Here is a 57,671-nt window from a genome sequence, read left to right as displayed (position 1 = left end):
TTTTTGCTCCTCTGATCGTAACTGGTTTAGTTAATACAATATCACCAACATAAACGTTATAATTTCCTGGCATCAAGAATAGTTTTGCACCTGAGGCTGCTTGTGTAATTTTTGCATTTAAATCATCCGTAGAATTAATTACAATACCAGTTGTCAGGTCAACTCCAGTTGTAAAGGTTAATATTCCTCTTTTCTTAACACCATTTAGCAAAGTAGCTGTATAAGCCGTTTCACCTGTAAGTCCTGTTACAACAGCAACTCCTGTTGTTTTTTCTGCAGGTGTAATAGTATGTGAAATATTACCATTAGCAGTAATTTGCGTTACATTGCTATTAGGAGTCCATCTTAAAGTAACAGAGGTGCCTTCAACATCAGTTTCCTGAATTGGAAAGAAAATTTGTTCCGATAATGTTGTTGCTGATGTAACCGTCCACTTAGAATCCTCCAGACCTGTTGTAATCGCTTTTACACGAATCGCGTAAACCGTTTCTCCTTCCAGAGGAACAGATATTGGCAATTGAGACCCCGTAACTTGTAGCGTTTTATAAATCACTTTAAAATCGGGATCATCGGCACTAAATTCAACTGTATAATGATCTGCAGCTGAATTTACAGTCCAATTAAGTTCAACGAAAGTTTGGTTTCTCACTTTTGCAGTAAGCGCAATTGGAGAAAACTCTCTCGTATTTCCGATACCATCTAATAGCTCCTCAGTATAACTTTCACAGCTTGAAACTGCAAATGCAACTAGTAATGTGGCTATTAATCCTTTTACTATATATTTTGTTTTCATCATAATATCTTATAATTGATTATATTTTTCTATGATTTAATAATTGTAATCATTAACTAATTGTCCATTACTTCCATCAATAAACACTTGCCATATTGGCCAAAATTGTCTGTTATCAGGGTTAACTCCTGGTTTATACAATGAATTTATCTTAGTATCTGCCGCTGCTCCTGTCCATGTCCATGGGAAAGCAGTATAGGCTACACCCGGATTTGTAGTTTCTCCTCTGTTTAATCCGTAAATATCAAGAGATACGTTATCCGCTTTAAATTTATAATACAAAGTAGCTGGCACATCAGCGTATTCACCTGTGTGAGTGGCTAAACTTGTCATTTTTTGTTTTGCCTGATCTAATTTTGCTTTAAGCATATTCCAGCGAATAAGTGCTTGTTTACGCTCCATTTCTCCTGTAAACTCAAATTTATTTTCTTCAACAAGAGCATTAAACATTGTTTCTTTACTCGTTAAGGCATTTACATAAGCATCAACTTTTACAGCCTGAGCTGCTGAAGGGAACGCTCTTCTGCGAATTTCTTTTAAGTAAGGAGCTGCGGCACCCGGCCCTTCTAATTCGTTAGCCGCCTCTGCTGCAATAAGAAGCACCTCAGCATAACGCATGTAGATTTTATTGACACCATCGTCATTGGTTGACGTCACAAAACGATTCATCCATTCGTAACGGTATTTCCCGAAGTACCAGGTATTTAACGCACCTAATTCTTGTTTTGCAATATTATTAACCGCTGTACCATATTTATATGGCACACAAGTTACATCTCTACGCGTATCTTGTTGATCATAATCATAAAAAACGAAAGGAAGTGGTCCCGCAGTACCTCCACGATTCGCTCCATTAGCATGAAACTGGTCATTAGTAGTGTGGCGAACAGCAAAACTAAATAACATTCTGCCTCTACCATCTGCAAACGGAAGTTCCCAAAGGGACTCTCCTCCTGCCGTTGTAACTTCCTGATTGTATTTTTTCCAAAATGTTTCAAATGATGGCTCTAAACGAGCTTTTCCACTAGCAATTACAGAACGAGATTCGTCTAAAGCTAATCTATACATTGCCGCAACTGAAAGTGCCGGATCTGTACTTCTTCTGATTCCGTCAGGATATTGTTGAAATCCACTTGCAGCCAAAGCTAAACGAGCACGAAATCCTTTTACAAAAGCCTTATTAATTCTTTCTACAGAATTTGTTGCAGTAGTTTCATTTGGCCAAGGCACTAAAGTAGAAGCTTCTCCCAAATCCTGAATAATTTGTTTGTACACTACATCACGACTTGATTTAGGTAAATAAATTGTTGCTGAATTAATTGGCTCAAAACGAGCAGGAACATCCCCCCAAGCTTTAATTAAATCTGCATAATAAATTGCTCTTAATGTCAAAGCCTCTCCTAATAAATATCCAAGATCTGTCCCTGGTCTTGGGTCACCATATTGGCGTAAACCACGGATACAAATATTAGCACGTTCAATTCCGGAATACATCATTGCCCAGGCATTATTTGTAGTATTCATTTGCGAATTGATCGCTTTTGCATCGTAAACACATAAATCTGCAGCATCACCTGCTGTTTGCGAACTATTATACCATTCAATATCTGTGTTCAATCCATAAAAAGGAAGAAAACGACCTCTGTAAGAATTAGTTTCAGCAAAAGGTACTTTTATTCCATCAACCGCACCTTCAGCCAATCCTGCTGTAGAAAAAATTATTGATTCGTCTAATGTTGATTGTGCAGGAGCCTCTAAAAAATCTTCCTGACAAGAAGTAAAAAGACTTGTTATAATTAAACCTGCTATTATTATTTTATGTTTCATCGTGATAATTATTAAATTAAAAACTTAGGTTTAAACCAAAAACCAATTGTCTGCTACGTGGATATGCTGAATAATCAACACCTGGCGTAAGCGGAGTATTTCTTCTTGTAGAAACCTCTGGATCCGGACCTGAATAATTTGTAAGAACAAAAACGTTTGTTGCAGTCAGGTAACATCTCACTTTAATAGCATGTATTGCGCTAGTAAATGAATTTGGTGCAGTATAACCTAAAGTAAGTGTATTAAGTCTTAAGAATGAGCCATCTTCTACAGCCCAGTCACTGAAAACAAAACGACTCATAAACGGAGACCACATTGTTGTATTAGCATTCAATTCAGCCAAAGCAGTTGGATCTGTAACTAAAGTGCCTGTTTCAGGATTAAGGTTTGTCCATCTTGTTCCATCAGCCATTTCTGAACTTAAATTTCTGTATTGTCCATTTTGGTTTGATGTTGTAAACTCAATTTTGTTTGCATTATAAATATCATTTCCGATGCTATAGTTAAATGCTGCTGAGAAGTCAAATCCGTACGCATTAGCATTAATTGCAAAACCTCCTGTAGCTTTTGGATTTGCATCACCAATAATAGTAAGATCACTATTATTCACAACACCATCTCCATTAATATCTTTCAATTTCATGTAACCTGGCTGAACAGTTCCAACAACAGTTGACGCATTCGCAACGCCAGATTTCAAAGTATAAGCTGTTCCGTTATAATCGAAGTCTGACACTTCATAACGACCATCACTTTGGTAACCGTACATTAAACCAATTGGAGAACCAACATTTACTGCATAATCATTTCCGATTTGAGTAGATGCCCAGTTTGTATTCATCCCAAAGTTACTCATTACTCCAAGAGAGTTGATTCTGTTTTTGTTTACACCAATATTAAATGAGAAGTTTAATCCGTATTTTGGTTTGTCAATTGCTACGACATTTGCAGTAGCCTCGAAACCTGTATTTTGAGTTTCTCCCATATTTCTGTATTGGTTATCATAACCAGTTCCAGCTACAGGGAAAAGGATTAAAAGATCTTTCGTTACGTTTTTGTAAACCTCTAACGATCCTGTTAAACGACCTTTGAATAAATCATAATCAAGACCTAAGTTTTGTGTTACAGTAGTCTCCCATTTCAAGTCAGGATTAGCCAATGTTTTAGACGGTGCCCAGAAATTTTCTACACCGTGAATCCATGTTGTAGTTGAAGATTCAAAACTTTGAACAGTTTGCCCTACCGGAATATTATTATTTCCAGCTTCTCCATAACTTAATCTAAGTTTAAGTAAATTGATCCAGGATGTATTTTTCAGGAAACTTTCTTCAGATAATTTCCATGCAACAGCTGCTGCCGGGAAAAAGCCCCAACGATTATCTTCAAGAAATCTGCTAGAACCATCTGCACGATAAGTAGCAGTAAGTAAATAACGTCCTTTATAATCATAATTTGCACTACCGAAGAATGAAAGCAATTTATCATCCGGAAGATAGTAGTTATCCACAGAGTTTGGTTTACCCTGAGTAGTAAGTTTTTGTGCCTGCTCGAAATCAAAGAATTTTGGAAAACCATGAATAGTAGTTAGATTTTGAGTTGATTTAGTATCAATCATCTCTTCTCCAACAAGAAATTTAAGGTTATGCTCTTCAGGCAATAATTTTTTAAAATCATAGCTAAGTGTATTCGCATTTCTAAATCTGTTATCTCTGCGATCTCCCATAGTAAGTGCTGGCATACCCTGATTCTCTGAAGTTGGTACATTATTTACATAATAAGTACTACGGCCGTAGAAACGATAATCCTGATAGTAAAAATTATCCAATCCAAAATCTGATTTAAACTGAAGATTCTCAATTATTTTCCAGGAGAAACTTCCTAACATATTAAATACTTTTCTAAACTGCTGACGATCTGCATCTGCATTAGCAACAAAAGGATTTACTAAATAACTAGAAACCGCTTCATCAGTATTATCTGTTGTTAAACCTGGTAATGGAATTGGAGAATATCCAACAGCATGACGCAAACGTGCATCTGCAGAGGAAACTTCTCTTTGTTCGTTAAGTCCACCACCATTAATTTCTGTATCAGCATAACGCATTGTAAAAGAAAGATCAATTTTATCGCTTGCTTTACTATTTAAAGCCAAAGACAAGTTGTTTCTGTTGAAATCTGAACCCACCATGATCGCTTTTTCATCATAATGTGCATAGTTAAAATTAAAATTGATTTTATCAGAACCACCACGTATTCCTAAATCACGGCTTTGTACCTCTCCAGTACGACCATAAATTTGTTTTTGCCAATTATCACCTTTTACACCATTATACAAATCTCTATCCTGCCAATTGCCAAAATATTTTGTGTAAGAAGTAACATCTCCAGGAGTTGGCGCATCTAGTAAAGCATACTCATATTGCCATTTAACGAAATCTTCCGTAGGAAGAACATCAATTTGTTTGGCTAAAGTTTTCATACCATAGAACATATTATAGTTCACTGATATCGCTCCGTCTTTACCTCTTTTGGTTGTAATAAGAATAACTCCATTTGCTCCTCTTGAACCATAGATTGCAGTCGAAGAAGCATCCTTTAATATAGTTTGAGATTCTACATCAGCAGCAGGAACATCATTCATACTGTTTACAGGAAATCCATCCACTAAAATAAGTGGCGCACTGTCTTGTGTTAATGAACCTCCTCCACGAATTCTAATTTTAATCTCAGAATCCGGAGAACCCTCAGAAGAAGTAACCTGAACCCCGGCAACGCGTCCCGTAAGAGCTTCTGCCAAATTAGCAACAGGATTCTTTCTTAAGTCATTTCCTGAAACAACAGAAACAGCTCCCGTTAAATCTGATTTTTTCACACTAGAGTATCCAACCACAACAACTTCATTCAGGTTGTTAGAATCTTCAACTAATGCAACATCAATCTTAGTTTTTCCGGCAACAGAAACTTCTTTTGTTTTAAAACCTATAAAAGAAAAAGTTACAACTGCCTTAGAGTTGCTAAGTTTTAATTTATACTTACCGTCAAAATCTGTAGAGGTACCATTTTTTGTACCCTTTTCCTGTACGTTAACCCCTGGAAGGCTCATTCCCGTGGCATCGTTTACCGTACCCTCCAGTGTTACATTTTGCGCACTTGCCTGGTTGCTCATGAATAAGCACAATAAGAAAACAACTGCAAAACAACAATTTGTTCTTTTATTAAATAAATCTTTAAAATTCATGGTTTAGTGTTTAAGTTATTAATTGTTTTTTTGTTTAGTGGTTTTTTGTTTTATACTCTCTTTTTTTATGTGGTAAATTCTCATCAACTCAGAAATAGTCGACCTTTTTAAAGTGTAAAACTTAGTTTTTCTTGGGCGCGCAACATCATGTAATCGATTACACAAACATAAATATTTTTTTTATATAAAAAATTAAAATTCACAAAAAATTCCTAAAAAAAATTACATATGAAAAATAAAATCTATTTTTTATACGACATATGTAATTTATGCTATGAATAAATATTAAATATATTTTTATTAATCATACAATTGTTTTCTATTTGTTAAAAAAACAATCGATTACATAAATAAAATTTAAAATATTCTCAGGTGTATAAATCACACTTAAAATTACTAATGCAGTAAAATTTATGTTCGAAAATAAGTAAGAAAATAGCACTATTTTTAATTATACTCATCAGTATGTACTCCTGTACAAATATGAACGTAAGTTAAAAAGCAGTTAATATTGCTCACAAAAAAGCCCTTAAACTAAATTATAGTTTAAGGGCTTTTTGTGCCTTTATATAAATGTTTATTTACACACTCTGCAACTGTAATCTGATTCTATGTTTTTGCATTAAAATCAGGGTTATAACCATACCTATAGAAGCCATACCAACACCAATAAGATTTGGAGAAGCATAACTATAACCTGCCGCCAAAGGTAATCCGCCTAAAAAAGCACCTAAAGCATTCCCAATATTAAAACTTCCCTGAAGTGCCGCCGAAGCAATCATCTCAGCATCTTTGGCCGTTTTAATCATTAACATATTAATTGGTGCAATTACCGAAAACGAAATTGCTCCTGTTAAAAACGTAAAGAATAAAGACATGTATTGGTTAGAAGACAAAAGGTAAACCATAACCAAATCGATCACCATTACAAATAATAAAGCTAACACAGTGGGTGCCGGCGAGAATTTATCTGCCAGTTTCCCTCCAAGGAAATTCCCAACTACCATTCCGAATCCGGCTAATATTAAGATATAAGAAACATCTTCTGGCGAAAATTTAGAAACATTTATTAATAAAGGTGCGATATAACTTATCCAGGCAAATAAGCCTCCAAAACCAATGGCTGTGATTCCAATAATTAACAAGGCTTCTGTTTTCTAAAAAACAACAATTGTGTTCTCATGTTTACATCACCATCCTTATCTAGTTTGGGCATCCATAAAGAAATAAACAAAAAGGTCAGCATTCCCACAATTGCAATTAATACAAAAGTATAACGCCAAATAAAATGATGTCCTATATAAGTACCAATTGGAACACCTATTAAATTTGCCAAAGTTAAACCTGCAAACATAATTGAAATGGCCTGCGCTTCTTTTCCTTTATCAGCCAAACGGCTTGCGACTACCGCTCCGACTCCAAAAAAGGCTCCATGTGGTAATCCGGAAAGAAATCTGGAAGCAAACAGAAAATTATAAGTGGGTGCAATGATTGAAAGAGCGTTGAAAACCGTTAACATCAAAGCTAATATTAAAAGCATTTTTTTTGGAGGAAAGTTTCTTCCGATGATTACTAATAAGGGCGCCCCAATAACAACACCCAAAGCATAAGCCGAAATTAAATATCCGGCAACCGGAATCGAAACTTTCATATCTGAAGCAATATCAGGAAGTAACCCCATCATTACAAATTCGGTTATCCCAATAGTTAAGCCTCCTAAAGACAAGGCAATAAGACTTTTTTTCATTTGTTTTATTAAGAAAGGAATAGATTTTCTATGATGCAAATTTACGTCAACAGCACAAGAAATAAATTGTACATTTGCGATATAAACTTGTAAATTTAAGTTATGCCGAAATTAAATCAATTCAAAACCCTGATGATTGATGAGTTTGAAGATGAGAAATTTCATCTTCCATTACATTCCCATACCTATTATGAAATCATATATATTAAAAAGGGCAGTGGAGTTCATCACTTAAATAACAATTTATTACCTTATAAAGCAGGCGATCTATTTGTAATTTCTCCCGAAGATGAGCATTATTTTGATATTAAAAAAAGTACTCGTTTCTTTTATATTAAGTTTACCGATAGCTATTTTAATTCGAAACAAAACCTTACCTGTGACGAATTTCTAATTCATACTCCCGAAAGTTTTATGCGGAATAAAACATTAAAGGAAACGGTTCTTAAATTAGATGATCCCTGCAAAACCATATTAAAAAATACTATCGAAAATATTGCAGCTTATAATTGTCATACAGATGTTTCAAATTCGCCAATTGTATTTTACCAGATTCTTTCCATTTTTGGATTAATCAAGGAAACAATGCGAGGTCTGAATCTTGTTGTAAAAGGAAATTCTATTGATAACGAGCAAATAACATCTTATATTCATCAGAATATTTATCAGCCAAAATTGGTTCAGATAAAGGTAATTGCAGATCATTTTAATATTGCACAAACCTATTTCAGCGCTTATTTCAAAAGAACCTTTGCTATTAGTTATCGTGATTACATTCATAATCTGCGAACGACTTTAATCGAAAAAAGATTTCATAACAATCAATTGCCAATTAAGCAAATTGCACACGAATTTGGTTTTACTGACGAAAGTCATTTGTCAAATTATTTTAAAAAACGGAAAAACATGAAGCCTACAGATTATAAAAAACTGTAGTTATCGAAATCTTAAATAATCTTGGCACTAACAAAAAAAGCCTAAATTTGTACCACTAATCTATTTTCTTTTGTCGAAAAAAGTACACATATTATTTCTCGTTTTAACACTTGGTTTCTTTTTGACGTCAGGCACGAGTTATGCGTGTGGGAAATCTTCTGAAAAAACTTCCTGCGAAAAGAAAGTAACTTCAACAAAATCAAATTCAGATTCTTGTCAAAAAGACTGCTGTAAAAAAGGTTCGTCTTCTAAAAAAGATCAACATGGTTGTAACGGGAAATGTGATCATTCAGGTTGCACAACTTCCGGATTACAATTTAGTTTGATTTCAGAAAATGAATTTACTTTCAATGATAATACTTTTAATTTCTCTCTTGAGAAACCTATTTTATATTACACTGAAACGCCAGTCTCAGACGGGTTTACCTCTATTTGGTTACCACCAAAAATAAAATAATTGTATTTCGTATAGCCATAACTGGGTTTTGCCACAAAAGCGCAAAGACCCTAAGAAATTAGAAAATTAAATTATTTAACTTAGAGAAAAATTTATTATCTCTATAAAATCATATAAAAATGAAAAAGTCAATAGCAACTATAGTATCAGTAATTACATTATTTACTGCCAATATCATTCAGGCAAACTCCGTAAAAATAGAAGCAACATCAATTGAAATTGTAGATTCAAATCAATTGCAACCTGTTTACGATGCTTACTTTACAGTAAAAGATGCCCTTATCAAAAGTGACAGTAAATTAACTTCGGCGAAAGCTAAAGATTTATTAACAGCAATCTCAGCTGTAAAAATGGACAAACTTAAAAGCGACGAGCATACTGCGTGGATGAAAGTCATGAAAAAACTGACTGCTGATGCAAAAAGCATTTCTACAACTACAGATCTTAAAAAACAACGTGAAACTTTTAAATCACTTTCAAAAAACACTTACGATCTTATTAAAGTTTCAAAATCCGCGCAAGTTGTATACAAGCAATATTGCCCAATGGCAGGCGCTGATTGGTTAAGCAAAGAAAAAGCGGTTAAGAATCCGTATTATGGTTCTTCAATGTTAACTTGCGGAAACGTGGTAGAAACCATCAAATAATATATGACACTCTACATCAAAAACATGGTGTGTGGTCGATGCAAAATGGTTGTGAAGTCTGAGTTTGAAAAACTCGGACTTCAGACTATTTCTGTTGAATTGGGCGAAGTCGAACTCAAAAACACCATATCTGAAGATCAAAAAAAGGAACTTTTAATTCATCTTCATGCTTTAGGTTTCGACCTAATCGATGATAAAAAAAGTAAAACCATTGAGAAGATAAAGAATCTAATTATTGATTTGGTTCATCATAAAAACAATGAACTAAAAATCAATTTATCTGATTATCTGGCGCAAAACCTCAATCAGGATTATAATACATTGAGTAATTTATTTTCGGAAGTCGAAAACACTACAATCGAAAAATACTTTATCAGCCAGAAAATAGAGAAGGTAAAAGAGCTTTTGATTTATAACGAGCTTTCGTTAAGCGAAATTGCCGACATTTTAAATTATAGTAATGTAGCCCATTTGAGTAATCAGTTCAAGAAGATTACAGGCTTTACTCCTACTTATTTCAAACAATTGAAAAATAAAAAACGAATTCAGATTGAGAATTTGTAGTTGTTTAATACAAAAAACGTGCTAATAATTATCACGTTTTTTTATTTATCTGAATAATGTCCCATTGCCGAAATTACGATTACAGTTACAATTTCTTCTTTAACTCTATATAAAAGTCTGTCCTTTTTATTTATTTCTCTTTACCACAATCCTAAAAGTTCATGTTTCAGTGCCTCAGGTTTTCCAACTCCTTCAAATGGGTTTTCAGCTAATTCTTCTAATATTTTTGCAATCTTCTTGATACTAGCCTGATTACCCGATTTTATATGTTTAGAAATATGACTCTGAGCTTCAGTGGTTACTTCAATCCTAAACTTCCCCATATATCATTAGGATCAACTATTATATTTTTAGATTTCCCGCTTTCATAATCTGCTTCTATTTTTTTTATTCTAGCAACAAATTCAGGATTATAAGGACTTTCTTCTTCCTCAATTTTTACACCTTTATTTGTAACTGCTAACAACTTTGCAAGTTCAAGCAGTGTTTTGCCCGCTTTTGTTCGCTCGTTAATGGTTATAGTTGTCATGATTTTAAATATTTATTATTACAAAGATACAAATCATGCTATTTTTATTACCATACAAATCTTTAAGCAAAGCATAATTATTCATCTAAATTGCTTAAATTCAATTATAGTTTAGAATTTTCATGATTGAGATAAATTTATAAATGTTACAAATCATTCACAAAATTATACAAACCGAAGTAATCGTTACTTCGGAAATTTGCATTGTAATACTTTAAAAGATAAAACAATGACACATACCTATCAACTTACCGGAATGACTTGTACGAGTTGTGAGGACAAAGTAAAAAAAGCACTTGAATTAGTTGACAATATCACTAATGTTGAAGTTTCAAAAGAAAACAATACTGCAACTGTTACAATGACCAAACATGTTGCAATAGTAGATTTACAAAATGCTTTAGATCCTAAATACCAAATTTCGACTATTGATCACAATGAAAATATCGAACAAACGAGATCCTGGTTCGAAACTTACAAACCCATTTTGCTTATTTTCTTTTATATCAGTTTGATTACGGTGCTAATCCAAACTACAAATCATCATTTCGATTTCATGCAGGCCATGCGACATTTTATGGCAGGGTTCTTTTTAGTTTTCTCTTTTTTCAAAATGCTCAACTTAAAAGGTTTTGCCGAAAGTTATATGATGTACGACGTTTTGGCTAGAAAGATTCCAGTTTGGGGATATATTTATGCCTTTTTAGAATTCGGTTTAGGAATTTCTTATCTCTTGAATTTTAATCCAATTTTTACAAATGCCGTTACTTTTATTGTAATGAGCATTAGTATTATTGGCGTTCTTCAATCGGTTTTGAATAAAAAGAAAATTCAGTGTGCTTGTTTGGGCGCCGTTTTTAATTTACCAATGAGTACCGTTACGATTATTGAAGACGGTTTGATGATTATCATGAGTTTAATTATGCTAATAACAATGCTATAATGAATTATAAAAAATCTTTTTTAGCCATAATACTAGTGTTGTTTTTCACGCAGATTATGCTTTCGCAAAAGATCGTTCGGTACGATTTATACGTTCGCGACACTATTGTCAATTTTTCCGGAAAAGAAAAACGTGCTCTGACTGTTAATGGACAAATTCCGATGCCAACTTTGACATTTACCGAAGGTGATATTGCTGAAATTTACGTGCACAACGAACTGGACAAAGAAGATACCGCATTACATTGGCACGGATTATTCCTTCCTAATAAAGAAGATGGTGTTCCGTATTTAACCCAAATGCCAATTGCACCCGGAACAACTCACAAATATAGTTTCCCCATTGTTCAGAATGGTACCTATTGGTATCACAGCCATTCAGGATTGCAGGAGCAAATAGGTTTGTACGGTCTTTTTATCATCAACAAAAAGAAAGACGATACTACTTTTAGAAAAGGAATTGATGATTTACCTACAGTTCCCGTCATTTTAAGTGAATGGACTGATTTGAAACCAGAGAATGTTCAGCGAATGCTGCACAATGCAAACGATTGGTTTGCCATAAAAAAAGGAACAACACAAAGTTATGCTGAAGCCATAAAACAAGGTCAGTTTTCAACGAAAGTGACCAATGAATGGAAACGCATGAATGCCATGGATGTCAGCGACGTTTATTATGAGACATTTTTAATTAATGGAAAAAATGAACAACAGCTTTCACAATTTAAAGCCGGCGAAAAAGTCCGATTACGAATTGCAAACGGTGGCGCGTCCAGCTATTTCTGGTTAACTTATGGAGGTGGAAAAATAACAGTTGTTGCCAGCGACGGAAACGATGTTGAACCTGTAGAAGTCGATCGATTAATTATTGCGGTTTCTGAAACGTATGATGTTGTCGTTACGATTCCTGAAAAAAATAAATCCTTTGCTTTTTTGGCTACAGCCGAAGACAGAACCGGATCGGCTTCTTTGTTTCTGGGAGACGGAATTAAACAGCCAGTTGCTCATCTCTTAAAACTAAAATATTTTGAAGGGATGAAAATGATGAACGATATGATGAAGATGAACGGCGAAATGAACGATATGGGCATGAATATGTCTTTGAATAAAATGGACATGAATGCCGTGATGTATCCTGAAATTTCAGGAGAAGAGGAGTTGACAAAAACTGAAGATCATTCTGGGCATAATATGGAAGATATGAAAATGTCAAACGACACCACAGACGTTGCTGAGATTACAACATTGAATTACGGAATGCTGAAATCGCCAACAGAAACAACGCTCCCAAAAGACGCTCCGGTAAAAGAATTACGATTTGAATTGTCCGGAAACATGAATCGGTATGTTTGGAGTCTGGACAATAAAGTGATTTCTGAAACGGATAAAATCTTAATTAAAAAAGGTGAAAACGTTCGGATCGTATTATATAATGGTTCGATGATGCGCCATCCGATGCATTTACACGGACATGATTTTAGGATTCTGAACGAACATGGCGATTATTCTCCACTTAAAAATGTTATCGATATTATGCCGATGGAAACCGATACCATCGAATTTCAGGCAAATACTGATGGTGACTGGTTTTTTCATTGTCACATCTTATATCATATGATGGCCGGAATGGGAAGAATTTTTAGTTATGAAAATTCTGCTCCGAATCCGTTGATTCATCATCCTGAAATGGCGTACAAAATGCTAAAAATGGACGATCGCATGTTTCATTTTATGGCCGAAAATGATTTTGCCACAAACGGAAACGACGGAGAAGCAATGTACAGCAATACACGCTGGAGCATTGGAACCGAATGGCGTTTGGGTTATAACGACAAACACGGTTATGAAACAGAAACCCACATTGGTCGTTATATTGGAAAAATGCAATGGCTAATGCCTTTTATCGGGTTCGACTGGAGATATAGAAAAATGGGAATGGACGAACAGGAACAAAACCTTTTTGGGCAAACCAATACCAAAGATAATCGTTCTGTATTTAGCGCCGGACTTGAATATATGCTACCCATGTTGGTAAAAGCTCAAGTTGAAGTTTATACTGATGGAAATGTGAGAATTCAGTTTGAACGAAAAGACATTCCACTTTCCAGACGTTTACGCATGAACTTAATGTGGAATACCGATAAGGAATACATGGCTGGCTTAAAATATATCGCAGGAAGAAACTTTGGAATTACTACACATTATGATAGCGATATGGGAATTGGTTTTGGAGTTAATCTAAACTATTAGGCCTCTGCTACCTATTTGCTTTTCAATGACATATTATTATAAAAACATTAACAAATTGTAAGAATCAACTCTAAGTAATGTTACTATATTTGATGCACCAAAAGCAATTTTCTAACACAATAAATCATATCAAATGACAAAAGTAATTACCTTCTTAACAGCTGCTGTATTTTCAATTGGAGTAACTGCACAAGAAACAAAACCGGTTCAAAAAGAAAAAGCAAAAAAAGAATCGTGCTGCAAAAAAACGTCAACAGATAAAACAGACAAAAAATCTTGTTGCGTTAAAAAATAATCGAAATTCTATTTCAATAAAAAGACCTCAATTGCTTGAGGCCTTTTTTATGTTTTGTTTTGCCACAGATTTCACAGATTAAAGTGATTTTTTTTTATTAAGAATCTTGATTTAACTTTGAAAAAGTTTAAAACGTTATCAAAGCCCTTCATTCAGAAATCTTTTTAATCTGTGAAATCTGTGGCAAAAAAATTATTTTAGTCTTACACTCCATTCAAAGTCCATTTCAGAAACCTGAACTCCTTCTTCATTTGTTCCTATAGATTTCATCCAGAAGGTTTGCCCCTCGCCTGTTTCAATTGTTCTTTTAATGGCATCGGCAATTAAATGTCCATCATTACATACGAAAGTTATTCTCCCAGTTGCTTTCTTAGTAAAGTTTCCTTTATTGTTTGCTACCAACATCGAGATTTTTCTTCCGCTTTCCTGGATTTGAGAAATAACCAAAGCTCCGGTAGTCAATTCGGCCGCCATGGCCTGAACTGCAAAATACATAGAGTTAAAAGGATTCTGGTTTATCCAACGATGTTTAACACTTACTACGCATCTGTCATTATCAATTGCTTTGACCCGAACACCACAAATATACGCTGAAGGTAATTTGAATAATACAAATTTATTGAGTTTTGAAACTGAAACTGCCATGTGATTTATTTTTTTATGTAAAAATACAAAAAAACTATGCACGCACAATAAATTAAGTTTACTTTCCTAAAGTATCAATAAAACAAGGCAGTACGGATGATTTTCAATATATTATCATGACCTTTAAAATTTTGCAATTGTTAAAATTGTGTTAATATTTGGTACTATGCAAAACAAGATACTGTCTTTTAGATATATATTTGCATAAGAAATTACTATATACTTTTAATCATGGAAACATCAACACCACTCATCATGGAAAAAACATCAGAAAAGAACACTGCAACGTTCACACATTTAAGTACTTTAACACAGTATATCGTTCCACTTGGAAATTATATTTTCCCGATTTTAATCTGGACAAATTACAAAGACAAGTCGGAGTTTGTAAACCATCACGGAAAACAAACCTTGAACTTTCAATTAAGTTTATTGCTTTACACTTTGGTTTTGGCTTTAATCGCCATTCCGGTTTTTGTAACGGTTTTTCTTCAAAATCTTCCAATGGAAGCTGTTTTTAACGACGAAGATTTCGTTCTCAGAAATTTCGATTTTCAAGGTAACATCGGATTACTTACTATAGGTGGAACGGCAGTCGTACTTTTTGGACTACTAAAAGTTGTTGAATTCTTTTTAGTGATTTATGCTTCAATAAAAGCTTCAAACGGAGAATATTACAAATATCCGCTAACGATTCCTTTTATAAAGTAATCCTCAAAAAGGTTAAAAGTTATAAGTTAAACGAAATAATTCTAACAGAATAAATTCGAAATCAATCATCAATCACCCGTGCCAGAATGCCGAACCGGCGCAGGAATCATCATCAATCAAAAAACGAATTGTTCAATCTAAAAAAAACAAAATGAAATTATGAACATTGAAAACACAAAAGCACAGATGCGCAAAGGTGTTCTTGAGTTTTGCATCTTATCTGTATTAAAAGAAAAAGATGCATACACATCAGAAATATTAGACACTTTAAAAAACGCAAAATTACTAGTTGTTGAGGGAACAGTTTATCCACTTTTAACTAGGCTGAAAAACGACGGTTTGCTAAATTATCGTTGGGAAGAATCGACCTCAGGGCCGCCAAGAAAATATTATGGATTAACCGAGATAGGACAAACTTTTTTAAACGAACTTAGCGGCACCTGGACAGAATTATCTGACGCCGTAAATCTAATCACCAATCAAAATCAATAGTCATGAACAAAACAGTAAATATTAACTTAGGAGGTATGTTTTTTCACATCGATGAAGATGCATACTTAAAATTAACTCGCTATTTTGACGCCATAAAGCGATCACTAAACAGCTCATCCGGACAAGACGAGATTATTAAAGATATCGAAATGCGTGTTTCTGAATTATTAACAGAAAAACAAAAAAGCGAGAAACATGTTGTGGGATTGAAAGATGTTGATGAAGTGATTGCAGTTATGGGACAACCAGAAGATTACATCATTGAAGATGAAGAAAAATCAAATCAGTCTTTTAACGATTACGGAGCAAGAAAACATAAAAAATTATACCGTGACAAAGAAAAAGGTATGATTGGTGGTGTTGCAACAGGTTTAGGACATTATTTTGGAATTGATGCTGTCTGGATTAAAATCGTATTCTTAGTATTTGTTTTTGCAGGTTTTGGAACTGGAATTTTAGCTTATTTCGTTCTTTGGATTGTAACTCCGGAAGCTGTTACAACTTCAGAAAAATTAGAAATGACAGGTGAACCGGTTACTATTTCGAACATCGAAAAAAAAGTTCGCGAAGAAATAGAGTCATTATCTGACAGATTTAAAAATGCAGATTATGATGCAATGGGAAACCAGGTAAAGTCGGGAGCTGAGAGAATAAGTAGTTCATTTGGAGACTTTGTCATTACGGTTTTTAAAATCTTCGCTAAATTTTTAGGCGTAATTTTAATCATGGCCGGTATTAGTACTTTGATATTATTGTTAATTGGAGTGTTTACTTTAGGAACAAATATCTTTATCGATTTTCCTTGGCAAAATTTTGTTGAAGCCGGAAACTTTACAGAGTACCCTATTTGGTCATTTGGTTTATTAATGTTCTTTGCCGTTGGAATTCCATTCTTCTTTTTGACACTTTTAGGTTTCAAATTGTTATCTCCAAACTTAAAGTCTATTGGTAATATCACAAAATACACTTTGTTGGCAATCTGGATTATCGCTATTGCAATTGCAATTAGCATTGGAATCAAACAAGCTACTGAAATTTCTTATGATGGTAAAACAGTAGAGAAAAAAGCAATCAATATCAATCCGAAAGATACACTTTATGTAAAATTCAGATACAATGATTACTACGCAAAAGATTTGAATCATCACAGAGAGTTTGAGTTTGTACAGGATTCCGCTAATCATCAGTTAATTTATTCTAATGATGTTCGCTTGCATGTTTTGCATACTGATGATGCTGCTCCTTATATACAAATTGAAAGAACCGCCAGAGGAAATTCATTTGCAAGTGCAAAACAAAGAGCAGAAAAAATCAATTATAATATTCAGGTTAGCGGAAATCATTTAATTTTGGATAATTATTTTCTTACAGATGTAAAAAATAAGTTTAGAGGTCAGGAAGTTGATGTATATTTGTACTTGCCGGAAGGTCAATTGTTTAAACCAGATGCATCTGTACAAGATTACGATGATTCTGAGAATGACTTTTTCAACTTGCATTTTAGTGGTAATTACAATTATAAAGTTGAAGGTTCTAAAATTAAATGCCTGAATTGTCCGGCAGATGAAAATGATCATGATGATGTAGACTACGACAACAATGATACTACCGCAATTGACAACGATACGGTAAAAGAAGTATCAATTAAAATAAACGGAAAAGAAGTTTTAAACGGAAAAAAAACTAACGGAAAGCTAACCACTGATAAAAACGGAGTTATAATCAAAATAAACTAAAGCCATGATAAAAATAATCATTCATATTACGAAATTCATTATTGCCACTGTTACCGCATTATTGTTCGCTTCATGTAATTTTAATAACATGAAATCGATTGAAGGAAGTGGAAATGTTACGACTGAAAAACGAATTGTTCAGGGAGATTTTAAAAAAGTATCAGTAAGCAATGCTATTGATGTTGTAATCGAACAATCAGATAAAACCGAGATCATTGTCGAAGCTGATGACAATTTGCAAAAAGAAATTAAAACGACTGTTGAAAACGGAACACTTGTAATTCGTTGTGAATTTACTTCTTTCCATAATGTTACTAAGAAAAAAGTAATTGTTAAGATGCCTGTTATTGACAAATTAGAAGCTTCAAGTGCTTCTACTATAACCAGCACAGATGTTCTTCGGGCTACTAACATAAAATTAGATGCCTCAAGTGCTGCTACGATGAATGTTAATATCGAATCTGATGAAATTTCTTTGGACACAGACAGTGCCGGTTCTATTACAATTGAAGGAAAAGCATTAAAAGTAAAATCTTCAGCATCAAGCGCTGCAAGTATAGAAGCTGAAAAATTATTAGCCAATGAAATTGAAGCTGATGCCGATAGCGGAGCAAGCATAAATATTCACCCAATCGTGAGTTTAAAAGCCAAAGCCAACAGTGGTGGAAGCATCAATTATGAAGGTTCTCCTAAAACAATTGAAAAAACTGAAAATTCTGGAGGAAGCATCAGTCAGGGATAAACCTAATTTATCTGTTAAATATAAAAGAAATCATTCATCAAAAGTGGATGATTTTTTTATATTTGTCAAAATCAAATCTAGAATTAATGAAAAAAAGTACAGCCCTACTCCTATTATTATTATTAGTCACTACAGTAACTTTTGCCCAAAAAAGAGAAAAGATAAAAGGAACTAAAGTCGTTACGACTTCAATAAAAGAATCAGGAAATTTTGACGCTCTTGAAGTTGATGACAATATTGAAGTTTATTTAGAACGTGGAGAAAAAAACGAAATTAAAATTGAAGCCGATGATAATTTGCATGATATTATCGGAATGGATTTAAGAGACAAAACTCTTCGCTTATATACCGCAAAAGAAAGTACTATTTTCAAAAAACTTGCTGTACATGTTACGTACACAAATACTTTTAATAAAGTTATTACAAAAAACGAAGCCGTTGTTTATGCAATTCAGGAACTTCAGTTGGATGATATTACTTTTAATAGTTTCGATTTTTCAAAATTATTTTTAAATGTAAATGCTAAAAAATTCAGTTTAATTGCTGATGATAAATCAAAATCAGAAATAAACTTAAAAGCAGACGAAGCTGCACTTCAATTGAGCAAAAGCTCCACTATAAAATCTTTGGTATCAGCAACTAAATTCAAATGTGATTTATATCAAAAAGCCAATGCAACCCTTGAAGGAATCGCAGAAAAAGCAACTATTCGTTTAGATAATAATTCGACTTTCACCGGAACTAAATTTACTTTGAAAGATGCCAATATTACTGCTGAAGGATATTCAGTAGGAAGTATTTTAGCAGAAACAACACTAACATTAGCAGCAGGAGACAAAACAGAAGTTTCACTTTTTGGAAGCCCTGTCATCACGCTTACTCGTTTTTCTGAAGAAGCAAAATTGATAAAAAAAATAAAATAGTCACAGTTTTCGGTCTCCGTCTTCAGTTCTGAAAACTTTATAAATTTTATATAAAAAAGTCCCAATCGAAAATAATTGGGACTTTTTTATATTCGCATTCCGGCAAACTGAAAACTGAGACTGAGACTGTTTACTCCTTAGACGCTAAATATCTTTCTGCATCAAGAGCAGCCATACAACCTGTTCCGGCAGCAGTAATTGCCTGACGGTAAACGTGATCGGCAGCATCTCCAGCTACAAAAACACCGTCAACATTTGTTTTAGATGTTCCCGGAGTATTGATAATATAACCTGTCTCATCAAGAGTGATGTAATCTTTAAAAATATCTGTATTTGGTTTGTGACCAATTGCTACGAAAAATCCTGTTGCAGGAATTTCAATAACTTCACCAGTAGTTTTATTCAAAGCTTTTATAGCATGAACAACATTATTATCTCCTAAAACTTCAAGAGTATCATGGTTCATTAAAATCTCGATATTCTCTGTTTTTCGAACGCGTTCTTCCATAATTTTTGAAGCTCTGAATTTTTCGCTTCTCACCAACATCGTTACTTTTTTACAAAGTTTAGATAAGTAATGCGCTTCTTCACAAGCAGAATCTCCTGCCCCAACGATTACAACTTCCTGGTTACGGTAGAAAAATCCATCGCAAACAGCACAGGCAGAAACTCCTCCACCCATATTTAGATAATGTTGCTCTGATGGTAGCCCCAAATATTTAGCCGAAGCACCTGTTGAAATAATAACGGTTTCACAGTGCAATTCGATGCTATCATTAATCCAAACTTTATGAATATCTCCTGAAAAATCAACTTTAGTAGCCCAGCCATCACGAATATCTGCACCAAAACGTTTTGCCTGATCTTGTAACTGAATCATCATTTCTGGTCCTGTTACTCCATCAACATAACCTGGAAAGTTTTCTACTTCATTTGTAGTTGTCAACTGACCGCCTGGCTGCATTCCCTGATATAAAACCGGATTCATATTTGCTCTGGCAGCATAAATTGCAGCAGTATAACCTGCAGGACCAGAACCTATAATAAGGCATTTAATTTTTTCGATTGTATCTGACATAATTCGTGTAGTTTTTTTGTGATGCAAATGTAAACTTTATTATAAAAAATTACCACCAAATTAAATCCTAAATAACTATCTCAAAATAAGTTTTATTTATTTTGAAATTTTCCTTTTGTAAACAGAATTTATTACTATATTTGCATCCGCTTACGGGGTGTAGCGTAGCCCGGTTATCGCGCCTGCTTTGGGAGCAGGAGGCCGCAGGTTCGAATCCTGCCACCCCGACAAAAGTCTTTTCATTTATTTGAAAAGACTTTTTTTTGCTTTAAATTCAAAAACATCAATATTCCCCGAACTTCTAAAATTTATTATATTCCAATTATAGCCTACGGTTTTGATCGTAGGGAATTGATAGTGATAATATTAAGTTCCAACATTTGATACCTTTGGCAATTTTCATAATATGTTATTCAAGTTTTACCTCCCCATAAAAAGCTTTTCTTTAGTATAAATATAACCTGATCTATTTGGTTATTTTTTTTAAATAAGCTTTTTTTGCACCCAATAGAAAATATTTAAATGAAAAAAATAGCACTCTATATAATTTTATTTATTTCCACGTTCGCTTTTGCACAAAAAAAATCAGCTTCTAAAGAATCTAAAGGAAAATCTGAAAAATACATCTTATACAAGACTCATGCACATGCCTCTTATTACAATGATAAATTTAACGGAAAAAGAACTGCAAGTGGAAGACGATTCAATAACAATAAATTAACTGCTGCTCATAAAAAATTTGCTTTTGGCACAAAACTAAAAATCACAAACGAACGAAATAATAAATCTGTTATTGTAGAGGTTACCGACAGAGGACCTTTTAGCAAAAAAAGAGAAATTGATCTTACAAAAAGAGCTTTTATGAAAATTGCCTCAAACAAAAGAAGTGGCTCAATGAATGTAAAAATTGAACTTTTAAAAAATTAAAAAACTTAATCTAACACTAAATTGCATTTTTTTTAATCAAACTATCGCTTTGTACTTTTTGCACTTAAAACAAGGATAAAACAGTAGGGAATTTCGTTACTATTTTTTATTATTACAAAAAAAAAATCTTCAAAACACGCACCATACAACGATTAACCAAAGTTTAGCAAATGTTAACAAAATAGATTTTCAAAAACCATAAATAATTGTATTTTTACGGTTCAAAATTTAGAAAATAAATGGGCAAAATCATTGCGATTGCTAATCAAAAAGGAGGCGTTGGAAAGACTACTACATCGGTAAATCTTGCAGCCTCACTAGGTGTTTTAGAAAAAAAAGTATTATTGATTGATGCTGATCCTCAAGCAAATGCCACGTCCGGCCTTGGGATTGATGTAGAATCAGTAGAAATTGGTACCTACCAAATACTTGAACATAGCCACACCCCAAAAGAAACCATCGTGAAATGTTCAGCTCCAAATGTTGATGTGATCCCTGCTCATATTGACCTTGTGGCCATCGAAATCGAATTGGTTGACAAAGAAAACAGAGAATACATGCTTAAAAAGGCATTAGAAAGTGTAAAAGACGACTATGATTTTATTATTATTGACTGTGCACCTTCTTTAGGTTTATTAACCCTGAATGCTTTAACAGCTGCAGATTCAGTAGTTATTCCAATTCAATGTGAATATTTCGCACTTGAAGGATTAGGAAAATTATTGAACACTATAAAAAGTATTCAAAAAATACACAACCCGGATCTTGATATCGAAGGATTGCTCCTTACAATGTATGACTCAAGATTACGTTTATCTAATCAGGTGGTTGAAGAAGTTCAAAAACACTTTAATGATATGGTTTTTGACACCGTTATTCAGCGAAATGTAAAATTAAGTGAAGCGCCAAGTTTTGGAGAAAGCATCATTAACTATGACGCAACCAGCAAGGGAGCTGTTAATTACATTAATTTAGCTCAGGAAATTATAAAGAAAAACAGCAAATAGTTTTTATGACAAAAGCAATTAAAAAACAAGCCTTAGGAAGAGGATTATCAGCATTATTAAAAGATCCGGAAAACGACATTACATCAGTAGAAGACAAAAATGCTGACAAAGTTGTTGGAAACATCATAGAGCTTGAAATAAGTGCTATCGAAATAAATCCGTTTCAGCCTAGAAGCAATTTTAATGAAGAATCTTTACGCGAATTAGCCACTTCTATTAAAGAACTTGGTGTGATTCAACCTATTACTGTTCGAAAATTAGAATTCAATAAATACCAGTTAATCTCTGGAGAGCGTCGTTTACGTGCTTCAACTTTAGTAGGCTTAACACATGTTCCAGCTTACATCCGTATAGCAAATGACAATGAGTCTTTGGTTATGGCTTTGGTTGAAAACATTCAGCGTCATGACTTAGATCCAATTGAGATTGCACTATCCTACCAACGTTTGATTGATGAAATTCAATTGACTCAGGAACAAATGAGTGAACGGGTTGGAAAAAAACGTTCTACAATTGCCAATTATTTACGTCTTTTAAAATTAGATCCGATTATCCAAACGGGTATTCGCGATGGTTTTATCAGCATGGGTCACGGTAGAGCGATTATTAATATTGAAGATTTAGATATACAGACGGATATCTATCAAAAAATAGTAAGTCAAAATCTATCTGTTCGTGAAACAGAGACTTTGGTGAAAAATTATCACGAAAGCCTAAAGCCAAAACCAGAAGGAAAAGCAAAAGCAGATTCTTCGTTTATGGTTAAAGAAACACATAAAAACACTTTCAATGATTATTTCGGTGCGAAAGTTGATATAAAAGTCGCTGGTAACGGAAAAGGAAAAATCACAATTCCTTTTAATTCCCAAGCTGATTTTGACAGAATTATAAAATTAATAAACGGATAGTGAATAAAATTGTCCCCATCAGTCTATTGTTCTTTCTTATAGGAACCGTTTCTCTTTTTGCCCAGGCAAAAAAAGACACGGTTTTGGTTGTTAAAGACACTACTAAGTTACAGGAAATAGACCCGCTTACTCCAGCAAAAGCAGCCTTTTACTCGGCAATTTTACCAGGTTTAGGTCAGGCATACAACAAAAAATACTGGAAAATACCATTAGTTTACGGAGCAATTGGCACCAGTTTATATTTTTATATTGATAATAATAAAAAATACCACGATTATCGTGACGCCTACAAACGAAGACTTGAAGGCTACAACGATGATGATTATCAATTTTTAGATGAGAGCAGACTTATTGCCGGGCAAAAATTCTATCAACGAAACAGGGATTTATCTGCATTGTTTGTTGTAGGTTTTTATGTTTTAAACATTATTGATGCCAATGTCGATGCCGCTTTAATTCAATTTAACGTAAACGAAAGACTATCAGTACGTCCGGAAATTTATCCGGCTGATGTAACTTTTAAACCAAACGTTGGACTAACTTTTAATTACCACTTTTAAATAGCCTTTGTTACTATTTAAAATTCAAAAAAAATACATAAAATGAGAATTGCACTTTTAGGATACGGAAAAATGGGTAAAGTAATTGAACGAATTGCTTTAGAAAGAGGTCATGAAATTGTTTTAAAGAAAGATGAAACTAATACTTTTGAAGGACTTTCGACTGCTGATGTCGCAATTGATTTCAGCGTTCCTACTGCTGCCGTTGATAATATATCCAATTGTTTTCATGCCAATGTTCCTGTAGTATCCGGAACAACAGGCTGGTTAGAACATTTTGACGAAATGGTTGCGCTTTGCAACGAAAAACAAGGGGGATTCATTTCGAGTTCTAACTTTAGTTTAGGAGTGAATATTTTCTTCGAATTGAATGAATATCTGGCTAAAATTATGTCCCAATTTGATTCGTACAAAGTGACTATGGAAGAGATTCATCATACTCAAAAATTAGATGCTCCTAGTGGAACTGCAATTTCATTAGCAAAAGGTGTTATCGAAAATAGCAATTACGCAAATTGGACTTTAGACGAGGCTAACACAAACGAAATTCATATTGAAGCAAAAAGAATTGGAGACGTTCCGGGCACTCATACCGTAACTTACAATTCAATTGTAGATAGCATCGAATTAAAACATACTGCCCATAACCGTGAAGGTTTTGCTCTTGGTGCCGTAATTGCAGCTGAATGGCTTGCTGGTAAAAAGGGAATCTACAGTATGAAAGACGTTTTAAACTTAAAATAAATTTAAACTTTAAAGTTAAATCCAACAGATCAACTTTAAACTTGAAACTTTAAACAAAATATTATGACTCTATATCTTTGGTTTGTTTTTTTCTTAGCGGTTCAAATCATTCATTTTATGGGAACCTGGAAATTGTATCAGGCTGCTAGCCGAAAAAGTTGGGAAGCTGCAATTCCTGTTTTCAATTCTATAATCCTAATGAAGATTATTGGTAGACCAACCTGGTGGACAATATTGCTTTTCATTCCGATTATAAACCTGATTATGTTTCCAGTTGTTTGGGTAGAGACACTAAGAACGTTTGGTAAAAAATCAACTTTAGATACTTTTTTTGGAATTTTCACCCTTGGCTTCTATATCTATTATGTAAACTATACTCAGAAATTAGAATACAACGCCAACAGATCATTAACTCCTGAAAACAAAACTGCTGATACAATAAGTTCACTTCTTTTTGCTATAATCGTAGCGACACTGGTGCACACTTATGTAGTACAACCTTATACAATTCCAACTTCTTCATTAGAAAAATCTTTATTAATTGGAGACTTTTTATTCGTAAGCAAACTAAACTACGGGCCAAGAGTTCCAATGACTACAGTTGCATTACCAATGGTTCATGATTCTATACCATTAACAAAAAGAAAATCATACTTAAGCTGGCCACAATTACCCTATTTTAGATTACCTGCTTTCGAAAAAATAAAGCGAACCGATATTGTCGTTTTTAACTGGCCCGTTGATACGGTACATTATTTTTACGAGCCAAAAGGACGACCAGGCGTAATAAAACCAATTGACAAAAGATCAAATTATGTTAAGAGATGTGTTGGTATTCCCGGAGATAGCTTATCTATAAAAGATGGTTATGTTTATATCAACGGAAAAAAATTAATTTTACCAGAAAGAGCAAAACCGCAATATTCATACAAAATAGCATTAGACGAAAAAACTCCAATTGATTTAGAAGCTCTTTTAAAAGAATTGAATGTTAATCTTGTCGATGTAAGAGGGTTTAGAGATCCGGCTAAAAGAGACACACTGTATATTGGCGCCTTAACAGAAGCTAATGCAGAACGAATGAAAAGCATTCCTGGTATTACTGGCGTAGTACGCGAAATTGCAACTGGAAATGATGATAGGATCTTCCCTCACATCAATAAATGGAACGAAGACAATTACGGCCCAATCTATATTCCGGAAGCAGGAAAAACGGTTGCTCTAACAAACGAATCATTACCATTTTACAAAGAAATTATTACAAATTATGAAGGTAATACTTTGCAAATAGACGGTTCTCATTTTATTATTAACGGAAAACAAACTAACACCTATACATTCAAGCAAAATTATTACTGGATGATGGGAGACAATCGCCATAATTCTGAAGACAGTCGCTACTGGGGTTATGTACCTGAAAATCACATTGTAGGAAAACCAGTTTTTATCTGGTTAAGCTGGGACACTAACGGAAAAGGAATCAATAAAATTCGTTGGGACAGAGTTTTTACAACAGTTGATGGTGAAGGACAGCCACAATCTTACTTCAAATATTTCTTAATGGTACTTGCTGCCTATTTTGTTGGAGAGTATTTCTGGAGAAAGAGAAAAGAAAATAAAGCATAAATAAAAAATAGTTATTTTAGTTTCAGGTTTGCTACGCCAGTTCAGCTTTCAGCCTCGTGTCAAGTTTCAAGTTTGCACAAAACCTGAAACTTGAAACCTGAAACTTTTAAACAAAAAAGTCATGAATTCGTTATTACTTCCTACTTATTTTCCTTCGATTAGCCACTTTGCAGTTATGGCTCAATCTGAAAATATTACTTTTGAAATGGAAGATAATTTTCAAAAACAAACCAACAGAAACCGTACCTATATCTATAGTCCAAACGGAATTCAGTTATTGAACATTCCTGTTAAACATTCTAAAACATTGCATCAAAAAACAAGAGATGTTTTGATTGAAAATGAATTTGACTGGCAAAAACAACATTTTAAATCTTTGGAAGCAGGTTACAGAAGTTCTCCTTTTTTTGAATTTTTTGAAGATGATATTCGACCAGTTTTCGAAAAGAAACATACTTTTTTAATAGATTTAAACATGGAAGTTTTACACATTGTTACCAAATGTTTGAGAATCAAATTAGAATTCAGCAAAACAACCGAATATTTCATGGATGCAGAAAATATCTGTGATTTCAGATATCTGGCAAATGGTAAAAAAGACCCAAATTCTTTCGAAAAATACCCACAGGTATTCGATGACAAACATGGTTTTATGAATAATCTGAGTGTTTTGGATTTACTTTTTAACGAAGGTAAATTTGCTATGGATTATTTAAAAACGCAAAAGATACTCAGAGATCATTCCAACGCATAAAACCGCTACTTTTTTCTTAGCAGCCACCAATATATCATTTTGTCTTAAAATAAAAAAGGGAGAATTTCATTTACAGAAATTCTCCCTTTTTTATTTTTCTTTCAAATTTTATTTTGCACCAGGAGGGCATTTTTCTTCCACAAATTTGATAAAAGTGTTTATTAAATGTTGTTGGGTACCCTCACCTTCATAGATAGAATGAGAACGATTAGGATAGATCATTAAATTGAAAACTTTATCATATTTAATTAATTCATTTATCAAAACTTCAGCATTTTTATAATGTACATTATCATCACCTGTTCCGTGAATATAAAGTAAATTTCCTTTCAAGTTTTTTGCATGAGTCACTGGTGAAGCCTGGATATAAGCCGCTTCGTTTTCATTTGGCAAGCCCATATAACGTTCTGTATATATATTATCATAAAAATGCTGATCTGTCACCGCAGAAATTGCTACTCCTGTTTTGTATATTTCAGGGTATTGAAACATCAAATTTAATGTAACAGCCCCACCGCCACTCCATCCGTGAACGGCCACTCTATCCTTATCAATAAAATTCCACTTCAAAATTTCTTTTGCAGCCATTGCCTGGTCACGGGTGTTGATAATTCCGATGTTTTTATAAATAGATTTTCTCCATTTTGTTCCTTTCAGGGATGGAGTTCCTCTGTTGTCCAATGCAATTCCGATATAGCCTCTTGGAATCAACATGTCTATAAATCCATTAAAATAAGGTATATCATTCGCTACAGTAGCCATTGGCTCTCCATAAACATAAAAGAACAGTGGATATTTTTTTGCCGGATCAAAATCAAGAGGTTTTGCCATTACACCATCCATTTCGATACCGTCACCAGTCGTAATTTTAAACTTTTCCAAAGAAAACTGATGTGCCGGAGCTGTAAAAACATCTGTCTCTTTTGGTACTATTTTTTTATGATCAGAAAGCGAAACTAATCTCGAATTTAGATTACGATTGATGTTAGAATTGGTATGTTTTGCATATGATCCATCTGTAGAGAATTCATATTCATTTGTTCCTTCAAATACTTCCGGAGTGATTCTTTTTGTTTTTCCGGATTTTAAATTAGTTTCGTACAAATAGCGCTGAGTCGCATCTGCAGGGCTTGAAATGTAATAAATTGATTTTGTCTTGTCATTATACGCCTTAAAATAAGCATCAAATTTACCGGTCGTAACTAACTCTTTCTTTTTTCCATCTTTACTGATTTTATAAATATGCATCCAGCCATCAGCATCAGAACTCCATAAAAAAGATTTTCCATCATCTACAAATTGACATGGAAAGCCATCATATACTCCTGAAGAAATATCAAAAACATCAATCCACTCAGGTGATTTTTCCTGATAGATTAAATTTGCTTTTCCTGATTGTGCATTGCAATTATAAACGGAAGCCTGATTTTGATATCTATTAAGCTGAACCACCATTACTTCTTCTTTTGCAATCCATTCCATACGAACCAAATAATTATTATCTGGCTCACCCGGAATATCCAGCCAATTTGTTTTTAAAGAAGCAATATCAATAACTCCAATTTTTACAGAAGAAGGTTTTTCACCCGCTTTAGGATATTCGACCGGAACTACAAACGGATATAAAGCATCCGTGTTATTGATCATTAAATGAAATTTCGTTTCTGAAGCATCAACTCTCCAGTACGCAATACTTTTTCCATCAAGACTCCAGCGGAAGCCATCTCTGGCAGCAAGTTCTTCTTCATACACCCAGTCAAACGTTCCATTAATAACTTTATCTGTTCCATCAGTTGTTAAAGGCGTTATTTTCCCAGAAACCAAATTTTCAAGATAAATATTGTGTTTCGAAACATAAGCAACATTTTCATTATCATTAGAGAATTTAGCAAACATTAAAGATGACGGTTCTAAATTACCCCCTAACTTTCTTCCGTTTCCTGTTGCCAAATCAAAAAACCAGTAATCACCTTTGGTATTAGCTCTCCACACTTTTTTTGAATTGGTATAAACCAATACTTTTGTTTTATTTTGATTCCAGACCAAATCTTCTACTTCTCCATCAAAACCGGCATTTTTTAATTGTTTGTCTGTTAAAACTGTAGTCTTCTGATCTAATTTATCAACATCATAAACAACAATATTAGCTGCCGAGTTTACCCAAAATGAATGCGAATTTGGCAGCCATTTTAATTCATTAATGTCAATATCTTTCTGAGCAAATATGCTTGAGCAAATAAAAAGAAGTAATAAAAAACGTTTTTTAATCATAGTTTCATTGGTATTTAGGAATTTAAACTTAGCGTATACCTTTGCGCTCTTTGCGGTAAAAAACTATTCTATCGAGAGCCTGGTCATAATAGGGTAATGATCTGAATTTTCGAAATCAGAAAAACTTTCAAATTGTTTGACTTTCATTTTACTGTCTGCAAAAATATAATCAATTCGTGCAGGATAATAACGGAATTTATAAGTTGCCCCAAAACCTCCGCCAGCTTCTTCAAAAGTATCTTTAAGCTTTCCTTTTATATTTCGGTATACATATGAAAAAGGACTGTTATTCATATCTCCACAAATAATAATCGGGTTTTTACATTGCTTAATATTCTCTTTAAATATTTCGGCCTGCTCCTGTTGTTGTCTAAATCCTTTGCTAATTCTAGTGTAGATCAACTGCGATTTTTGTTGATTTACATTATCAATATCATTTGAAATTTTAGCAACATCCGGTGAAATTTTAATAGATTGTAAGTGCATATTATAAACACGAATAATATCTTTGCCTCGTTTTATATCAGCATAAATCACATTGTTATCTGAATTTGGAAAGATGATATTCCCTTCATATAATATTGGGAATTTGGAAAAAATTGCCTGACCCGTTTTAATTTGATTTCCATCAATAAAAATATAACGATGCGGGTATACTTTTAAATCCAAATGAGCTGAATTCGAATATTCCTGAATACACAAAATATCCGGATCTTTTTCGTCAATAAAAGTTTTAATGTTGGACGGAATATCTTCACGATCGAGCCATTTAAAAACATTAAAAAGACGCACATTGTAACTCATTACAGAGAAGTCTTTTTCGTCTTTAACATATTCTTTTGCTGAAAATTTGTAAAACTTACTGATAAATGTAATTCCAGTCAGCAGAACTAAACCAGACAAAATAAGACGCTTTTTAAACTGAATCGCCCAATAAACAAAGAAGAGTGCATTTAGCACAAAAAAAGCCGGCATAAACAGCGTCAGCACCGATAAAAGCGGAAAACTCTTAGGTGCTAGAAAAGGTAAAATATAGACACTAAATGTAAGGACAGTCAGCACTATATTCAAAAAGAACATTATCTTATTAAACCACGAAAGGTTTTTCATATTTTGTTGCTAAAAGGATTATTTTCCAGCTTTAAATAAAAACTCTTTTTCTTCTTTTGTCAGACAATCATAGCCGGACTGGCTGATCTTATCTAAAATTTCATCAATCTGTTGCTGCGTTTTGTCTTTCGTAACAATTCTTGACGTCACTTTTTCTGTAGGTTTTTGATAATTTTTATGAACTTTTTTGAATGGGGTCGAAGGGGATTTTTTAAATAGATTTACAAAGAAATCAATTGTTCTGGAAATAATGATACTCAAATCCGTACCGTTTTGAAGCAATTTGATAAAAATAAATCCGAACAATGCGCCAGCTAAATGCGAAATATGGCCTCCCATATTTTCTAAACGAAGCTGCATTAAGTCCAGAATTAAAATTACAGCTGTAATATGCCACAATTTTACATTTCCGATCAATAATAAACGTACGTTCATTAAAGGCTGATAGGTTGTTGCCGCCACTAAAATTGCCATAATTGCAGCAGAAGCGCCAACAATAGATGCAGAGTAGCTTAAAAAATAATAGCTTAATGCAAAAACAATTCCTGCGAAAATGGCACTTAAGATATACAATCCTAAATATTGTTTTTGTGTAAAAAAGGTGAGGAATAATTGACTGGCAAAATTCAAAACCATCATATTAAACAACAAATGCAAAAATGATGAATGAAAAAAAGCGTAAGTTAAAAATGTCCAGGGTCTGATTAAAAAACTATTTGGATCTGATGATAAAGCCAGCCAATCCGGATAAGCAAAACCTCCACCTGAATATTGATAGAAAAACACCAATGAAATCAGGAAACAGGCAATATTCCAGTAAATAACACGCAGCGCAATTCCTCCTATTTTATATTGTAGTTTTAAATCATCTAAAATATTCATAAAAGCTTTCTTTAGTTTTTATAATTAGAACTTAAAGTTAAAAATTAATTCCAACGATTACTATTAAACTGATTTTTTTTCCAATACCACATAATTAAAAAACCAAAAAGAGCACCTCCAATATGTGCATAATGAGCAATACCAGACTCTATTCCCATAAATGAACTTCCGAAAATTCCAAAAAAACCATCAAATAACAACATATAAATTGGAACAAAATACTTTGCTTTTATTGGAATTGGAATAAACATAATTCCTAGTTCTGCATTAGGAAACATAAAAGTAAAAGCAATTAACAATCCATAAACTGCACCAGATGCACCAACTACTGTTCCTAAATACGCTTCAGTAAAATGTTTAAATTCAGAAACGGTCAAAATTTCCTGCCATCTTGTATCGATTTTACCCTCATTTAATAAGTTGAGAATATCTGTTTTATGAAATCCATTTGCCAATAAAATATTTAAACTGTCCTGATAAAAATAATAATTAACAGCAAAATTAACCAAAGCCGCACCTAGCCCACATGAAATATAGAAAAACAAAAATTTCTTTCCACCCCAAAAGTGCTCCAAAGTTGATCCGAACGAATACAGCGCAAACATATTAAATGCAATATGAGTAAATCCGCCATGCATAAACATATGGGTAATAGGTTGCCAAAATTTGAATCCAGGATTTTCAGGAAAAAAAAGCGCTAAATACTCATAAGAAATCGGCACTAATTGAGCACCAATAAAAAAGATAATATTAATTATCAGTAATTGTTTTACAACAGGAGTTATCTTCATCATATGGCAAACTTTTTATCTATATCTTCAACACGCATTGTGATGAAAGTAGGTTTTTGAAAAGGTGAAATATTTGGATCTTTGCAGGCAAACAACCCGTTTACCAGATTATCTTGTTCTTTTTCGGTTAAATAAGATCCCGTTTTAACCGCTAAACTTTTAGCCATCGATTTGGCAATTGTATCATTCTGACTGTAACTGCTTGCCGGAATTCCGTCCTGCAAATCACTTAATAATTGTTCTATTACCAATGAAACTTCACTTTCTGTAATATTGACCGGTATTCCAGAAATTACAATATGATCTGTCTGTGCTTCATCAAAAACAAAACCGGTTGTTTCTAATGAAGGTTTCAATTCTTCGATCAATGTCATTTCATCTGAAGAATAAAATAAATTCAACGGAAATAACAATTGCTGGCTTGAAGCCTGATTTACTGTCATATTCAGCAAAAATTGTTCGTACAAAATACGTTGGTGCGCACGTTGCTGATCAACGATAACCATTCCTGATTTTATAGGCGAAACAATATATTTTTTATGAATCTGATATGTTTTCTGACTTGCCGTTTCTACCTCACCATCGTTAAATAAGGATGAAGTTACTTCTTCATTTTCAAAGGTAAAAGGCGAGCTTTCAATACTTTCGGTATCCAAACCTACATACAAACTTTCCCAACTTGCGGTTGGTTCTACTCTTTTAGAATATCCTGAATACGAATTTGATCCTGAACTAAAACCGGAACCAGAAGAAGATCCCGATCCTGAAGAAACCGCTTTTGAATAATGTTGATTGGTTTTATCATCCGTAAACGGATTAAAAGTGCCATCAACCTGAATCGTTGGTGTTTCAGCTTCTAAATCTTTATAATGATAAGGTGTATCTAAATTGGCATCGCGATCAAAATCTAAAACCGGAGCCACATTAAATTGTCCTAAACTGTGTTTTATTGAAGCTCTTAAAATAGCATATAAGGCTTGTTCATCATCAAACTTAATTTCTGTTTTTGTTGGATGAATATTGATGTCAATAGTATTTGGCGGAACTTGCAGATATAAGAAATAACTCGGTTGTGAGCCATCTTTCAAAAGTCCGTCGTAAGCTGCCATAACTGCATGATGCAGATAACCACTTTTGATGAAACGATCGTTTACAAAAAAGAACTGTTCTCCCCTGTTTTTCTTAGCAAATTCAGGTTTACAAACAAATCCCTGAACGTTTATAATTTCTGTATCTTCATTAACCGGAACTAATTTCTCATTGGTTTTTCCCGAAAAAATTCCAACAACACGTTGGCGATATCCTGCAGCAGGTAAATTGTACATTTCGCTGCCATTATGATAAAAAGTAAAATGAATATTTGGATGTGCCAAAGCTACACGCTGAAATTCATCCATAACATGACGAAATTCAACCGTATCGGATTTTAGGAAATTACGACGGGCCGGAATATTAAAAAATAAGTTTTTAACCGCAAATGAAGTCCCTTTTGGCAAAACAGCCGCTTCCTGAGATACAAATTTACTTCCTTCAATTACAATATGCGTTCCTAGTTCTTCCTGATCTTGTTTGGTTTTCATTTCCATGTGCGCAATCGCCGCAATAGACGCCAAAGCCTCTCCACGGAAACCTTTTGTACATAAAGAAAATAAATCTTCTGCCTGGCGGATTTTTGAAGTTGCATGACGCTCAAAACACAAACGCGCATCAGTCACACTCATTCCTTTACCATTATCAATAACCTGTACTAATGATTTTCCAGCATCCTTAATAATTAATTTAATGTCGGTTGCATCAGCATCAACAGCATTTTCTAAAAGCTCTTTTACGACTGAAGCTGGTCTTTGAACCACTTCTCCGGCAGCAATTTGATTAGCAACGTGATCAGGAAGTAATTGAATTATACTCGACATTTAAAATTTTAGATTGTAGATTAACGATTTAAGATTTGATTTGAAATCTAAACCAAGGTTTACAAATTTAATGAATTTCCGTTGGTTTTTTGAATAAGTACTATCATAAAAAAAACAAAAAACCTATACTATTTTACACAGTATAGGTTTTAGTATTTTTAAAACAATTGTGTTTTATTCGTTCTCGATTTTTATTGGTGTTTCTTCAATCTGAATTGCACCTGAAGACAATAAAGGCTGGTTAAATGGATGAGACATTGAAGCCTGTTGACGAATATACGCCATCTTAATTGCTGCAATTGCCGCTTCGGTTCCTTTGTTTCCGTGAACTCCTCCGCTTCTATCGATTGATTGTTGCATGTTATTATCTGTCAAAACACAAAAATAACCGGAATATCCGTTTGAACATTCAAATCTTTAATTCCTTGTGTAACACCTTCGCATACAAAATCAAAGTGTTTTGTCTCTCCCTGAATTACACATCCAATTACAATTACGGCATCTACATTTTGTGTTTGCAACATCTTCTTTGCGCCATAAATCAGCTCAAAACTTCCAGGAACATTCCAACGAACAATTTGCTGCGCCGGTACATCACAATCAACTAGGGCATCAAAAGCGCCATTATATAATCCTTCTGTTATGGTTTCATTCCATTCAGAAACAACAATCCCAAATCGAAAATCTTTCGCATTTGGGATTGTGTTTTTATCGTATTCTGATAAATTTTTATTTTCGGTAGCCATCTGTACTATTTTAAATTTTTTGATTTTAGAATTTAGATTCTTAATTACAAATCTACAATCTAAAATCTAAAGTCTAAAATTTTTATTGTGCTAATCCAATCAATACATCTACAGAAGCTGCTTCTGGAGTTGCATCGAAGTTTTCTTTAATATCAGTTAAGTATTTCAGCGCATCTTCTTTTTGACCTAAAGCCAAGCTGTTTTTCCAGCTTTAAGTAAGAAACGAGGCGTTGTAAAATCATTTTTATTTGATTCAGCCGCTTTTACATAATACTCTAAAGCTTCTTTTTGTTGATTTTTTTGAGAATACGCATCTCCGATAGCACCTTTTGCCAAAGCGCTTAAAATCATGTCCTCAGATTTGAAATCCCCTAAATATTTAATAGCGTTATCAAATTTACCTGTATTCAAATATGCCATACCAGCATAGTAATTTGCTAAGTTTCCAGCATCAGTTCCAGAATACTCATCAGCAATTTTCACGAATCCAAATTTACCTTCTGAACCATTCAATGCTAATTTATATAATGAATCACTTGCAACACCATCAGTCGCTTTTTGAAAATTTTGTTGAGCAACAAACATTTCATTTGCAGCTTCATCTTGCTTAGGAGCCTCGATAAATTTTTGGTAAGCCAAATATCCAATAGTAGCAACTGCAATACCAGCAACTAAACCAATAATGATTTTTTGATTTTTAGCAACCCAATCCTCAGTTTTTGAAGCAGTTTCATCTAATTTAGAAAAAACACCAGCTGTTGTGCTGTCTTTTTCGTCAATGATTACCTGTGTTTCTTCATTTACTTCTTTAACTTCCTTTTCTTTTGGTGCTTTATATCCTCTTTTATTGTAAGTAGCCATTTAAAATTAATTTAGTGAACGGCAAAAATAAAATTTTTATTGAAACTGAGGCAAAAAAAATCAATTTTATCACTATTTTAAAAAAAATATTTTCCCAAACGCTAAGTCGTTTCTCCTCAGTACTAAAATAATTCATCCTGAAAAGCGCCAAAAGCCTTTTATATCAATAATTTTCGATAATTTGCACCCTCAAATTTTTGATGTTCTAAAACGCAGATTTTCCAGGCTAATAATAAAATTTTAGCCACAGATTTCACAGATTTTCACAATCCGTGGCAAAAAACAAAGTCTCGGCTATAAAAAACTTCAAATTTTACCTTTAGAGTTCCTTAAAAAATGCATTTAAACAAAATTTCTCTATTCAATTATAAAAATTTCGCCGAAGTCAGTTTTGATTTCGACCGCAAAATCAATTGTTTTGTTGGTAAAAACGGAATTGGCAAGACTAATGTGCTGGATGCAATCTATCATTTGGCATATGGAAAAAGCTATTTTAATCCGTTAGCGGTTCAAAATATCAAACATGGCGAAGAGTTTTTTGTGATTGATGCCGAATTAGAAAAAAATGACAGAACGGAACAAATTGTCTGCAGTTTAAAAAAAGGGCAAAAAAAGGTTTTAAAAAGAAACGGCAAGGCTTACGACAAATTCTCCGATCATATTGGTTTTATTCCATTAGTAATTATTTCTCCGGCAGATCGTGATTTGATTGTAGAAGGAAGCGAGACACGACGCAAATTTATGGACAGTGTAATTTCGCAATTAGATTCCACTTACCTGCATCAGCTTATTCAATATCAAAAAGTAATTGTACAGCGAAATGCCCTTTTGAAGTATTTTGCACTCAACCATACTTTTGACAACGATACCTTATCTATATATAATGAGCAGCTAAACAGTTATGGGCAATCTATTTTCGAAAAGCGAAAAGATTTCCTCGAACAATTTATACCTATATTTAATATACACCATCAAGCGATAACCGGTTCTGAAGAAACGGTGCAATTGGTTTATGAAAGTCATCTGTACGAAAAGGATTTATTGACCCTTTTACAGGAAAACATTAATAAAGACAGAGCACTACATTATACGAGTGTCGGGATTCATAAAGATGATTTGTCTTTTGAAATAGATTCTCATCCTATAAAAAAATTCGGATCACAGGGGCAGCAAAAATCTTTTTTGATTGCTTTAAAATTAGCTCAATTTGAATTTCTAAAAAAACAAAGCGGTGTAAAACCTCTTTTGCTTTTTGATGATATTTTTGATAAACTAGACGAAACCCGTGTTTCCAAAATCATTGAAATGGTGAACAGCGAGACTTTTGGTCAGCTTTTTATTTCAGATACACATCCGGATCGTACGGAAGCAATTGTAAAATCGACGCATCAGAGCTATAAGATATTCAATTTGTAGATTTTTTGTTTGCCACGAATTTCACTAATTTTTACCAATTAAAGCTTTGACAAAGTTTTGAACTTTGTCAAAACGAATACAAGACGAAAATAAAAAATTCGTGCTAATTTGTGAAATTCGTGGCAAACAAAACCTCAAAACTATATTGATTTTATCATTCCATTATGAATTCAAAAATGAAAAATCATTACTTTAGCGTAACTATTTTTAAATTCAATATCATGAAATTCCCCAAAATTTTATTGCTTATAGTTTCAATTCTGTTATTCGCTTGCAACGAACAAAAAGCAAAACCTTTTGAATCGATTGCACCAAAGGAATTTGCAGATAAAATCAAAACAACTGAAAACCCTCAAATTTTAGACGTTAGAACTCCTGATGAATTTAAATCTGAACATATTGATAATGCTGTAAATGTAAATTGGAATAGCGAAGATTTTGCTGCAAAAACCGAATCATACGATAAGTCAAAACCTGTTTTTGTGTATTGTTTAAGTGGTGGAAGAAGCAAAAAAGCAGCAGTAAAATTACAAGAATTAGGATTTACAACCATTTATGAATTAGATGGCGGGATCATGAATTGGAATGAAGAAGGGCTTTCGAAAACTCCGACAGCAGAAGTTGGAATGACAATGAATGATTTTAACGATTTACTTAATACTGACAAAAAAGTTTTAGTCGATTTTTATGCCGAATGGTGCGGGCCTTGCAAACAAATGGAACCGTACATTTTGAAAATGCAAAAAGAAATGACTGATAAAGTAGTGATCATCCGAATTGATGTTGATAAAAACAAAACTTTGGCGGAAACAATGAAAATCACCCAGCTTCCAACTATTTTGATCTATGAAAACAAAGCGGTACAAAAGAAGTTAATAGGCTTGACGACTGAACAAAACTTAAAAGAACAACTGCAATAACACAAAAAATATGCTTACGAAAGAATCATTGCAATTTTTAGACGATTTAAAAAAGAACAACAACAGAGACTGGTTTCAGGATAATAAAAAACGATACGAGATTTTTAAAAAAGATTATCATCAATTGGTGAGTGATTTTCTGGATGTCATGAAACCACTTGATCCTTCTTTGGAATTATTAGAAGTTAAGAATTGTACCTTCCGAATCAATCGCGATATTCGGTTTTCTAAAGACAAATCGCCTTATAAAGCGCATTTAGGTGTCTGGATGTCTACGGGAGCCAAAGGTGCTAATCGGGCAGGATATTATGTACATATTGAAAAAGGCGCCAGCTTTATCGCCGGCGGATTTTATTCGCCGGAAGCTGCAGATTTGAAGAAAGTGCGAAAAGAAATTGCTTTTTTTCATGATGATTTAGAAGCTATTTTGGCTGATAAAAACTTCAAAAAGGAATTTGGAAGTTTAGATGTAAACGAAACCAATTCCCTTAAAAGCATGCCTCGTGGTTATGAAAAGGATCATCCTGCAATTGAGTTCTTAAAATTGAAAAGTTTTACAGCTACTCAAAAATATGATATTGCTGAAGTGACGCAAAAAGATTTCGTTGCCAAAATGAGCAAAAAATTAATCGCTTTAAAACCATTAAACGAATTCATCAATCGTGCTTTAGACACTGACGAGTTTTAGAAGAAAGTTGCCACGAATTTCACTAATTTCCACTAATTAAATTCGTGCTGATTCGTGAAATTCGTGACGAAAAAAAATTAAGTTTACCGAATGAAAAAAAGAAAAATACTTTTTCTGGGAGAATCGTATCGCGCTGATGCTATCACATGGATGAAAGGTTTGAAGGAATTTGGCGATTTTGAAATCTGTACCTGGGAACTTCAAACACCAAACAATTCAAAAATCAACCGATTCAAACGTATTTTAGAATATGCTTTCTCTCCCATTTCTATTCGAAAAACAATCCGACGCGAAAAACCAGATATGATTATTGCTGAAAGAACCACCAGTTACGGTTTTCTTGCAGCGATTTCAGGTCTGCATCCGATTGCAATTGCTCAACAAGGCCGAACTGATTTATGGCCGGAAGGCTCAGTTTTATTGCCATTTAAAAAAATTATTCAGAAACACGCCTTCAAAAAAGCCGATTTAATTCACGCCTGGGGACCGGTTATGACGATTTCGATGCGAGCAATTGGCGTTGATATGAGCAAAGTTTTGGTAATTCCAAAAGGGATTGATTTGACGCTTTTTGCTCCTTCTGTAAATAATTCAAATAAAATTGAAGCGATTGTAACCCGTTCTTTACAACCGGAATATCGTCATGATTCTATTTTGAAAGCTTTTGCTATTTTACATCAAAAAGGAATAGATTTTACTTTGACAATTGTTGGCGACGGAACCCGATTACAGTTCTTAAAAGATTTAGCGATAGCCTTACAAATCGAAAACAAAGTGATCTTTACAGGAAGAATTCCGAATACAGAACTTCCTAAATTATTACAACAATCGAATATTTACATAAGTATGCCTATTACAGAAGGTGTTTCAGCATCTTTGTTTGAAGCCATGGCTAGCAGTTGTTATCCGATTGTTTCTGATATTCCCGGAAATCAAAGTTGGATCAAACATCGCGAAAACGGACGATTAATTGAAATTGACAATATCCAAATGCTGGCTGAGGAATTGATTTGGTCTTTTGAAAATGTTGAATCTCGAAATAATGCTATTTTGCAGAATCGAAAGTTCGTAGAGGAGAATGCGAATTATGATATTAATATGAAGATTATTGCGGGTAAATATCATGAGTTATTAGATTTGCGTAAAATTTAACCGCAAGGAGCGCAAAGTATTACGCAAAGTTCGCAAAGCTTAGCGTTCATGGCGTAATACTTTGCGCTCCTTGCGGTTAAGCTCATATTTTATTCAATCTAAAAAAATCAAATTCCAGCTTCCTCAAAGCCAACAAGAAAATTCACAATAACTTTAACAAGATATTACACTATTTATTTTAGATTTGCCTTCATTTAAAACCAATGAATGGAAGATTTAATAAATGAATCCTATGAATTCGAGCAGGTAGACAGTAATCCTTTGCATACCAAATACGATTTTGTTAGTAAAGGCGAAAGAGAAATCCCTAAAAGAATAGCCATAATCAAATACCCACACCCTGGTTTAGAACGATATTATAATTTAGGATTCGGCAATATCTTTATTGATGAAAATGGCTTGGAATCCATTTCTGACATGTCACGAGAAAATAATAAAGATGGTAAAAAAGTTTTAAAAACGGTTTTCACTTGTGCTTTGGATTTTTTATCCATCTCTCCCAACTCCATTTTAACCATTTTCGGAAATACTTCTGCAAAACATAGATTATACAAAATGGGGTTGAATAATAATTTGGCTTCTATTGAAAGTTGTTTCATTATAAAAGGAGGTATAATTAGTGATTTGAAAATCATCGAAAATGCAGAAACCGGCAAACAACCAAATTCAATCATCAACATTGACAAAGTTGATTATCAGAGATATGACCCTAGCAAATGTAGAGCCTATAATTTTATAACATTTGAGATTAAAGACGAGTTCAAATAATTTTTTATACCTTTGTATTATTAAAATGATGTTGTTATGAAAAATATGATTAAAGATATTTTAAACAAATCTGAGAAAAAAACCACTGTATCCTACAAAGAAAAGGAAAACAGAAAATCTTTTGATGAAACTTTTGGAAAACAGAAAATGGAAATAGCCTCTAACTTTATTGGAGACAATTCAATTTCTCTTTCTAAAAAACTAGCTACAAAATAAAATTACACAAATATTTATACAGAAGCCTTCAGATATGAAGGCTTTTTTATTGCCTAAACCAAACCATTAAACCGGTTTTAAAAATAAAAAAACGCTTTTAAAATTCTGAACTATATTAAGAAAAATACACTCGTAACTTTTCTTCCATCTCAACGACATATTGTTAAAGAAATTGTTTAATTTAATCTGAAATAGAGATGAATAACAGAAGAAATTGGTTAAAACAAATAAGTTTAGGCACTGTAGCATTGGGATTTTATAACTTTGAAGCATTTGCAAATCCTACTGAAGAATATACTTTTCCTGATTTAGACAATTCTCCCGTAACACTTCGGTCAAACGAAAATCCTTATGGCCCCTCTCCGTTAGCTCGGGCCGCAATGACAAAAAGCGTTAATAGCAGCAATAGATATGGATGGGATCTTTCCTCAGAATTAATCGCACTTATTGCTAAAAAGAATAGTGTTTCAGACAATAACATTTTGTTAGGCGCCGGTTCAACAGAAATTTTAGATTTAATACTCCAATATACTGCATTAAAAAAAGGCAATTTTCTATTGGCCGAAACTACATTCGATTACTGGGCTGCTCCTTCTGAAAAATTAGGACTTAAGAAAATCACGATTCCATTAACTAAAGACAAAAAGCACGACTTACCAGCTATGTTAAAAGCTATTAATTCAGATACCAAAATGATTTATATCTGCAATCCTAATAACCCAACAGGAACAATATGCAATAGAGAAGAACTGGTGTCCTTTATAAAAGAAGCAACAAAGAAAGCCATTGTTTTTGTTGATGAAGCGTATATCGATTTTACAAAAGAACAATCATTAAGTGATTTAGTTATCGAGAATAAAAATTTGATTATCACTAAGACTTTTTCAAAAATGTATGGTTTGGCCGGAGCACGGGTTGGATATGCTATAGCCCATTCTACTACTATTGAAGAACTTGACACCGTAAGATCATCTCAAAACATGGCTGTTAGTGTGGTGTCGACGGCTGCAGCAATAGCATCCTTAAATGATGAAAAGTTTATTCAACAAGTATATGCATCAAATCAGGAAGTAAAAAAATATACGATAGATCAACTTACCCTTCTTAATTTAACCTGCATTCCATCCTACTCCAACTTTGTTTATTTCTCTTTAGACAATTATAAAAAAGATTATTTCAAACAACTGGAAGATCATAATATACAAGGAACAAAAATTTATGAAGAAAACGGAAAATGGACCCGAATTACAATAGGAACCATGAAAGAAATGCAACGATTTATTGCGGCTATAAAATAAAAGCACATTAAAAAGGTCAAAGAAAAACAATATGACACTCAATTTATTTATTGATAAAACTCTAATCTGTTATTTTACAGAAATTGAGTTCAAATAAATTATAATCCTTACTTTTGAGCTCAGAATTATCCCAAGCTTTTGGGATTCAAAAAGCCTTTTATTTATGGAAATCCAATCCAATTTTTCTTTAAAAAACTACAATACTTTTGGTATTGAAGCCAAAGCCAAACAATTTGTTGCAGTACATTCGGTTGCTGAATTGAAAACTATTTTAGAAGAAAACAAAAACGAGAAAAAATTTATTTTAGGAGGAGGAAGCAATATGCTTTTAACCAAAGATATTGACGCTTTGGTCATTCATATTGATTTAAAAGGTAAACAAATCATTAAAGAAGATGGAGATTTTGTTTGGGTTGAAAGTCAGGCTGGCGAAACCTGGCACGACTTTGTACTTTGGACAATTGACAATAATTTTGGTGGTTTAGAAAACATGTCCCTGATTCCGGGAAATGTTGGCACAACTCCGGTTCAGAATATTGGTGCATACGGAACTGAAATAAAAGACACTTTTGTTTCATGCGAAGCGATTAATATAGAATCTCAGGAAATAAAAACCTTCACGAATACTGAATGTAATTTTGGATACAGAGAAAGCATCTTTAAAAATGAAATTAAAGATCAATATGTCATTACATCGGTAATTTATAAATTAACGAAACGCAATCATAAAATCAATACTTCTTATGGAGATATTACGGCTGAATTGGCTAAAAACAATGTTACAACTCCAACTTTAAAAGATGTAAGCAATGCCGTAATCGCGATCAGACAAAGTAAATTACCAGATCCGAAAGAATTGGGAAATAGCGGAAGCTTCTTTAAAAACCCAATTTTATTGAAATCTCATTTTGAGAAGATTCATCAAAAGTTTCCTGAAATGAAATATTACGAAGTTTCTGAAACTGAAGTAAAAATTCCGGCTGGATGGTTAATTGAACAAGCCGGTTTTAAAGGAAAACGTTTTGGTGATGCCGGAGTACATAAAAATCAGGCATTGGTTTTAGTAAATTACGGAAATGCAACCGGTCAGGAAATTTTGGCCGTTTCGAGAGATGTGCAAAAAACTGTTTTTGAAACTTTCGGAATTCATATTGAAGCTGAAGTGAATGTGATTTAACAAAACAATTACAAATTAGCTAAAATTAATTAGTGAAAATTGGCGTAATTCGTAGCATAAAAAACAAGACAATGTATACACCTGAAATATACAAAAACGAAGATCCTGAATCTATCAGAAGTTTTTTGAAAGAAAATAGTTTTGGAATTCTGATCAATCAGACTAACGGAAAATTATGTGCTACTCATATTCCGATGGAACTTGAAGTCAGTGCTGATGGAAAAGAAATTCTGCAAGGACATATTTCAAAACTAAATCCGCAAGCTGAAGGTTTCACAGAAAACGATCAGGTTTTGGCTATTTTTACGGGGCCACACAGTTATATTTCTTCGTCTTGGTATGATCATGAAAATGTACCAACATGGAATTACATAGCTGTACATGTTTATGGGAGAATTAAAATTGTAGACGAAGCTGCTTCAATTGAACAACTAAAAAAGTTGGTTGATAAATATGAAGCTAATTCAGAGAATCCGGTTCGTATTGAGGAATTGTCAGCAAAAACGATGCGTGAAGCCAGAGGAATTTTTGGTTTCGAGATAGAAATTGATGAAATTCAGGCAACCAAAAAACTGTCTCAAAACCGTGACGACCACAATTACAAAAACATAATTTCGGAATTAGAAAAAACAGAAAACCCTCAGTCTATTGCTGTTGCAAAAGAAATGTCGAAATGCCGAAAGTAAATCGGTTTTATCCATTGAAAATTAGGAATTCATAAGTACATTTGCACGCGCAAGATTCAAAAATTAAAAGACATTAAAATCAGATGCTTATAACTTTATTTTACTTCTTTATTGCTATTGTTTTTATTCAGGTTTTCTATTACTTAGGTATTTTTGGAAAATTTGCCTTCAGTAAACCTCAAGAAATTACTTCGAAAAAACTTTCAGTTTCTGTAATTGTCTGCGCTAAAAATGAAGAAGAGAATGTAAAAAAGTTTATTCCTTTATTAGCAGAACAAGACTATCCTGATTTTGAAATTGTATTAATTGACGATGCTTCAAGCGACGAAACTTTAGAAGTTTTTGAAGAATTCGAAAAACAATATTCCAATATTCGTTTGGTAAAAGTTCAAAACAATGAAGCTTTCTGGGGAAATAAAAAATATGCTTTAACTTTAGGAATCAAAGCTTCAAAAAAAGAATATCTATTATTTACTGATGCCGATTGTTATCCAAATTCAAAGGATTGGATTACAACAATGACTTCGCAATTCACAATGAACAAAACCATTGTTCTAGGATACGGTGGTTATGAAAAAATCGAGCGCTCTCTATTAAATAAAATTATCCGTTTTGAAACTGTTTTAACAGCTGTACAATATTTTTCATGGGCTAAAATTGGAGCTCCATATATGGGAGTTGGACGAAATTTGGCTTATAAAAAAGAAGAATTCTTTAATGTAAATGGCTTTATAGATCATATTCAGGTTCGTTCAGGCGATGATGATTTATTTATTAATCAGGCGGCCAACAAAAGTAATGCTACTATTTCATACAATCCGGAAAGTTTTACTTATTCTAAACCAAAAGAATCTTATAAAGAATGGTTTACTCAAAAAAGAAGACATATTTCTACTGCAGAATATTATAAATTTTTTGATAAAATGCAGTTAGGTCTTTTTTACACTTCACAATTATTCTTCTTTTTATTGGTTATACTTTTACTTGCTTTCCAATTTCAATGGATCGCTGTATTAGCAATATTAGCTACTCGCTACACAGTTGCGTGGACCGTAATTGGGTTTTCGGCTGGAAAATTAAAAGAAAATGATCTTAAAATATGGTTTCCGGTGGTAGAGATGGTGCTTATATTCACACAAATTAATATCTTTATAACTAATCTCTTTTCAAAACCTGTACATTGGAAATAAATTCTAAAATAGAAAAAGCAAAAAAAGGCGACCAGATTGCCTTTACTTTTTTATTAGATTTTTATTGGAATGAAGTGTACGGTTTTATGTTAAAACGTACTGAAAACGAAACTATTGCCGAAGATATAACCATCGAAACTTTCTCAAAAGCTTTCGACAAAATTGCTACTTACAACTCAGAATTTCAATTCAACACCTGGCTAATTGCGATCGCAAAAAATGTCTATATTGATTTATTGCGCAAAAAGAAAACCAATCTTTTTATCGAAATTACTGATTCTGAAGATCAACAGGCATACAATATTGCCGACCCTACTCCATCTGCAGAAGATGCTTTAATTAAAGAGCAAAATTTATCTCGTTTGCTTTTATGCATCAAAGAATTAAAACCCCATTATCAGGAAGTCATTCAGTTACGTTATTTTCAGGAAATGACGTATCAGGAAATTGCCCTTAAAATTGATGAGCCTTTAAGCAACGTAAAAGTAAAGCTTCTTCGTGCTAAAAAATTATTGGCAGAAATCATCGAACGTAACAGATAATTTATTATCTTTAGGTAAAGAATAAAATAAATTAGCATTTTTTCTTAAAATAATAAATTATTCACACACTAAAACAACAATACCTGCGTTGTTGCTAAAACCAAAACCTTACTGCTTATGATTTAAATGTTACTTAACCTTAAAATCCAATAAACATGTCTAAATCAAACATCTACGAAACCACTTGGACCGATCTTGTTTTCGAAAACAAAAACAAAGAGTACGGCGCGTATCAATTACGCCAGGAGAATTCAAAAACCACAATTACAGCGCTATTTATGGGACTGCTATTATTAGCAAGTCTGGGAACTGCGTCGATGTTGATTAGTAAATTCGGAACACAAGGCGTGATAGAAACGGAGCCTATTATTCCTGAACCATTTGTAGTAACCGAATTTCACGACCAGCCTGTTATTCCAAAAACAGAAGAAACAATTGCACCGCCACAGCAAAGTGCAGCTACGCCACCAGCTACTAATACACAATTGGTAAATCCTGTTGTTACAAGAGCAGATCAAGCGACACCAGAAGTTATTGCACCCAACACAGATAACACTCCTGTTGTCGATAATGCTTCAACCGGAACTGGTACAGTAGTAAACACTCTACCATCAACTGGTAGCAGCGGTAACGGCACAGAAATTACGCCGGCAACTAATGACCCTGTAAATACTGCTGTATTAGATAAAATGCCTGAATTCCCTGGAGGAATAGCTCAATTTTACACTTATGTTGGAAACAATTTTCACAAACCAGAATTGGATGCTGAAAAAACACTTAGAGTATATGTTTCTTTTGTAATTGAAAGAGACGGTTCAATTACGGATATAACGGTAATAAAAGATCCGGGTTATGGCTTAGGAAAAGAAGCCATCAGAGTTTTGAAATCAATAAAAGCAAAATGGACTCCTGGAATATTAAATGGAAAAACAGTACGAACAGCATATAACCTTCCAATAACCATAAAAACGGAAGTAGAATAATAAAAAAAAAGCAGAACTTAGGTTCTGCTTTTTTTTGTCCTCTTGTAAATCACCAAGAAATTAAGATTTTTACTTTACTTCAAAATGAATCTCGCAGAGTCGCAAAGCCTTATTTTAAGTTTTTCTTTGTGACTCTGCGACTTTGCCTGAAATTAATTATCACACTTTTTTTAATTTAATTACTTTTACCATTCATAAAAAGAAAAACATTTTATTAAAATTAAAAACTAAAAAATGGGAATATTTTCAGCACTTCTCGGTAATGCAGGTTCTGTAAGTCAGGAAGATTTATTAAAAAACTACGGACAGCTTTTAACGGATAATGAATCAATCGAAATGGGTTTCAAATTGATTCGTGATACTTTTATTTTCACTAATAAAAGATTAATTCTTGTTGATGTTCAGGGAATCACTGGAAGCAAAACAGAATACAAATCGATTGCTTACAAAAGTATTACAAGATTTAGCGTAGAAACAGCAGGAACTTTTGATTTGGATGCCGAATTAAAAATTTGGGTTTCCAGTGAATTACAACCAAGCATTGTTAAACAGTTCACTAAATCTGTAAATGTTTATGATGTTCAAAAAGTATTGGCACATCACGTTTTAGGTTAATCATAAAAATAAAAAACCCGACAAAAAAATTGTCGGGTTTTGCTTTTATAAAAGAAATTGTTATTTCTTTTTAGTTGTTTTCTTCGTAGCTGCTTTTTTAGCCGGAACCGGAACTGTATTCACAATTTTTTGCTGTACATATGGTTTATATAAACCATCTTTTTCTGCTCTCTTTTTAGCGTCCTCTGCCCTTTGTTTTGAATCCGGATGTGAACTCATCATTTGATCAATAAAAGAAGCTTGTGATCCTTCACTCATTTTAGCTAAGATTCTAAACGCAGATTCTTCAGCATTTACATTATAACCATTCTTTTTCATGAAATTATAAGCAAACAAATCTGCTTCTGCCTCTTGTTTACGACTAAATTTACTATCAATAATAGCGCTTCCTATTTTCCCTAACTGACTATCTGTAACTGTAGCAACAGTTGTTGATTGTGAAGCTGCAGCATCCATTAAAGCTTCTTTTTTATAAGCCGCTTTTATAGCATCTTGTGAGTCGTGATTCGCAACGTGACCAATTTCATGCCCAATTACAGCAAGTAGTTCATTATCATCCATAATATCCATCAAACCTGAATAGACACGAACACTTCCATCAGCAGTAGCGAAAGCATTTACTTCTTTTAATTTATATACTTTATAATTTAAAGTATAATCTTCCCCGGCAGTGTATTTCCCAAAAACTCTGTTCAATCTTAAAGTATATCCATCTGTTGCAGCTGCTATTTCGTTTTCTTTATCCAATTTATCTACTGCTGCTTTGGATAGTGCAGCAGCATCAGCATTACTAAATGTAAAACCGCTAACACCTTTTTGAACAGCACCAATTGCTTTTTCTCCAAAATTAATTTGCGCATTGATTTTAGTAAAACCAAAAGTGGCAAATAAAACTCCTAATACAATAAATTTCTTTTTCATCTTTATTTTATTTCAATTTAACAACAAATGTACTACACAGTTAGTATTATATTATTCTTTTTAGGGTTGTTTTTTAACAAATAAAGATATAAATTTTAAATGAGGGAAAGTCCATTAGATTAAAATAATTATACCGCAAACCCTAGTAAACAAACAAACCCTTAAATTTTAAAGTGCTACCAGATTATAAAAACAACTATTTAACACTTCTGATAAATAATTATCAGACCACTTTCACAGAATCATAACAATACCGTTTCAAATTAACCCATAAACAAATCCACAAATAAACAACAATGCGTATCTTTGTACTTTGAATTTTGATATATGGAAACAGTCATTGAAAATATACCAACTGGAAAACCTAAATGGTTAAAAGTCAAACTTCCAATTGGACAAAAATATACTGAACTTCGTGGTTTAGTTGACAAATACAGCTTAAACACAATTTGCACCTCGGGAAGTTGCCCAAATATGGGAGAATGTTGGGGTGAAGGGACGGCCACTTTTATGATTTTAGGAAATGTCTGTACTCGTTCTTGTGGATTTTGTGGAGTAAAAACCGGCAGACCAGAGACGGTAGATTGGGATGAACCTGAAAAAGTAGCGCGCTCTATTAAAATCATGAACATTAAACATGCAGTAATTACAAGTGTTGACAGAGATGATTTAAAAGATGGCGGATCAATTATCTGGATTGAAACTGTTAAAGCAATCCGTAGAATGAACCCAAACACAACGCTTGAAACTTTAATTCCGGATTTTCAGGGAATCGAAAGAAATCTTGACCGAGTTGTAGAAGCAAATGCTGAAGTAGTGTCACATAATGTTGAAACCGTACGTCGTTTAACACGTGAAGTGCGTATTCAGGCAAAATACGATCGTAGTTTGGAAGTTTTACGCTATTTAAAAGAGAAAGGAATTAACAGAACTAAATCTGGAATCATGCTTGGTCTTGGCGAAACTGAAGAGGAAGTGTTTCAAACCATGACCGATTTACGCAATGCAAATGTCGATGTTGTTACTATTGGTCAATACCTACAACCAAGTAAGAAACACTTACCTGTAAAAGAATTCATAACCCCGGAGCAATTTGCTAAATATGAGAAATTTGGTCTTGAATTAGGTTTCCGTCACGTAGAAAGCGGACCTTTGGTTCGTTCTTCCTATAAAGCACAAAAACATATTTTATAAAAAAGGTGAATCATTGATTTGTTTAATTGTCAAACCGATTAAACAAATAAACGACTAAACAAATAAACAACTCGTTTGAAAACTAGAATTGCTATTAATGGTTTTGGAAGAATTGGAAGAAATTTATTCCGCCTTCTTATAAACCACCCAGAAATTGAAGTAATTGCGATTAATGATATTGCTGATAATAAAACCATGTCGCATTTGATAAAATACGACAGTATACACGGAGTTCTTCCTTTTAAAGTAAGTCACGACGAGGAAGGCATTATTGTTGACGGAAAACATTTTTTGTTTTTTCATGAAAAAAGTATTTCAAATTTAGACTGGAAAAGTCATTCTATTGATTTTGTAATCGAATCAACAGGGAAATATAAAACGCATGAAGAATTAAATGCACATATTGAAGTTGGAGCAAAAAGAGTAATTCTTTCAGCTCCATCAGAAGTTGATACAATAAAAACAGTAGTTTTAGGAGTAAATGAAAATATTTTAGACGGACAGGAACTAATCGTTTCGAATGCAAGTTGCACGACAAATAACGCTGCTCCAATGATAAAAATCATTGAAGAGTTGTGCGGAATCGAGCAAGCGTACATTACAACGATACATTCTTACACAACTGACCAAAGCCTTCATGACCAGCCACATAAGGATTTACGCAGGGCGAGAGGTGCAAGTCAGTCAATTGTTCCAACAACTACTGGTGCAGCTAAGGCATTAACAAAAATTTTTCCTAAATTGCATCAAAAAATTGGAGGTTGTGGCATTCGTGTTCCGGTTCCGGATGGTTCATTGACAGATATTACGTTTAATGTAAAACGTGCTGTTACTATTGAAGAGATTAATAAAGCATTTGAAGAAGCCTCAAAAACGAATTTAAAAGGAATATTAGATTATACAGAAGATCCAATTGTTTCTGTCGATGTAATTGGCAATACGCATTCGTGCTTGTTTGATGCACAACTTACCTCTGTAATTGACAAAATGGTAAAAGTTGTGGGTTGGTACGATAACGAAATTGGGTATTCATCAAGGTTAATAGATTTGATTTTACTGATAAGGAAAACATAAATTCATTGTAAAAGCACTGCCATACATGAAATACCAACTTCTTATTCTTATTTGTTTTTTTAATTCATTTTTGTATTCTCAAACTCAAAAAAAGAATACAGATAGCATTTCCTATTATAATAAATTAGCAAACTCAAATCTGGATAAGAAAAAGTACAATCAGGCTGTTTTTTATACCAAAAAATCAATCGATTTCTGTCAAACAAATAATAAAGGAGAAAATTTAGCCAATCAAACTTTTAAGCTTGGGAAAATTTTCTACAACCAGCAGAGGTATGATGAAGCCCTAAAAAGCTTTCATAAAAGCGTTTCTTTATTTGACAAAGTAAAACCCACCTGTACCAAGGTTTTAGCTTTAAATTACATTGGTGCCAGCAATACTGCAAAAGGAAATTATGATGTTGCCAATGTTTACTATCAAAGAGCCAATAGCCTTCTAAAACAATTAAAGCTTGTTGACCATGCTGAAGTTTTAAATTATCAGAAAGCCATGGCATTAAAAGCGAGCAAAAATTTACCTCTTGCTGCAAAAACTTTCCAAAAAATAGTAAATAAACCAGATAATCCAAAAATCCTTAAAACCAAAACAGATTCTTATTATCAGCTTGGTTTAATTGAAACTCAGCTAAAGAGAAACGATTCAGCACTTGTATACTTTGACAATGCTATAGATTGCAGTGTCAAAAACAATAATTTGGTTCAAAAATCAAAGATCATTTTAGCCATAAGTCAGTACTATAAAAAAAACAGGAACTTTGATCTTGCTTACTCTTATCTTGACGAACATTATCAAATTGAAAATTACATTCTAAAGTTAAAAAATGCCAAACTGGATCTTAACGAGTATGAAAAATTCAAAAAAACACAATCTATAAACAACACACTTAAACGCGAAAGCGAAGAAAAAATACAATTAAAAACCTATCGCTATTCTAAATTGGTTAGTATTTTGGCCATTGCCCTGATTTCAATTTTATCACTTTTAAGTTTGGCCTTATATAAAAACAATATTATTCGGAACCAAAATAATTTACTTTTAAGGGAAAAAAACAAAGAGCTTATTTTAGCCAAAAATAAGGCCGAAAAAGCATCCAAAGCCAGATCTGAATTTTTATCTACCGTAAGTCACGAGCTGCGGACCCCGTTGAACGCGATTAATGGAATAACACATTTACTACTCGAAGACAATCCCAAAAAAACTCAGCTTAAATATTTAGAATCCTTAAAGTTTTCAGGAAATTATCTTACTACTTTTATCAACGAAATTCTTGAAATCAATAAAATTGACTCTACTAAAGTGGAGATAGAAAACATAAGCTTTAATTTAAAAGAGCTTTTATTCAATATCCAAAGCTCGTTAAAAGAATTGGCAACAGCCAATAAAAACTACTTTAATCTCGAAATCGACAAAACTATTCCGGATAATTTAATTGGAGATCCGACTAAATTATCTCAAATCATTTTAAACTTAATCAATAACGCTCTTAAGTTTACTCAAAACGGAAATGTAAATGTAATTGCAAAATTATATGCCATTGAAGAAGAAACTGCAACTGTTTATTTTGAAATTATAGACACCGGAATTGGCATTCCTGAAGACAAATTACAAACTGTTTTTGAAAGCTTCTCGCAAGGTTCTATTGAAGTAAATCGAAAATATGGCGGAACTGGTTTAGGCCTTACGATAGTAAAAAAATTAATCGAGCTTTTAGGAGGTGAAATAAAATTAAAAAGTGAAGTTGGCAAAGGATCTACATTTACTTTCAAATTAAATTTCAGCATTAACAGAGAGCCTTTAGTAATGATTGCAGAAGCAAAACCTTATAACGACAAACAATTAAAGCACAAATCAATTTTATTGATTGAAGACAACAAAATCAATCAAATGATTACTAGAAAAATGTTGGAAAACAAGGCTATTTGCTGTGAAATTCTCGACAATGGTGAAGAAGCGGTAGAGCTTTTAAAAGTCAAACGTTTTGACATGGTTTTAATGGATGTACATTTACCAGGCATTAATGGAACTACAGCAACAAAACTGATCAGGGAATTTGACAAAAACACTCCAATTATTGCTTTAACCGCTATTTCGCTTGACGAAAACAGAGATATGCTTTTATCTTTCGGAATGAATGATGTGATTACAAAACCTTTCGTCCCGGACGAATTCTATAGTATAATTGCTAAGTTTTTTGATTGATTCTTTTAAAGATTCTAAGACAAGTTGCTAAGATTCTAAATTCTTTTTTACGTACTCCAAAACAGTAGCATCAAAATTTTGATGCTGATTGATGAAAGTACTTTTTATAGGAAGATAATAAAGTTGTGAAATTAATTTAGAATCCTTTAAGCGAACATAATCTTTCTCTGTAGTAATTATTTTTTTACTCTTTGCTTTGTTTTGAATTTCATCTAAATCAGAATCTGAAAAATGATGATGATCGGGATAAGTCAGGCATTCATCTTTTTCATTTTTTAAATAATCAAAAAATGGTTTTGGTTTTGCTATACCCGCTAAAAGTACTTTTGCTTCTGATTTAATTTCATTTACAGCAATCTTCTCCTGTTTACTATAAATTGCATCGTCATAATCTATGAAGGTAAAATAGATTTGTTGGGAACAATTTAGGTTCAATTTCAATCTGATTTCTTCCTGATTTTGATCCGATAAATCTTTTGGACATTTAGTTACAACAATAATATTGGCGCGGTTTGCTCCACTCCTGGTTTCGCGCAAATTCCCGGTTGGTAACATAAAATCATCAGCATACAAATCATCGTAAGAAGTCAGTAAAATATAAAATCCTGCTTTCACTTTTCGGTGTTGATAGGCATCATCAAGGAGAATTATTTCTGGTTTTTCTTTTTGAGAGAGTAATTGTGTAATTCCGTTTGTTCGGTTTGCATCAACTGCCACCTGAATATTTGGGAATTTTTGATAAAACTGAAAAGGTTCATCGCCAAGAATTTTAGCATTTGAAGTTGAATCAGCCAAAACAAAACCTTCAGATATACGCTTATAACCCCGACTTAATGTGGCAACTTTATATTTATCAGACAATAATCGAATTAAATATTCTATTTGAGGTGTTTTTCCAGTTCCGCCAACGCTTAAATTTCCAACAGCAATTACAGGAATATCAAATGAAGTTGATTTTAGAGTTCCCCTATCAAAAAGGAAATTCCGAATTGAAGTTATGAATCCGTATAAAACGGCAAATGGGAAAAGTATTTTTCGAAGTACATTCATTTTACGAAAGTATAATTTTTTTCGTTAATTTGTTTTAGGTTTTAAGTTACACGACTATAAACACAAACCCTGAAACAAAAAGAAGATGAAAATTAAAAAAATAATTGCAGTTCTCGAAGAAATGGCTCCTTTGGCTTACGCCGAAGATTTTGATAATGTCGGGCTTTTAGTTGGTGATTCAGAAACGGAAAGTACGGGAGTTTTAGTTTGTCATGACGCTCTTGAGAATGTAATTGAGGAAGCCATTGCAAAAAAATGCAATTTGGTGGTTTGCTTTCACCCGATTTTATTTTCCGGAATCAAAAAAATAACTGGCAAAAATTATGTTGAACGTGCCATTTTAAAAGCCATTAAAAATGACATTGCCATTTATGCTGTACATACTGCTCTTGACAATCATGCACAAGGTGTTAATAAAATATTCTGTGATATATTAGGATTGGAAAACACAAAAATTTTAATTCCAAAACAAAATTTTATACAAAAATTAGTGACTTACACCGTTCCTGATAATGCTCAAAAAGTGCGTCAGGCTCTATTTGATGCTGGTGCAGGAACTATTGGCAATTATGATAATTGCAGTTTCAATTCAAATGGAGTTGGAACTTATAAAGGTAATTCTAAAAGCAATCCGGTTGTTGGAAAACGTCACCAATTAACCGAAACTGAAGAAATAAAAATTGAAGTTACTTTCGAGAAACATTTGCAATCCAGAATATTAAAAGCACTTTTTGAAAATCATATTTACGAAGAAGTAGCTTATGAAATTTATGAACTTCAAAATTCACATCAAAATATTGGCCTTGGAATGATTGGCGAATTTGAAACTCCAATGAATGAAAAAGACTTTTTACTTTTCGTAAAAGATAAAATGATTGCAAAAGGAATTCGTCATTCTGCCTTTACAGGAAAAAAAATTAAAAAAGTGGCAGTTCTGGGAGGTTCCGGAAGTTTTGCTATTAAAAATGCAATTCAGGCTGGCGCTGATGCTTTTTTGACTGCCGATTTAAAATACCATCAGTTTTATGAAGCAGAAAACAAGTTACTTTTAGCCGATATTGGTCATTTTGAGAGCGAACGCTATACAAAAAACTATATTGTTGATTATCTTCGAAAAAAAATCCTTAATTTTGCCATCATTTTATCAGAAGAAAATACAAATCCAGTTAAGTACTTATAGAATATGGCGAATACGAAAGAATTAAGTGTTGAGGACAAGTTAAGAGCAATATACGATTTACAGCTTATTGACTCTAGAATTGACGAAATCAGAAACGTAAGAGGAGAACTTCCTTTAGAAGTTGAAGATTTAGAAGATGAAGTTGCAGGTTTGAGCACTCGTTCAGAGAAACTGAAAAGTGAACTTGAAGTGATTGAAGATCTTATCAAAGCAAAGAAAAATGCTATTGATGAGCACAAGGAGGTTATCAAAAAATACACAAAACAACAAGAATCAGTTCGTAATAACAGAGAATTTAATTCTTTGACTAAAGAGGTTGAATTTCAGGAATTAGAAATTCAATTGGCTGAAAAGCAAATCAAAGAAATGAAAGCTTCTATCGAACATAAAAAAGAAGTTATTTCTAATTTAAAAGAAAAACTTGACGCAAAAAGTTCTCATTTAAAACATAAAAAATCTGAACTTGATGCAATTATGTCTGAGACTCAAAAAGAAGAAATCTTCTTGTCTGAGAAATCTGCTGAGTTTTCAGGTCAAATTGAAGAAAGATTATTGGCTGCTTACAACAGAATCAGAAGCAGTGTTCGTAATGGTTTAGCTGTAGTTTCTATCGAAAGAGGAGCTTCTGCAGGATCATTCTTCACTATTCCACCACAAACACAGGTTGAAATTGCTTCAAGAAAGAAAATCATCACAGATGAGCACTCTGGAAGAATTCTAGTTGACAGCGCATTAGCTGAAGAAGAAAAAGAAAAAATGGAACAATTGTTCTCTAAATTCTAAATACTAGTCCCGATTTAATCGGGACTTTTTTTGCTTATTATTTTTTTGCCACAGATTAAAGATTAATATGGATTAAGTCACTCAAGCTCTGAGATGAAATCTTTTCTAATCTTTAATCTGTGGCAAAAACATTTAACAATCATTTTTTTTACCTTTAAAAAAAATTAAGTTGTGGGAATTAAAAAAGGAATTCGTTTCATTACATTAAAATCGGTCGGGCAATATATTAACTTTCTGAGTTACGTTCGTCCACAAAAAGCTGTTGAACTTTCATACGCCCTTTTTAGCCAGCCAAGAATTGGAAGATTACAAAAAGACACTTTACCCAAAATTCTAAAAAATACAGAAACAGAAACGTTTCATCATAACGAACATCATTTTCAAACCTATGTCTGGAAAGGAAAGGAAACTAAAATACTCCTGGTTCACGGCTGGGAAAGCAATGCTTCTCGCTGGAAAAAAACATTGCCACATCTTCAAAAATCCGGAAGCACTATAATTGCTATCGATGCACCCGCGCACGGACAAAGCAGTGGAAAAGAATTTAATGTACCGCTTTACGCTGAATTTATTAATAAAGCCGTTGAAAAATATCAGCCGGAAATTATTATTGGCCACTCTATTGGTGGTGCGGCTTGTGTATATCATCAATACTTATTTCCGAATACAAGCATCAATAAAATGGTAATTTTAGGAGCTCCATCTGATTTGAAAACATTGATTGACAATTACATTTCGATGCTGAGTTTAAATACCAAAATGTTTTCGCTATTAGAAAGCAAATTTATGAATCGTTTCAACTTTAAACTCGAAGATTTTTCCGGGCAAAAATTCGCCTCAGAATTTAATGTTTCTGGTTTAATTGCACATGACACTTCAGATAAGATTGTCGCTTTTGAGGAGGGTAAAAAAATAGCCAGTAATTGGAAAAATAGTCAGTTTATTGAGACTAAAGGTTTAGGTCATGGCATGCATGATGATGAATTGTATGAGAAGGTGATTGCCTTTTTGTTTTCTGAAGGTACGCAAGGTTCTGAGCCGCTAAGCCGCTAAGGCACTAAGGTTTTTCTAAATAACGATCTTAAAATTCTTAAGTAGCTCCTTTTCTCCTTTTCCCGTTATTGTTACAGCTCTTGAATTTTTATTTCTTCTGAGCCAATCTTCTGTTATCATTTTATTTAATAATAATGCTCCGATGGAACCGGCAATATGATTTCTTCTTTCGCACCAGTCTAAACAGGGTTTTAAGAAGATTCTTTTTTGTTTTTGAGCTTCTTCTAGATTAATCCCAAAATCTGAAAACCATTTTTTCCCTTCAGATGAAATCTCAAAAAGTCCATTCTTTTCGATAATTATTTTTTGTTCCAATAGACTATCAGCTAAGGCAACACCAATTTTTCCCGCTAAATGATCATAACAAGTTCTGCAGTATTTTACTGGAGGATACTCTTCGGATTTCTTCTTCGTAGAAACTTTAGGCTTCGGAATAAGATTCGCCATGGCTTCGACAGCGTAGGCAACTTCTTTATTAGAAAATCTATAATATTTATGACGTCCTTGTTTTTCAACACAAATCAAATTGGCATCCAGCAATTTTCCTAAATGCATGCTGATGTTTTGTGCTGATGTCTCAACTGCAATGGCTAATTCGGTTGCGGTAAAGGCTCTTCCGTCAAGTAAATTCCACAAAATTGAGGCGCGGGTTGCATCACCAATTAAGGTTGCTGTTTTTATAAATTGATCTTCCATTTTATTTTCATAGTTAAATACAGACTGAACTATTCACTTGTAAAGTTAAATAACTTTGCTAAAAACAATTCAACATGTCTTCCACTTTATTTCTTCAATCTGATATTCATGATCCATATTCGACATATAAATCAATGTTGGAAAAACATCCTGTTTATTGGGATGAAACAAACAAAATCTGGACGATTTATTCTTATGAATATTGTGTAGAAATTCT

General features: G+C 33.3%; 54 protein-coding genes, 1 tRNA gene and 3 pseudogenes (2 of these 58 only partly in view). 40 read left to right on the top strand and 18 right to left on the bottom strand.

Annotated elements, in window-relative coordinates; translation table 11 throughout:
• The 4 genes and pseudogenes from IHE43_RS06835 to IHE43_RS06820 all read right to left on the bottom strand — a co-directional run.
• Positions 1-796 carry the 5' portion of a DUF5123 domain-containing protein gene (locus IHE43_RS06835; RefSeq protein WP_192187251.1) on the bottom strand. The gene continues 770 nt to the left of window position 1, outside the view, so the window shows 796 of its 1,566 coding nt (coding positions 1-796); its start codon is at positions 794-796; the stop codon falls past the left edge of the window.
• A gap of 33 nt (positions 797-829) precedes the next feature.
• Positions 830-2,620 carry a RagB/SusD family nutrient uptake outer membrane protein gene (locus IHE43_RS06830; RefSeq protein ID WP_192187250.1) on the bottom strand — a complete coding sequence of 597 codons (1,791 nt, stop codon included), beginning with the start codon at positions 2,618-2,620 and terminating at the stop codon, positions 830-832.
• 16 nt (positions 2,621-2,636) lie between these two features.
• The gene (locus IHE43_RS06825; protein WP_192187249.1) at positions 2,637-5,858 is read right to left on the bottom strand and encodes a TonB-dependent receptor; all 3,222 of its coding nucleotides are present in this window, start codon (positions 5,856-5,858) and stop codon (positions 2,637-2,639) included.
• A gap of 581 nt (positions 5,859-6,439) precedes the next feature.
• Positions 6,440-7,605 (bottom strand): annotated as a pseudogene (locus IHE43_RS06820) (MFS transporter).
• Positions 7,606-7,707: 102 nt separating this feature from the next.
• On the opposite strand from IHE43_RS06820, the gene IHE43_RS06815 reads away from it, so the two are divergent.
• The 4 genes from IHE43_RS06815 to IHE43_RS06800 all read left to right on the top strand — a co-directional run bounded on the left by IHE43_RS06815 (position 7,708) and on the right by IHE43_RS06800 (position 10,209).
• On the top strand, positions 7,708-8,541 hold the full coding sequence (locus IHE43_RS06815; RefSeq protein WP_192187248.1) for an AraC family transcriptional regulator: 834 nt from the start codon (positions 7,708-7,710) through the stop codon (positions 8,539-8,541).
• Positions 8,542-8,611: 70 nt separating this feature from the next.
• Complete coding sequence (locus tag IHE43_RS06810) at positions 8,612-8,998, top strand: hypothetical protein (protein ID WP_225585430.1); 387 nt, start codon at positions 8,612-8,614, stop codon at positions 8,996-8,998.
• Between the two features lie 119 nt (positions 8,999-9,117).
• Positions 9,118-9,645 (top strand): DUF3347 domain-containing protein, encoded by a 528-nt coding sequence (locus IHE43_RS06805; protein WP_192187247.1) that lies wholly within the window; start codon positions 9,118-9,120, stop codon positions 9,643-9,645.
• A gap of 3 nt (positions 9,646-9,648) precedes the next feature.
• Entirely contained in the window at positions 9,649-10,209 is a 561-nt protein-coding gene (locus tag IHE43_RS06800) for an AraC family transcriptional regulator (RefSeq protein ID WP_192187246.1), read from the top strand.
• Positions 10,210-10,349: 140 nt separating this feature from the next.
• Here the strand turns inward: IHE43_RS06800 and IHE43_RS23495 are convergent, their stop codons facing one another.
• Together IHE43_RS23495 and IHE43_RS06790 are read right to left on the bottom strand one after the other, a co-directional pair.
• On the bottom strand, positions 10,350-10,532 hold the full coding sequence (locus IHE43_RS23495) for a type II toxin-antitoxin system YoeB family toxin (RefSeq protein ID WP_225585429.1): 183 nt from the start codon (positions 10,530-10,532) through the stop codon (positions 10,350-10,352).
• Positions 10,508-10,738, bottom strand: a complete 231-nt coding sequence (locus IHE43_RS06790) for a DUF2683 family protein (protein ID WP_192187245.1) — start codon at positions 10,736-10,738, stop codon at positions 10,508-10,510. Before IHE43_RS06790 ends, IHE43_RS23495 begins: the two co-directional genes overlap by 25 nt.
• A 229-nt stretch (positions 10,739-10,967) precedes the next feature.
• Between IHE43_RS06790 and IHE43_RS06785 the strand changes: the two genes are divergently transcribed.
• The 3 genes from IHE43_RS06785 to IHE43_RS06775 all read left to right on the top strand — a co-directional run bounded on the left by IHE43_RS06785 (position 10,968) and on the right by IHE43_RS06775 (position 14,225).
• Positions 10,968-11,681, top strand: coding sequence for a heavy-metal-associated domain-containing protein (locus IHE43_RS06785; RefSeq protein WP_192187244.1), 714 nt, complete (start codon positions 10,968-10,970; stop codon positions 11,679-11,681).
• A gap of 56 nt (positions 11,682-11,737) precedes the next feature.
• A complete protein-coding gene (locus IHE43_RS06780; protein ID WP_225585493.1) occupies positions 11,738-13,930 on the top strand; it encodes a multicopper oxidase family protein in 2,193 nt (730 codons plus the stop codon).
• A gap of 133 nt (positions 13,931-14,063) precedes the next feature.
• Positions 14,064-14,225: a hypothetical protein gene (locus IHE43_RS06775; RefSeq protein ID WP_192187242.1), complete on the top strand. Its 162-nt coding sequence runs from the start codon at positions 14,064-14,066 to the stop codon at positions 14,223-14,225.
• A gap of 192 nt (positions 14,226-14,417) precedes the next feature.
• Here the strand turns inward: IHE43_RS06775 and IHE43_RS06770 are convergent, their stop codons facing one another.
• Positions 14,418-14,870 carry a DUF4442 domain-containing protein gene (locus tag IHE43_RS06770; RefSeq protein ID WP_192187241.1) on the bottom strand — a complete coding sequence of 151 codons (453 nt, stop codon included), beginning with the start codon at positions 14,868-14,870 and terminating at the stop codon, positions 14,418-14,420.
• A gap of 255 nt (positions 14,871-15,125) precedes the next feature.
• Here IHE43_RS06770 and IHE43_RS06765 point away from each other — a divergent pair, with 255 nt between their 5' ends.
• From IHE43_RS06765 to IHE43_RS06745, 5 genes are all read left to right on the top strand, one after another.
• Complete coding sequence (locus IHE43_RS06765; protein WP_192187240.1) at positions 15,126-15,581, top strand: DUF4870 domain-containing protein; 456 nt, start codon at positions 15,126-15,128, stop codon at positions 15,579-15,581.
• Between the two features lie 159 nt (positions 15,582-15,740).
• Positions 15,741-16,073, top strand: a complete 333-nt coding sequence (locus tag IHE43_RS06760; protein WP_008464689.1) for a PadR family transcriptional regulator — start codon at positions 15,741-15,743, stop codon at positions 16,071-16,073.
• 2 nt (positions 16,074-16,075) lie between these two features.
• A complete protein-coding gene (locus tag IHE43_RS06755) occupies positions 16,076-17,809 on the top strand; it encodes a PspC domain-containing protein (RefSeq protein WP_192187239.1) in 1,734 nt (577 codons plus the stop codon).
• Positions 17,810-17,813: 4 nt separating this feature from the next.
• Positions 17,814-18,551 carry a head GIN domain-containing protein gene (locus IHE43_RS06750; protein ID WP_192187238.1) on the top strand — a complete coding sequence of 246 codons (738 nt, stop codon included), beginning with the start codon at positions 17,814-17,816 and terminating at the stop codon, positions 18,549-18,551.
• Between the two features lie 86 nt (positions 18,552-18,637).
• Positions 18,638-19,474, top strand: coding sequence for a GIN domain-containing protein (locus IHE43_RS06745; RefSeq protein ID WP_225585428.1), 837 nt, complete (start codon positions 18,638-18,640; stop codon positions 19,472-19,474).
• A 130-nt stretch (positions 19,475-19,604) separates the two neighbouring features.
• Here IHE43_RS06745 and trxB read toward each other — a convergent pair whose 3' ends face one another.
• Complete coding sequence (gene trxB, locus IHE43_RS06740) at positions 19,605-20,552, bottom strand: thioredoxin-disulfide reductase (RefSeq protein WP_192187236.1); 948 nt, start codon at positions 20,550-20,552, stop codon at positions 19,605-19,607.
• A 153-nt stretch (positions 20,553-20,705) separates the two neighbouring features.
• Here trxB and IHE43_RS06735 point away from each other — a divergent pair.
• The 8 genes from IHE43_RS06735 (at position 20,706) to IHE43_RS06700 (ending at position 27,078) form a co-directional block, all read left to right on the top strand.
• Positions 20,706-20,780, top strand: a tRNA-Pro gene (locus IHE43_RS06735).
• Positions 20,781-21,074: 294 nt separating this feature from the next.
• A complete protein-coding gene (locus tag IHE43_RS06730; RefSeq protein ID WP_192187235.1) occupies positions 21,075-21,479 on the top strand; it encodes a septal ring lytic transglycosylase RlpA family protein in 405 nt (134 codons plus the stop codon).
• 239 nt (positions 21,480-21,718) lie between these two features.
• On the top strand, positions 21,719-22,486 hold the full coding sequence (locus tag IHE43_RS06725; protein WP_192187234.1) for a ParA family protein: 768 nt from the start codon (positions 21,719-21,721) through the stop codon (positions 22,484-22,486).
• Between the two features lie 5 nt (positions 22,487-22,491).
• Entirely contained in the window at positions 22,492-23,394 is a 903-nt protein-coding gene (locus IHE43_RS06720; RefSeq protein WP_192187233.1) for a ParB/RepB/Spo0J family partition protein, read from the top strand.
• Positions 23,394-23,954 carry a DUF5683 domain-containing protein gene (locus IHE43_RS06715; RefSeq protein WP_192187232.1) on the top strand — a complete coding sequence of 187 codons (561 nt, stop codon included), beginning with the start codon at positions 23,394-23,396 and terminating at the stop codon, positions 23,952-23,954. Before IHE43_RS06720 ends, IHE43_RS06715 begins: the two co-directional genes overlap by 1 nt.
• A gap of 42 nt (positions 23,955-23,996) precedes the next feature.
• Positions 23,997-24,698 (top strand): 4-hydroxy-tetrahydrodipicolinate reductase, encoded by a 702-nt coding sequence (gene dapB, locus IHE43_RS06710; protein ID WP_192187231.1) that lies wholly within the window; start codon positions 23,997-23,999, stop codon positions 24,696-24,698.
• A gap of 63 nt (positions 24,699-24,761) precedes the next feature.
• A complete protein-coding gene (gene lepB, locus IHE43_RS06705; RefSeq protein WP_192187230.1) occupies positions 24,762-26,324 on the top strand; it encodes a signal peptidase I in 1,563 nt (520 codons plus the stop codon).
• A gap of 121 nt (positions 26,325-26,445) precedes the next feature.
• Complete coding sequence (locus tag IHE43_RS06700) at positions 26,446-27,078, top strand: WbqC family protein (protein WP_192187229.1); 633 nt, start codon at positions 26,446-26,448, stop codon at positions 27,076-27,078.
• Between the two features lie 108 nt (positions 27,079-27,186).
• Here IHE43_RS06700 and IHE43_RS06695 read toward each other — a convergent pair whose 3' ends face one another.
• The 7 genes and pseudogenes from IHE43_RS06695 to IHE43_RS06665 all read right to left on the bottom strand — a co-directional run bounded on the left by IHE43_RS06695 (position 27,187) and on the right by IHE43_RS06665 (position 35,652).
• Positions 27,187-29,349, bottom strand: a complete 2,163-nt coding sequence (locus tag IHE43_RS06695; RefSeq protein ID WP_192187228.1) for a DPP IV N-terminal domain-containing protein — start codon at positions 29,347-29,349, stop codon at positions 27,187-27,189.
• Between the two features lie 63 nt (positions 29,350-29,412).
• On the bottom strand, positions 29,413-30,459 hold the full coding sequence (locus tag IHE43_RS06690; RefSeq protein WP_192187227.1) for an endonuclease/exonuclease/phosphatase family protein: 1,047 nt from the start codon (positions 30,457-30,459) through the stop codon (positions 29,413-29,415).
• 18 nt (positions 30,460-30,477) lie between these two features.
• Positions 30,478-31,341, bottom strand: a complete 864-nt coding sequence (locus IHE43_RS06685; RefSeq protein ID WP_192187226.1) for a rhomboid family intramembrane serine protease — start codon at positions 31,339-31,341, stop codon at positions 30,478-30,480.
• Positions 31,342-31,385: 44 nt separating this feature from the next.
• Positions 31,386-32,135, bottom strand: a complete 750-nt coding sequence (locus tag IHE43_RS06680) for a rhomboid family intramembrane serine protease (protein ID WP_192187225.1) — start codon at positions 32,133-32,135, stop codon at positions 31,386-31,388.
• Positions 32,132-34,045 carry a DNA mismatch repair endonuclease MutL gene (gene mutL / locus IHE43_RS06675; RefSeq protein WP_192187224.1) on the bottom strand — a complete coding sequence of 638 codons (1,914 nt, stop codon included), beginning with the start codon at positions 34,043-34,045 and terminating at the stop codon, positions 32,132-32,134. Before mutL ends, IHE43_RS06680 begins: the two co-directional genes overlap by 4 nt.
• Positions 34,046-34,219: 174 nt before the next feature.
• A pseudogene (ribH, locus tag IHE43_RS06670) lies at positions 34,220-34,791 on the bottom strand (6,7-dimethyl-8-ribityllumazine synthase).
• An 82-nt stretch (positions 34,792-34,873) separates the two neighbouring features.
• Positions 34,874-35,652, bottom strand: a pseudogene (locus IHE43_RS06665) (tol-pal system YbgF family protein).
• Between the two features lie 336 nt (positions 35,653-35,988).
• On the opposite strand from IHE43_RS06665, the gene IHE43_RS06660 reads away from it, so the two are divergent.
• The 13 genes from IHE43_RS06660 to IHE43_RS06600 all read left to right on the top strand — a co-directional run bounded on the left by IHE43_RS06660 (position 35,989) and on the right by IHE43_RS06600 (position 47,303).
• Positions 35,989-37,068, top strand: a complete 1,080-nt coding sequence (locus IHE43_RS06660; protein ID WP_192187223.1) for a DNA replication/repair protein RecF — start codon at positions 35,989-35,991, stop codon at positions 37,066-37,068.
• Between the two features lie 221 nt (positions 37,069-37,289).
• The gene (locus IHE43_RS06655; protein WP_192187222.1) at positions 37,290-37,988 is read left to right on the top strand and encodes a thioredoxin domain-containing protein; all 699 of its coding nucleotides are present in this window, start codon (positions 37,290-37,292) and stop codon (positions 37,986-37,988) included.
• Positions 37,989-37,998: 10 nt separating this feature from the next.
• The gene (locus tag IHE43_RS06650; protein WP_192187221.1) at positions 37,999-38,676 is read left to right on the top strand and encodes a DUF2461 domain-containing protein; all 678 of its coding nucleotides are present in this window, start codon (positions 37,999-38,001) and stop codon (positions 38,674-38,676) included.
• 90 nt (positions 38,677-38,766) lie between these two features.
• On the top strand, positions 38,767-39,828 hold the full coding sequence (locus IHE43_RS06645; RefSeq protein ID WP_192187220.1) for a glycosyltransferase: 1,062 nt from the start codon (positions 38,767-38,769) through the stop codon (positions 39,826-39,828).
• Between the two features lie 207 nt (positions 39,829-40,035).
• Positions 40,036-40,596, top strand: a complete 561-nt coding sequence (locus IHE43_RS06640) for a hypothetical protein (RefSeq protein ID WP_192187219.1) — start codon at positions 40,036-40,038, stop codon at positions 40,594-40,596.
• A gap of 36 nt (positions 40,597-40,632) precedes the next feature.
• Positions 40,633-40,812 carry a hypothetical protein gene (locus IHE43_RS06635; RefSeq protein WP_192187218.1) on the top strand — a complete coding sequence of 60 codons (180 nt, stop codon included), beginning with the start codon at positions 40,633-40,635 and terminating at the stop codon, positions 40,810-40,812.
• A gap of 197 nt (positions 40,813-41,009) precedes the next feature.
• The gene (hisC, locus tag IHE43_RS06630; protein WP_192187217.1) at positions 41,010-42,110 is read left to right on the top strand and encodes a histidinol-phosphate transaminase; all 1,101 of its coding nucleotides are present in this window, start codon (positions 41,010-41,012) and stop codon (positions 42,108-42,110) included.
• 163 nt (positions 42,111-42,273) lie between these two features.
• Positions 42,274-43,287: a UDP-N-acetylmuramate dehydrogenase gene (gene murB, locus IHE43_RS06625; protein ID WP_192187216.1), complete on the top strand. Its 1,014-nt coding sequence runs from the start codon at positions 42,274-42,276 to the stop codon at positions 43,285-43,287.
• A gap of 71 nt (positions 43,288-43,358) precedes the next feature.
• Positions 43,359-43,973, top strand: a complete 615-nt coding sequence (locus tag IHE43_RS06620) for an FMN-binding negative transcriptional regulator (RefSeq protein ID WP_192187215.1) — start codon at positions 43,359-43,361, stop codon at positions 43,971-43,973.
• Positions 43,974-44,056: 83 nt separating this feature from the next.
• Entirely contained in the window at positions 44,057-45,163 is a 1,107-nt protein-coding gene (locus tag IHE43_RS06615) for a glycosyltransferase (protein ID WP_192187214.1), read from the top strand.
• Positions 45,154-45,705: an RNA polymerase sigma factor gene (locus IHE43_RS06610; RefSeq protein ID WP_074659495.1), complete on the top strand. Its 552-nt coding sequence runs from the start codon at positions 45,154-45,156 to the stop codon at positions 45,703-45,705. The genes IHE43_RS06615 and IHE43_RS06610 overlap by 10 nt, the downstream gene beginning before the upstream one ends.
• Positions 45,706-45,860: 155 nt before the next feature.
• Positions 45,861-46,688, top strand: coding sequence for an energy transducer TonB (locus tag IHE43_RS06605; protein WP_192187213.1), 828 nt, complete (start codon positions 45,861-45,863; stop codon positions 46,686-46,688).
• A gap of 234 nt (positions 46,689-46,922) precedes the next feature.
• The gene (locus IHE43_RS06600; RefSeq protein WP_192187212.1) at positions 46,923-47,303 is read left to right on the top strand and encodes a PH domain-containing protein; all 381 of its coding nucleotides are present in this window, start codon (positions 46,923-46,925) and stop codon (positions 47,301-47,303) included.
• 60 nt (positions 47,304-47,363) lie between these two features.
• On the opposite strand, the gene IHE43_RS06595 is transcribed toward IHE43_RS06600, so the two are convergent.
• On the bottom strand, positions 47,364-48,224 hold the full coding sequence (locus IHE43_RS06595) for a M48 family metalloprotease (protein ID WP_192187211.1): 861 nt from the start codon (positions 48,222-48,224) through the stop codon (positions 47,364-47,366).
• A gap of 327 nt (positions 48,225-48,551) precedes the next feature.
• On the opposite strand from IHE43_RS06595, the gene lipA reads away from it, so the two are divergent.
• From lipA to IHE43_RS06580, 3 genes are all read left to right on the top strand, one after another.
• On the top strand, positions 48,552-49,418 hold the full coding sequence (gene lipA, locus IHE43_RS06590) for a lipoyl synthase (RefSeq protein WP_192187210.1): 867 nt from the start codon (positions 48,552-48,554) through the stop codon (positions 49,416-49,418).
• A 75-nt stretch (positions 49,419-49,493) separates the two neighbouring features.
• Positions 49,494-50,492, top strand: a complete 999-nt coding sequence (gene gap / locus IHE43_RS06585) for a type I glyceraldehyde-3-phosphate dehydrogenase (protein WP_192187209.1) — start codon at positions 49,494-49,496, stop codon at positions 50,490-50,492.
• Positions 50,493-50,517: 25 nt separating this feature from the next.
• Positions 50,518-52,692 carry an ATP-binding protein gene (locus tag IHE43_RS06580; RefSeq protein WP_192187208.1) on the top strand — a complete coding sequence of 725 codons (2,175 nt, stop codon included), beginning with the start codon at positions 50,518-50,520 and terminating at the stop codon, positions 52,690-52,692.
• A 27-nt stretch (positions 52,693-52,719) separates the two neighbouring features.
• Here IHE43_RS06580 and lpxK read toward each other — a convergent pair whose 3' ends face one another.
• A complete protein-coding gene (gene lpxK / locus IHE43_RS06575) occupies positions 52,720-53,742 on the bottom strand; it encodes a tetraacyldisaccharide 4'-kinase (RefSeq protein ID WP_192187207.1) in 1,023 nt (340 codons plus the stop codon).
• Between the two features lie 85 nt (positions 53,743-53,827).
• On the opposite strand from lpxK, the gene IHE43_RS06570 reads away from it, so the two are divergent.
• The 3 genes from IHE43_RS06570 to IHE43_RS06560 all read left to right on the top strand — a co-directional run bounded on the left by IHE43_RS06570 (position 53,828) and on the right by IHE43_RS06560 (position 56,758).
• Complete coding sequence (locus tag IHE43_RS06570) at positions 53,828-54,922, top strand: Nif3-like dinuclear metal center hexameric protein (protein ID WP_192187206.1); 1,095 nt, start codon at positions 53,828-53,830, stop codon at positions 54,920-54,922.
• A 3-nt stretch (positions 54,923-54,925) separates the two neighbouring features.
• Positions 54,926-55,705 (top strand): zinc ribbon domain-containing protein, encoded by a 780-nt coding sequence (locus IHE43_RS06565; RefSeq protein WP_026982834.1) that lies wholly within the window; start codon positions 54,926-54,928, stop codon positions 55,703-55,705.
• Positions 55,706-55,876: 171 nt separating this feature from the next.
• Entirely contained in the window at positions 55,877-56,758 is an 882-nt protein-coding gene (locus IHE43_RS06560; protein WP_192187205.1) for an alpha/beta fold hydrolase, read from the top strand.
• Positions 56,759-56,773: 15 nt separating this feature from the next.
• Here the strand turns inward: IHE43_RS06560 and IHE43_RS06555 are convergent, their stop codons facing one another.
• Positions 56,774-57,454, bottom strand: coding sequence for a helix-turn-helix transcriptional regulator (locus IHE43_RS06555; protein ID WP_192187204.1), 681 nt, complete (start codon positions 57,452-57,454; stop codon positions 56,774-56,776).
• Positions 57,455-57,528: 74 nt separating this feature from the next.
• Between IHE43_RS06555 and IHE43_RS06550 the strand changes: the two genes are divergently transcribed.
• Positions 57,529-57,671 carry the 5' end (the start) of a cytochrome P450 gene (locus tag IHE43_RS06550; protein ID WP_192187203.1) on the top strand. 1,009 nt of this gene lie beyond the right edge of the window, so only the first 143 of its 1,152 coding nucleotides appear in the window; its start codon is at positions 57,529-57,531; its stop codon lies beyond the right edge, outside the window.

The sequence above is a fragment of the Flavobacterium sp. MDT1-60 genome (assembly GCF_014844035.1).
GTDB lineage: Bacteria > Bacteroidota > Bacteroidia > Flavobacteriales > Flavobacteriaceae > Flavobacterium.
This window is presented reverse-complemented; position numbering and strand designations above follow the sequence as displayed.

What these genes read in the sequence shown, in the direction of transcription:
- IHE43_RS06565 (WP_026982834.1), top strand. Translation starts at nt 54,926, where the DNA reads ATGGCGAATACGAAAGAATTAAGTGTTGAGGACAAGTTAAGAGCAATA.
- IHE43_RS06780 (WP_225585493.1), top strand. Translation starts at nt 11,738, where the DNA reads ATGCTTTCGCAAAAGATCGTTCGGTACGATTTATACGTTCGCGACACT.
- IHE43_RS06580 (WP_192187208.1), top strand. Translation starts at nt 50,518, where the DNA reads ATGAAATACCAACTTCTTATTCTTATTTGTTTTTTTAATTCATTTTTG.
- lipA (WP_192187210.1), top strand. Translation starts at nt 48,552, where the DNA reads ATGGAAACAGTCATTGAAAATATACCAACTGGAAAACCTAAATGGTTA.
- IHE43_RS06620 (WP_192187215.1), top strand. Translation starts at nt 43,359, where the DNA reads ATGTATACACCTGAAATATACAAAAACGAAGATCCTGAATCTATCAGA.
- IHE43_RS06805 (WP_192187247.1), top strand. Translation starts at nt 9,118, where the DNA reads ATGAAAAAGTCAATAGCAACTATAGTATCAGTAATTACATTATTTACT.
- IHE43_RS06765 (WP_192187240.1), top strand. Translation starts at nt 15,126, where the DNA reads ATGGAAAAAACATCAGAAAAGAACACTGCAACGTTCACACATTTAAGT.
- IHE43_RS06720 (WP_192187233.1), top strand. Translation starts at nt 22,492, where the DNA reads ATGACAAAAGCAATTAAAAAACAAGCCTTAGGAAGAGGATTATCAGCA.
- IHE43_RS06555 (WP_192187204.1), bottom strand. Translation starts at nt 57,454, where the DNA reads ATGGAAGATCAATTTATAAAAACAGCAACCTTAATTGGTGATGCAACC.
- IHE43_RS06595 (WP_192187211.1), bottom strand. Translation starts at nt 48,224, where the DNA reads ATGAAAAAGAAATTTATTGTATTAGGAGTTTTATTTGCCACTTTTGGT.
- IHE43_RS06725 (WP_192187234.1), top strand. Translation starts at nt 21,719, where the DNA reads ATGGGCAAAATCATTGCGATTGCTAATCAAAAAGGAGGCGTTGGAAAG.
- IHE43_RS06815 (WP_192187248.1), top strand. Translation starts at nt 7,708, where the DNA reads ATGCCGAAATTAAATCAATTCAAAACCCTGATGATTGATGAGTTTGAA.
- IHE43_RS06635 (WP_192187218.1), top strand. Translation starts at nt 40,633, where the DNA reads ATGAAAAATATGATTAAAGATATTTTAAACAAATCTGAGAAAAAAACC.
- IHE43_RS06690 (WP_192187227.1), bottom strand. Translation starts at nt 30,459, where the DNA reads ATGAAAAACCTTTCGTGGTTTAATAAGATAATGTTCTTTTTGAATATA.
- IHE43_RS06750 (WP_192187238.1), top strand. Translation starts at nt 17,814, where the DNA reads ATGATAAAAATAATCATTCATATTACGAAATTCATTATTGCCACTGTT.
- IHE43_RS06605 (WP_192187213.1), top strand. Translation starts at nt 45,861, where the DNA reads ATGTCTAAATCAAACATCTACGAAACCACTTGGACCGATCTTGTTTTC.
- trxB (WP_192187236.1), bottom strand. Translation starts at nt 20,552, where the DNA reads ATGTCAGATACAATCGAAAAAATTAAATGCCTTATTATAGGTTCTGGT.
- IHE43_RS06775 (WP_192187242.1), top strand. Translation starts at nt 14,064, where the DNA reads ATGACAAAAGTAATTACCTTCTTAACAGCTGCTGTATTTTCAATTGGA.
- IHE43_RS06700 (WP_192187229.1), top strand. Translation starts at nt 26,446, where the DNA reads ATGAATTCGTTATTACTTCCTACTTATTTTCCTTCGATTAGCCACTTT.
- IHE43_RS06695 (WP_192187228.1), bottom strand. Translation starts at nt 29,349, where the DNA reads ATGATTAAAAAACGTTTTTTATTACTTCTTTTTATTTGCTCAAGCATA.
- IHE43_RS06655 (WP_192187222.1), top strand. Translation starts at nt 37,290, where the DNA reads ATGAAATTCCCCAAAATTTTATTGCTTATAGTTTCAATTCTGTTATTC.
- IHE43_RS06570 (WP_192187206.1), top strand. Translation starts at nt 53,828, where the DNA reads ATGAAAATTAAAAAAATAATTGCAGTTCTCGAAGAAATGGCTCCTTTG.
- IHE43_RS06755 (WP_192187239.1), top strand. Translation starts at nt 16,076, where the DNA reads ATGAACAAAACAGTAAATATTAACTTAGGAGGTATGTTTTTTCACATC.
- IHE43_RS06660 (WP_192187223.1), top strand. Translation starts at nt 35,989, where the DNA reads ATGCATTTAAACAAAATTTCTCTATTCAATTATAAAAATTTCGCCGAA.
- IHE43_RS06730 (WP_192187235.1), top strand. Translation starts at nt 21,075, where the DNA reads ATGAAAAAAATAGCACTCTATATAATTTTATTTATTTCCACGTTCGCT.
- IHE43_RS06650 (WP_192187221.1), top strand. Translation starts at nt 37,999, where the DNA reads ATGCTTACGAAAGAATCATTGCAATTTTTAGACGATTTAAAAAAGAAC.
- IHE43_RS06785 (WP_192187244.1), top strand. Translation starts at nt 10,968, where the DNA reads ATGACACATACCTATCAACTTACCGGAATGACTTGTACGAGTTGTGAG.
- IHE43_RS06830 (WP_192187250.1), bottom strand. Translation starts at nt 2,620, where the DNA reads ATGAAACATAAAATAATAATAGCAGGTTTAATTATAACAAGTCTTTTT.
- hisC (WP_192187217.1), top strand. Translation starts at nt 41,010, where the DNA reads ATGAATAACAGAAGAAATTGGTTAAAACAAATAAGTTTAGGCACTGTA.
- IHE43_RS23495 (WP_225585429.1), bottom strand. Translation starts at nt 10,532, where the DNA reads ATGGGGAAGTTTAGGATTGAAGTAACCACTGAAGCTCAGAGTCATATT.
- IHE43_RS06825 (WP_192187249.1), bottom strand. Translation starts at nt 5,858, where the DNA reads ATGAATTTTAAAGATTTATTTAATAAAAGAACAAATTGTTGTTTTGCA.
- IHE43_RS06645 (WP_192187220.1), top strand. Translation starts at nt 38,767, where the DNA reads ATGAAAAAAAGAAAAATACTTTTTCTGGGAGAATCGTATCGCGCTGAT.
- IHE43_RS06680 (WP_192187225.1), bottom strand. Translation starts at nt 32,135, where the DNA reads ATGATGAAGATAACTCCTGTTGTAAAACAATTACTGATAATTAATATT.
- IHE43_RS06790 (WP_192187245.1), bottom strand. Translation starts at nt 10,738, where the DNA reads ATGACAACTATAACCATTAACGAGCGAACAAAAGCGGGCAAAACACTG.
- mutL (WP_192187224.1), bottom strand. Translation starts at nt 34,045, where the DNA reads ATGTCGAGTATAATTCAATTACTTCCTGATCACGTTGCTAATCAAATT.
- IHE43_RS06640 (WP_192187219.1), top strand. Translation starts at nt 40,036, where the DNA reads ATGGAAGATTTAATAAATGAATCCTATGAATTCGAGCAGGTAGACAGT.
- IHE43_RS06600 (WP_192187212.1), top strand. Translation starts at nt 46,923, where the DNA reads ATGGGAATATTTTCAGCACTTCTCGGTAATGCAGGTTCTGTAAGTCAG.
- lepB (WP_192187230.1), top strand. Translation starts at nt 24,762, where the DNA reads ATGACTCTATATCTTTGGTTTGTTTTTTTCTTAGCGGTTCAAATCATT.
- IHE43_RS06760 (WP_008464689.1), top strand. Translation starts at nt 15,741, where the DNA reads ATGAACATTGAAAACACAAAAGCACAGATGCGCAAAGGTGTTCTTGAG.
- IHE43_RS06615 (WP_192187214.1), top strand. Translation starts at nt 44,057, where the DNA reads ATGCTTATAACTTTATTTTACTTCTTTATTGCTATTGTTTTTATTCAG.
- dapB (WP_192187231.1), top strand. Translation starts at nt 23,997, where the DNA reads ATGAGAATTGCACTTTTAGGATACGGAAAAATGGGTAAAGTAATTGAA.
- lpxK (WP_192187207.1), bottom strand. Translation starts at nt 53,742, where the DNA reads ATGAATGTACTTCGAAAAATACTTTTCCCATTTGCCGTTTTATACGGA.
- IHE43_RS06770 (WP_192187241.1), bottom strand. Translation starts at nt 14,870, where the DNA reads ATGGCAGTTTCAGTTTCAAAACTCAATAAATTTGTATTATTCAAATTA.
- murB (WP_192187216.1), top strand. Translation starts at nt 42,274, where the DNA reads ATGGAAATCCAATCCAATTTTTCTTTAAAAAACTACAATACTTTTGGT.
- IHE43_RS06745 (WP_225585428.1), top strand. Translation starts at nt 18,638, where the DNA reads ATGAAAAAAAGTACAGCCCTACTCCTATTATTATTATTAGTCACTACA.
- IHE43_RS06800 (WP_192187246.1), top strand. Translation starts at nt 9,649, where the DNA reads ATGACACTCTACATCAAAAACATGGTGTGTGGTCGATGCAAAATGGTT.
- IHE43_RS06685 (WP_192187226.1), bottom strand. Translation starts at nt 31,341, where the DNA reads ATGAATATTTTAGATGATTTAAAACTACAATATAAAATAGGAGGAATT.